Raw genomic sequence first — 56,170 nt, forward strand, 5'->3', positions numbered from 1 at the left:
CTATCCAGAATCACATTGGGGACTTCTTCTTATAAAAATAATGATGTATTAGTGAAAGTTAGAGGAAAGGGTTTCTACAGAGCCCGTATTCGAAATAATTATGAACAAAAGAATATATGAGTGCAGGGTCATGCTTATTTTTTTCAGCTGAATTGAGGATATCGTTAGTTGTATCAGTGGCAAAATAAAAATCCAGATCAGAATCTGAAGGTTGATTGTTTTGAGACTCATAAGACGGTGTTATATAAGATGAAGAAAGTGGTTTTGCTTCATAGTCCATTGAGCGATGTATTAACTTCAAATTTGTCTTTTCGTCGGATTGTTCCGTAAAGTTTGCATTTGGTTCACGATCAACAATCACAGGTGCAGCACCTGCAAAAACAGATGTTAGCATTATAGATATCAGGATTATACTGATTATTTTGCTTGTATTTTTCATATTTTCACCACTCATACCTCTTGTATACTAACACCGTAACTGGAGGTTTGGTTAATAATTTTTATATTTGTAATTGTACCCGACGAGTTTGATACATAATTTTAGAAATCTTAAATGTGAATACTAAGATAATATACTATATAAATATAATTATTATATTAAATGGTCTTTTAAACTATTTAGTATATATAATTATCATTATGATAATAATCAAGGAGAGTGAGAGTGTGCACTTAGATACGATGATCTCAGCAATTTGCACTCTGAATAAGAATCATTATTGGTTTATATTTATAGAAGCCCAAATTTTAGAGGAACCTGAAGGTGAAGAAGTAACAGATGAACCTGCAGCTGAAACTGAAGATGAGAGTGCTCAGACACCCGGATTTACCGCCATTTTTGCAGTGGCACTGATTGCAGGTGCAGCACTGATTATGCGGAAGGACTGAAAGTCTTGAAAGTGAGCGGAATCACCCGCTCATAATATTTTTTTTAAATTGATGATTTTTCTACAAAGCCAGCAACTTTATAAATCACAATAATCATATAAATAATCAGATGAAAAAATCATCACCGATTAAAAAGGATGTAAATGCAGTTCTGACAACCACATTATTGTATGTTGTCTTTGCGAGCCTTTGGATCATTTTTTCAGATATGGTACTGGGCTGGTTTGTTTCTGATATAAGGTTATATAGCCTGCTGCAAACCTATAAAGGCTGGTTCTTTGTTCTTGTAACTGCCCTTTTGTTTCTATTTTACGTAATGCCTCACATCAATGAGATCAACAACTCCTACGAACAGGCTTTGAAAGCCAAAGAGGACTACAGGTCCATCTTTGATACCGCTGCAAACCTGATTACCTCTGTAGATGCGGATGGCATAATTGTTGACTGCAACAATCAGGTCCAAAATTTTATGGGCTACAAAAGAGAGGAAATCATAGGCTACCCAATGGCAAAGATCATTCATCCTGATTATCTGGACAAAGCCTCCCAATCCCTTCAGGAAATCCTTGAAACCGGCTATTCCTATGATAAAGAATACAAGATGGTCAGAAAGGATGGCACTCTTATTGATGTCATCATAAATTCCTCTGGTATGAATAAAACCAATGGAAATTATGAAAGAACTATATGTATCATCAATGATATCACCGAGCGTAAAACGAATGAAAAAAGGATTGAGTACCTGACTTCGGTGTTAAAATCCATACGCAATGTAAACCAGCTTATCGTAACAGAAAACGACAAATTGAAACTTGTACAGGGTATCTGTAATAGTCTCACAGAATCCCATAGTTTTTACAGTGCATGGATCTGCCTGATGGATCACAATCAAAATCCAATCATGTTTGAGGATTGTGGCGAGGATAGTAAATTTTCAATCCTTTCATCAAAAATGAAAAATGGGGAAATACCTGATTACATCAGGACAGTTTTAGAAACAAACGAGCTGCTTTTTGTAGACGACCTATCAGGGCAAGATTCGGACAATACTCCGGCAAAGCAAAATACAAAATCAGTACACCTGCTTTCTAAACTTGAATATAAGGATAATGTCTATGGTGTGATTGCAGCCACCATTTCCCGGGAGTTTGCACAGGATAGTGAAATAATCGGTTTGTTTGAAGAAGTAAAAGGTGACATTTCTTTTGCCCTCTACAAACTGGAACTGGAAAATATCCGCCAGGAAATAGAAAAACAGCTTCTCGAAAGTAAGGCAGCAGCTGAGGAAGCAAACCGTACCAAATCCGAATTCCTCGCTAATATGAGCCATGAATTGAGAACGCCCTTAAATTCAATCATTGGTTTTTCCACTATCCTGAAAGATAGGAAACACGGAGATTTGAATGAAAACCAGACCAGATACATATCCAATGTTCTCAAGAGTGGGAAACACCTGCTGGATTTGATCAATGACATTCTTGACATTTCCAAAATAGAAGCGGGTAGAATGGGATATGAACCCGAAAATGTGAACCTTTCAGAAACAGTTGGTGAAGTAGTAACGTTGATGCAACCGATGGCCAACAAAAAGCATATTGAACTTACATCCAACATCGAACCTGAAGACATAGTAATATTTGCTGATAAGATAAAATTCAAAGAAATTATGTATAATCTACTCAGCAATGCAATTAAATTCACACCTCAAAAAGGTAAAGTTGCAATTACATCTCAACTTGTCAGTGATAATATTGAAATATCTATCTCAGATAATGGTATAGGTATTCCTGATGAAAAATACCAAAGCATATTTGACCCCTTTAAACAGCTTGATTCGTCTTCCACCCGTAAATATGGTGGCACCGGTCTGGGGCTTGCCATTGTAAAAAGATATGTGAAAATGCATGGTGGAAGTATACGGGTGGAAAGTGAGCCTGGTAAGGGTAGTACTTTTACGTTGGCGATACCTGTACCATAATGATTTTTTGGTCTCAGTGCAATTTAATACTAATTAATTGTCGTTTCTTTTCTTTTGTATCAGTTAGATTTGGATTCATCATCAACTATCAGTTCCGTAAGATAGCCTGCAATAACCGATGTCAGAATGATGTATACTGTAAGTATTAGAGTGTAGATAAACCTGAAATAATATATCATTATAGGAAGTAGAGGAAGTTTTACAGAACGATTGTAAAGGAAAGTGCTCATGAAAGATGTTCTCATTCCCTTTTCTTTGAGATCTGATAGTAGAGGATACCATATATAAATGGGACCGGTACTCAGGATACCCGCTACGATCGAAAATACCCATCCTTTCATTCCAGCCTCCTTGCCCAGATGCTTCTTGATCTTATCAGGTTTGAGAAAGAGATTGAAAAGGAATATGAAGACAAATACCAGTGCAAGGATTGGAATTACACGTAAAAAGATTGAGTAGTTTTCCAGCATGGATTCGTGGAAAAGGGCGGGAGATGTAAAATAAACTACCAGGTAGATTGCAATCATAAATACAACAAAATAATATTGTCTCACGGTTACAGTTCTCCTACTATTCCTAAAGTAATTACTGTTAATATAGCTACAAGAAAAGATACAATAAAGCAGATGATGTTCCTGGTAAGGGCAAATTTCTTTCCAAGAATATCCATCTCAGCTGGCAAACTAATAATTCCTACAGTAACCCAGCTTAACAGGAAGGCTGTAACAGCAAAAAGAGAGACCCCTTGTTTGATAAGTTCTCCTCCAATTATATAACTTGTAATTGGGTTACCTGCAGCAATACTGCCGATGAGATTGCCTATGAAAGGATCAATCAGAATATTGCCGGTAAAGATTGTAGAATAAAAGGATTCAGGAACTGCAGTCTTGAGGAGACTAATGGCCATTATGACTCCCACAACCACAGGTAAACTTTGATTTAAAGCATTGAGGGTCCTTTTTGCACTTTTTCCAATATGGTTCATAGATACATCATCTTTTTATGGCCTGTATCTTTGAATAAGTCACAAATGTATTCGCCATTTTTATATAATTAAGTAGAATACAAAGAATAGGTTTCTTTAGATTGGTAGTAGACATTTCAAGGAGATTAGATGGTGGATATGTTAAAATTTTTGTTAATATTATTTCTGGCAATTACATTTGTTATATTTCCGGCAGGTGCTGAAAATCTGTATTCTGCTGAAGAAAAACAAATGCTGGATTTGATCAATGAAGAACGTGTCGAACAGGGTGTATCTCCTTTACAATTCAATTCTCTGTTAAATGAGGCGAGCAGTGCACATAGCAGGGAGATGATTGAAAATAATTATTTTGCTCATGATTCCTATGACGGCACATCTTACTGGCAGCGTCTGCAGGATTTCAATTATCAATCGAGCACAACAGCCGAAAATATCGCAATGACCGTTCCCTTTGATGTACAGAAAGCACATGAAAATCTAATGGCTTCTCCGGGGCACAGGGCTAATATCCTAAATCCTGATTATAATGAAGTTGGTATTGGGATCTGGGTGGGTGATTATACCTATAATGGGGTTACCTATTCCAATACAGCAATGTTCACACAGGATTTTGGGTGGAGTACCTCTGCTGCAGTAGATGAAAAAGAGCCCCTTTCAATAGAAAGTTGCAGTCCACAGGATGATTTTTCTTCAGATTCTGGAAGTATGCAGGAATTTGCTGTAACTACGAATCGACCATGCAATATACGTTGGCTGATAGATGGGGTTGAGGTCCAAGAGATAAATAACGAACAGACTTGCTCCTATACTACATCAAAATCTTCACCCGGTACCTATGAGATAAAGGTAATAGCCGATGATGGAGTTTCTACAGATTACAGGGAGTGGTCCTGGACTGTAGTAGAGGAAGAAACTGCTTCCTCCTATCATGCTTACGACTTCAACCAGGATTGTGTGATAGATACCAGTGAAGTCTCAAAAGCCATCGATGATTATTATGCCGGGAAATTAGATGTTGCGGCGATTTCTCAAGTAATCGATTACTGGTACCTTGGTTCTGATGGATATTGCTGATCTCTAAAAAAGAAAGAATGGATCTGATAAATCCATTCTTATTTTTCTTTCCTTCTCAAACCCATTACACCAGCAAGTCCCAGCATTCCTATGATTAACAGAGGATTTGCAGTTGGCACTTCAAAATTGGGTTGCGAATCGTGTCCAAAGTAATGACTCATGTCTGAATCAGTTACATTGGGTCCAATTGGTGGCACTCCTACAGCTGTAGCTGTGTTCTCATATTGACCCAAACTGGCAGTTGAATTTTCGGTCAATACCTGAGATTCACCAGGTTGCAACAATGGAATGGTTCCGATCAATCCAAGTTCATCATCGGTCACTTCAATATAGGTCAAATTGACATTACCGGTATTGGTAATATTGAAGTCCCATACAACTTCATAGTTCAATCGGATGTACGGTCCTGTCTTATTATCCGCATCCTCTCCATTGGTAGATTTTTCAATATCAATACCAGGGATCACTTCAAACATTCCTGCATCGAAAGTCATATTGAAATCGGTTGTTTGCACGTCTATTTTCCCGGTCCTTCCCATAGCAGGATCAACGTCACTATCGTTTTCATTGTCAGTACCCTGGTTTTCTGGACTGAAAATGTGGCCGGGCAGCAAATCGAATTCTATATAATACTCTCCGGCTGCAACACTGAAGTTATAGTAACCGCTTTCATTTGTTAATGTAGTTTCCAGGAGTGAGTCATCACTGAAGTTATATAGATAGACATTCACTCCTTCAATCCCCGGCTCACCAGCTTCCTGGATTCCATTGTTGTCTGCAGTATCATTCCACAGGAAATCCCCGATTGTTGCATTAACCCCCACATAGTGACTCGGATCTGAATCACTGACATTGGGCCCTGATGGAGGTGTACCTACTACAGTTGCATTGTTTGCATACTGTCCCAGGCCAGCAATTCCATTTGCTGTGAATTCCTGTGATTGGCCTGCCTGTAACAATGGGATGGTTGCGATGTGTCCAAGTTTGTCATCGGTTACATTGACATCTGTCAAATTGTAATAACCGGTATTAGTCACATTGTAGGTCCATTCAACATTGTTTCCATTAAGTACCAGTGGACCAGTTTTGCTGTCAGCATCTTCACCGTTGGTGTATTTCTCGATATCCACCATGGCACCTACTTCAATGAATAACAGTTGTTTACGTTCTTCTGAGGTTTCAAACGGATCAATTACCACGATTGCAATATCATTGTCACCCGGACAAAAACCAGTTCCGTTTACATTTGCATCATTGATAATATATTGAGATTCCGTTGTAAAAAATCCCTTATACTCAGGATCCGTATCTGTAAGGTTCCAGATTGCAGCCTGAACTTCCTTCCAGTCTGCTTTGGATGTTGAACTTAATTGAGAATCATAGGCTCCCTCACGGTATCTGTTAATTACATAATTGACCTTATCCCATTGTTCATCGTCATTCGCGTAGGGAGGCATTGAAGAATTCTCACTGCAATAGACATTACTATCATACGATGTTTCAGGTGTAATGAATACTTCACTGTCGGTACACCAGCCAGTCCATGTCCCATTACTTATATCGTAACCTGCAGGAACATCACTCAGTTGTATATCAAAATAATTCCCATTACTACCAGGTATAGTTTTTGCTTCGACCGTGATTATCGCTGAAGGGATCTCTACTGGACAACATTCTTCTGCCTCTGTATTTTCTGCAGTCGCTATTGAAATTATTGCAAAAATGATTGCAACTAATACGATTAGTTTTATTTTAGCCTTCATACCGCCACCTCTATAGTATATTTCTTGCTGGCACTATAAAGGATTACATGTACGAAGGATAAGAAAGAAAGTATAGGAACAATTATTTTTCCAAAACCAGTTTTAGCAATATTTGTCCCCTGACAGGAAATAGTCTATCAACTGTGAGAGTTTATTGATGGAAAGATGGCCGGTAAAAAAGTCATCTATCCCTGCAGAAAGTTCTCCCATCTCAATTATGTAGTTCTGGTTTGCATCATATTCATTTTCGGGCGGGATTACGACTGGTTCCTCATATAGGGTAATTATCTCATTAATTTCACCAGCGCTTAATTCAAATATCCCCGGTGGTATCGAATTAGTGGCATAAGTCTCTTCAAAGTAACCCTGTGTATCTGCCTTTATCGAGCTGGATGCATTAATGGTGAGGTTGACAGTTGATTCTCCATCCTCTGCCTGTCCATCAATTATAATATCATAAGTTCCTGAAGGTACGTTTGATTGGGATACTGTTGCCACACCTGATTCAGCATCTGCGCTCTTGGTAATCCAGAACAATATTTTAACCCGGACATTCAGGTCTTTAACGTTCTCGCCTCTCACCTGAAAAGTATTGGATCCATCGGGAATTTCAACATCATCTATCCTGTACTTGTAAGTGCCATCAGATACATTGACAGTTTGATTAAAAGAAACGGTTATATCGATTGATTCATCAGGTTGAGAAGTACCATTTATTTTTATGTCCTCTCCCACAACCGGATAATCGGGATATACGGATAATTCTGTGACAGCAGCACTGGAGAGGGGTATTGCCACAGCAATCATAAGTAATGCGTATAGTATTGCTATAAAAACTCTAGCACCGCTTCCGTGTGATTTACCGTTAGATGCGATAGTATTCAACCCCTGATAGGTAGTAGGTTACAAATTCTGAAATTTCGACAATCGACAGATCCCCCACAAAGAAGTCGTCTATACATGCACTAAGTTCTTCCATTTCAATTGTATAATTTCCATTGATATCATAGGGGTTGTACGGGGCAACGAAGACGTCCTGCTGGCCGAATGCAACAACACCTTCCCCGGATTTGTATACTCCTGTAAGCAGGACGTATTTATCTTCCGGAAGGTCGGTTGTGGTTATACTGAGGCTGGTTTGGTTTGCCTCTACAGTTTTCATGATAATAGTCCCGTTATCAGGTCCTATCATTTCTATTATCTTATTCTGGACATCATTGCGCTCAATATTGGAAGAGTCAATCCCCAGAAGGTTACATCCCTGGATCAGAGGGATATCATTCACTGTCAGATTAGTGCTGTCCTTTGAACCATTGCATTGCATTTCAATATCGGCTTTGTACACACTATCCTTCACAAGGACTGCACCATAGGTATAACTGTTATCATTCGCAGCATTCTGCAGGCTGATGTCCACATTTATATTCTCATCCAGATCGACAGCTGGGGGCGCAGTTATTACGGAATCATATTCCAGTACTTCAAATCCTGTGGCAGAAAGGATGAAAGCATCGTATTCCTGCATTTGGCTGGTATTGAGCAGCATAAGGGCCATGTAATCCCCGGCTTGCAGATCATTACATGTAACTTCAAGATCCCCATTTCCATCAAGTTGTTCGTTCGGGTATTTTTTGTATGCATTTTCAGTTAGATCATGTATACTTGCAAGGTCTGCATCTTTCAGATTTTGATTAATGTCGCTGATAACTCCCCGGTTTACATTGATGATGTAGAGTTCAACATCATCATGGGCAAACATGTCTGAACCATAAAACTCAAGCTCTACATCGTTCTGTCCGGGTATGTCGGTGAACATTGAATGATTCGCAAAGGGATAGGTGACAGCATAATCGTCATCTGCATCCAGGGTTATATTTATGGATGCACTGCCATAATTGAAATCCGTTGCATTTATTCCCTGATAGGTAAAAGATATTGGATGTGGTAACCGGAATTCTTCTCCACCCTTAACAGCTATCCAGTTTCCCTCGGTGTCAGAACTTGTATGATTGGCAAATCCTATGCTTGCATCGTTAATTGTGATATTCCCTTCATAGGAATCCGCAACAGCAGTACTTCCCAGTCCAATTAGCAACAAGGTAACTATGAATGTATAACAGAATGCTTTAAGCCCCTTTGATCTCATGCCCTTTCCCCGTATTTATATTAAGAATGATTTTAACACATTACTAGCTTAGTTTCAATGTTATATCATTGGTGAAGGGCCCAGATATAAACATACGAACCATTTATCAGGACGTTTGGTAAGGGGTTTCAGGATTACAAACCGCTTAGTTGGCGGTTTGCATTGTTCAAATCATCAGGATTTGCTATTTTCAAAAAGAGCAGTTTTTGGGAACAAATATATTTATATAATTTATATATTAATATATACTTGGGGTTTTATATGATTGCAGATTCGGTGGAGCCGATTGTGGAGAATATCCACTATAGTGATACGTTGATGTTCTATAATTCAAAGATAGCACGAGGAGCTCTGTCCTGTAGTACTGAAAAATCAGGACTTTGTGAGATTGATGAGAAATACGCAAATGTGTGTCGACAAGTCATGGATATCGCCATACAGGAAAATCGTGCACCTGCTGATTGTGTTAATCAGGTATGTTCAAGGCATGGCGTCGGAGTGAATGAACTTTTACAGGTCCTTGATGCAAATCTGGGGTAATGCGGGGATGTATAAAAATTTATATTCCAAAAAGAGATGGAAGATATTTGAATTTCAACTCTGACATTCCAATTTACTATCTTCCGTTGCCTTTCCTGTATATTCTTTGGCCGTAGCAGTTATCTTGCTTATCACAAAATAGTGGTCTGGTCCCAGAAAAGTAATTTCGACATTATCCCCGGCTTTCATTGGTCTCTCCCCTTCAAAATCAACCGGGTATCTCCCTTCTGTTGCAAAAAAAGGATGTTTGCCGACAACATCGATTTGGTTTGAACCTGATTCTACATATCGGAAACCCACTTCCTCCTTGGGAGTTTCTCCATCGTCTTGCCATTGATTATGGGCCATTTGAATTACCAGTCGGTCCCCTGCACTAAAGTCCCCTGTACAGAATTTACCTACATCTTCATCGTGATATTTTTGCTGGGTTTCTTCATCAAAATAGGTAGGATTCACAAACCTGAGTTCTCCTCCTTCTCCGCTGGAATTGGTCCATCGTATAATAATGGAGCCAATTTCATCACCTTTTACCTCCGGCCCGTGTAAATAATCCAGATATATCAAATCGATGTCCCCTTTTTCCGGACTGCTTCCAGAACCTGCCCAGTAATCTCTGTATTCAGCACCCAGCAAGACTTCTGCCTTCTCAAAACCCATCTGTTAAGGAGGTTCTTTAAGTTTGTCAGTAATATCAAAAGCAGATATACCTATAACTGCTGCTAGAATTATCGTAATGATCAACATAAGAATAATACCAACCGCAGGGACGATTCCATTGGTATCATTGGAGAGGTGAGGTTTGAGTTGCATGAATATAATTAATATATAAATATTATTAATGTGTTTGGATGCTTTGCAATTTTTTGGGCAACCGAAATATTAAAGGTTGCCTGTTACAAAGCCTCTTTCATATGCCGATAGAAAAAATACATCAGATGGGTAGAGAACTGTCTTCCAATCTCCAGTTGACCTATATGCCGGTAGCTGTAACATTGCTTACGGATAATCAACGTCCTCCTGAAGGAATAAGTAGAATTGGGCACAATATGAGTCACTGTCAGATGGTGGATAAAGCAAGGCGAGACGGTTCCCAATTCTATTCACTGATAGACGATCAACAGTGCAAGAATGGGGCTGCTGTGATGGGTATGGGTCACATGCCTCCTGAATTTGCCAGTGGCAAAGAACATTACGATGAAGGCCACTACAGAACAATTGAATTGGCAAGAGATACCATACAACAATGTCCCAGGTTAGAGGCCAATTCCACAGAAGCAATCCTGTATGCGCCTTTGAGTGAAGCAAATTTTATTCCGGATGTTGTGATTATTCTTGATATTCCAGAAAAAGCCATGCAGGTATCCCAATCTTTGCTGTATAATGTTGGAGGCAGCATTGATGCAAACTTTGCAGGGATATTGAGTCTCTGTGCAGACGGTGTGGTCAAACCCTACAAAAGTGGGAATATCAGTATTTCTTTAGGGTGTGTGGGCAGTCGCAATTGTGGAAATATTGCAAAAGATGAGATGATAATAGGTATACCAATGGAAAAATTGCAGTATATAGTTGATGGTGCCAGGCGGATGTTCTCTTATTCTTCCTGATTTTCAGAGCATTTTGAGAGTGAATTAATTGGATTGAGTGCCTGCCTGAATCTGCTGGATTTATTATACCTGAATATATTCTGATTTTTATCCAATTGCACTTTATATTTTTAGTTTAAATACTAGTATACTTCTTTCGTACCTGTAGTTATTTAGACTTTTTATAATATTATTTTTCAATGTATTACTAATGAGGTGGTATTATGAAAGCTATCTATAAATTATTAGTATTTTTAACATTGTGTTTAATAACGACGGTCAGTTGTGCGAGTGCAAATGGATCGGATTCAGATACAGAACCTGCATTTGTTGGGTTACCCTGTCCTGCTGTTGAAGTTACAAAATATGTCTCTTCTGACAATTCCAGCTGGGAGGATGCAAATACAGCAGGAAGTGCCCTTCTTGTGGAATCCAATCAGGTCTACTGGAAGTATGTAGTAGAAAATGTAGGTGACGAACCACTTGTAGATGTAGAAGTGACTGATGATCAGCTTGATCCAGGTTTGATATGCACGATTGGAGACCTTGGGGTCGGGGAAGAGGCCACCTGTTACGCAGATGATTATGTACCTGAAGACTGTCCATATGTTGACGGCGAGGTCTACAGGAACAATGGTACAGTTAATGGTGTAGGTTTGGTTACAGGAATTGTGGTCACAGACAGTGATCCGAGCTGCTATTTCGGTGCAGATCCTTCTGTTGATATCGAGAAATCTACCAATGGAAAGGATGCAGATGAAGCACCTGGTCCATACATACGATTGAACTATGAAGTTGTATGGGAGTTCAATGTGACCAATACCGGTAATGTCAATCTGACCGATATTGAAGTGACAGATGACAAACTTGGATTGATCGGCACAATTGAATTGTTACAGCCTGGTGAATCCTGTGTGTTGACCGAAAGTGGAACTGCCAGTTTGGGTCAATATGAGAACAATGCTACGGCCGTAGGCGTGGCTCCAATTGGACCCAATGTAACTGATTCAGACATGAGTCATTACTTTGGACACGATTCGCAACCCAATTTTGAAGTGCCAACTGCAAATCCTCTGTTAATCATAGGAATGCTGGGACTTGCTGGTGTAATGGGTTTGAGAAGAGAACAGGAGTAAATTGAGGAAGTATTATCTCTTCTTCTTCTTCTTCTTTTTTATTTAAATTTAGATTGTTGATGAACACAGTCAATTATCGTATATAATTACGCAATTTTATATACTATATCTCTCTCAATATATCCCGATAATCATAAAATTGTCAGGATAATAGGAAATGGCAGGCGTACTGGAAAACTTCTTTCATCTGAAAGAACACGGCACAGATATAAAGACTGAAGTTATGGCCGGGCTTGTCACTTTCATGACAGTTGCCTACATTATAGTTGTCAATCCTGCTATTCTGGAAGCCGCAGGGATACCCTTTGGTCCTTCCCTGGTGGCTACAATCCTTTCTGCAGTATTCGGAACTCTCATTATGGGTGTCTATGCCAAAAAACCCATTGCGATTGCGCCATATATGGGAGAGAACGCTTTTGTTGCCTATACTGTGGTGGGAGTGCTGGGTTATCCATGGCAGACGGCACTGGGTGCAGTATTCATAAGCGGTGTCCTTTTTACGATTCTGACAATTTCAGGCTTCAGGGACAAGATGATCGATGCAGTTCCGAATAATCTCAAATACAGTTTTGTAGCCGGGCTGGGTCTGTTCATAACCTTTATCGGGCTTGTCAATGCAGGTATTGTTTCGCTGGGTGTGGAAGGCTCTCCCCTGCATGTAGGTGCTCTGGATACAATGCCTGTAGCCCTTGCTGTACTGGGATTTCTTTTGATCAGTGTCCTGATGATCAAAAATATCAAGGGCTCGATCCTGATAGGTATCATTGCTACAGCTCTTTTGGGATTTGTGACAGGTGTTTCCCATACACCGGATTCGATAGTTAGCATGCCGCCAAGTCTTGCACCCATTTTCCTGCAGCTGGATATTGTCGGGGCTCTGTCATGGGGTTTCTTTGCTGTGATCCTCACAATGTTCACCATGGATCTGATGGATACGATGGGTACCCTCGTGGGTGTATCTATGGAGGCCGGATACATGGATGAAGAGGGTAATCTTCCTGATATGGAGAAACCTTTCCTTGCAGACTCCCTGGCCACAGTATTTGCAGCAATTGCCGGTACCACTACCACAGGTGCCTATATCGAATCCGCTACCGGTATAAAAGAGGGAGGCAGGACCGGGCTTACTGCAGTTGTGGTTGCACTTCTTTTCATGCTGGGCCTGTTCTTCTATCCACTCTTTTCAGCAATCCCGGCAGCCGCCACAGCTCCTGCATTGATAATTGTCGGTTTTCAGATGATGACATCGATAAAAAAGATAGATATGAATGATCTGACCGAGATGGTACCTGCAATGGCGGTTATAATCCTGATGAGCTTTACCTATAATCTGGGAATTGGTCTGTGTGCAGGTTTTGTCCTGTTTCCCCTTTTTAAAGTGGTAAGTGGTAAGGGCAGTGAAGTCAAACCAATAGCCTGGGGATTGTTTGTCCTGTGTACCCTGTTCTTTATATTCTATCCTTACTGAATATAATTGAGGCTATAAACTAGATGATAAGGGTAGAGCATAATGAATTCGACTATAAATTCTAAACTGGAATTATTAGGGCAATATATCGAGATTCTCAAAGGTTATCAGGATTACAGTATTGATGATATCGCTCAGGACCACACCCTTAGAGGAGCAGTGGAAAGGTATCTGGAAGTTTCTCTCGAATGCATGATTGATATTGGAGAGATGATAATTTCCCGACAATCACTGAAAAAACCCGAATCCTATAAAGAAATTCTTATCATTCTGGGTGACAATGGAATCTTGCCCCTGAATTTTTCCAGGAAAATCTCCCCTGCAGCAGATTTTAGAGGCGAACTTCTGCACATGTATGCCGATATTGATATGGAAAAAGTGTATCTTTCTTTGCAAAACCATCCAGATTATCTGGAGAAGTTTGCACGCTACATTAACCTCTATCTTGAAAGAAGGGATTGAATTCTTAGGTCACTACACATTCTGTCAGATAGTTGATATTTTTGATTAGCAGGCAAATATGTGTTAATTACCTTCTCTTTTACTGAGACGACTGTCCATATCCCCTATTATTACTCATAATATACCATTCAGTAATATACTACCCAGTAATATACTGAATAGTATACTTCTCAATGGGAAAGACTCACTTTCATGACAATATTAGAAGGAAGTCCATGATTTCCTTAAAGGATAATTCACTTCCAAAAGATAACCTATAAATTCTTTCACGTTTCATGTTAATTCCATGAAAGCCATCGTTCTTGCCGCAGGGGAAGGTGTCAGATGTACACCCCTCACAAATACCCGTTCAAAAGTCATGTTACCGGTAGCCAATCGTCCCATCCTGGAATACGTTATATCCTCGCTTGTGGATAACGGGATCGAGGATGTAGTGCTGGTTGTCGGTTATGAGAAGGAGAAGGTGATGAACTATTTTGGAGACGGGAATGATTTCGGGGCAAGAATTACTTATGTGGACCAGACTTCACAGTTGGGTACCGCTCATGCGATCAGTCAGGCCATCCCTGCACTTGGGGAGGATAATGGATCTTTCCTGGTACTCAACGGGGATAACATAATTGAAAAAGAAACTATCAGTAAACTAATCGCAGATCATGCAGGGGATGCCACCGTACTAACCACTCCCCGGGAGAAGGTATGTGGATATGGAGTGGTCATGAGTGCTGCGGGAAAGGTAAAAGGCATTTTTGAAAAACCCAAACGCCAGATCAGTCATATGATAAATACCGGTATCTATGCTTTTAATCGGGATATTGTTGCAGAGATAGAGAATACCGAGATCTCCGAGAGAGGGGAATATGAAATTACCCATACCCTGCAGAATATGGTGAAAGGGAACAGGGATGTCAGGGTCACTGTAACCAAGAACCTGTGGATGGATTCGGTGTATGCCTGGGATCTGCTTGATACCAATGCCAGACTGCTGGCAAGTTGTGAATCTGCTATCGAGGATACTGCCATAATTGATGATACCGCTACCCTGATAGGGGATGTGGAGATTGGAGAATATACGGTTATCAGGGCCGGGTCATATATCGTAGGACCGGTAAAGATCGGGGATAACTGTGATATCGGACCCCAGGTGACAATTTTGCCTTCCACCAGTATAGGGAATAATGTATCGCTGGGTCCCTTTTCTTATATCCAGAACAGTATCCTGATGGATAATGTACGTGTGGATTCCCACAGCCATATCTCTGAAAGTATTATAGGGTTTAACTGCAATCTAGGTCCCTACTCCATCTGTGAAGTGGACAATGATGTGAATATCGAGATCGAGAATGAACTTGTGCCTGTGGAAAAAAGCGGCGTGGTTATCGGGGATGACTGTAAATTTGGTTCAAGGACCCTTACTGAGGCAGGCACTCTTGTGGGCAATAACTGTACCGTGCGATCGGGTACAACTGTGGATAGACATCTGCCTGCAAATTCCACAGTACTGTGAGGGGATATTATGTGCGGAATTGTAGGATATGTGGGAAAGACCGGTGCTTCATTGGTAATCATGGATTGCCTGCGTCGATTGGAGTACAGGGGTTATGATTCTGCCGGGTTAAGTGTATTAAACGGTGATCTGCAGACGTACAAGACTGCCGGCAGTATCGGTGAACTTGATAAAGTATTGCCTGCAGAGATCGAAGGTAATATCGGGATTGGGCATACACGCTGGGCCACACATGGGATACCCAATGATGTCAATGCTCATCCGCACTGTTCTTCGGATATCGTGGTCGTACACAACGGCATCATTGAGAATTACCTCAAATTGCAGGAATGGCTGGAAGCTGAAGGTTATGAATTTGTATCCGATACCGATACCGAGGTAATTGCCCATCTGGTGCATTTTTACAGTAATTCCCTGGACCTGTTCGAGGCAGTGCGCAAAAGCATGACAGTGCTGGAAGGCTCCTATGCGATCGCGGTTATGAGTAAGAATGATCCGGATACATTGATCGCTGCCAGAAAAGACAGTCCCCTGATAGTGGGCCTGGGGGAGAATGAATTTTTCACGTCCTCTGATGCCACGGCTTTTGTGTCTCATACCCGCAACGTGGTATTTGTGGATGACCGGGAGCTCGTGAAACTGACTCCTGAGAAGGTGGAGTTCTATGATATGGACGGCCAATTGCTGGAAAAGCAGGTTTCCACAATCGATTGGGATGTGGAGGCGGCGGAAAAGAGTGGGTATGCACATTTCATGCTCAAAGAGATCCATGAGCAGACCCGTTCATTGCAAAAAACCTTTGCCGGCAAGTTATCAGAACTTGAAGGCAATGTCCAATTACCTGAGCTCAAACTTACAGATGACCAGATCAGAAATATTGGCAGGGTGGAGATTATTGCCTGTGGCACGTCCTGGAATGCCGGATTGTTTGGCAAATATCTGCTTGAAGGACTGGCCGGTATACATACCGATGTCAGTGCAGCCTCGGAGTTTCGGTACCGGGATCCAGTGATGGATTGCAATACCCTTACCATTGCAATCACTCAGTCCGGAGAGACGGCCGATACGCTGGCTGCGATCCGCAATGTGGCACAGTATGAATCAAGTACCATCGCGATAACCAATGTGGTCGGCAGCACCATTACCCGGGAGGCTGAAAATGTAGTGTATACCCATGCAGGCCCTGAGATCGGAGTGGCTGCGACCAAGACGTTTACGGCTCAATTAATAGCGCTGTATCTGCTGGCTGTATATATGGGCAGACGCAGGAATTATCTTTTGCCGGATGAAGCAAAGGCTATAATCAAAAATCTCAAGGAACTACCCGGCAATGTGCAGCAGGTATTGAACCAGAGGGATATTATACGCAAGTATGCAGCCCGGTATGCGGCCAACCGGGATTATTATTTCATTGGCAGGGGACTTAATTACCCGGCGGCACTGGAAGCGGCTTTGAAACTCAAGGAAATATCCTATATCCATGCGGAAGGTTATGCTGCAGGCGAACTGAAACACGGGCCCCTGGCCCTGCTGGAAAACGGCACGCCCGTGGTGGCGATCGTTACAAAGGGGCGAACCTATGAAAAAATGTTGAGCAATATCAAGGAAGTCAAGGCACGCGGAGCTGAAGTGATTGCAGTGGCCGATCAAGGAGATCGGGAGATAGGCAAGTATGCCGATATTGTGATCCCGGTACCTGCTACCAATCCCCTGCTATCACCCGTCCTGTCCTCGGTGGCTTTGCAGCTGCTTGCCTATTATACGGCTCTGGAAAAGAGTTGTGAGATCGATAAACCGCGCAATCTGGCCAAAAGTGTGACTGTGGAATGAAGGAGTGTATGAATTGAAACTTTTCGGATCATCGGGAATCAGGGGACCGGCCAATAAGGTAATCGGTCCCGAACTGGCATTGAATGTGGGTATGGCCGTGGGTACAGTTGCCGATTCGGTTGTGGTCGGTAAGGATCCCCGTATCTCGGCGGATATGATTGAGCAGGCCTTGATCGCAGGACTGTCTGCCACCGGCTGTGAAGTAACCCTGGGAGGATTGATGAGTACACCCACTCTGGCTTTTGCCACCGCGGATTATGATTGCGGGATTATGATCACGGCTTCCCATAACCCTGCAGAAGATGTGGGGATCAAGTTATGGAATCCCGATGGCATGGCTTTTGATTCGCAGCAGCAAAAACGGATTGAACATATTATTGAGAATAACGAGTATGCAACCGTTGTCTGGAATGAAGTGGGGGCTGTGAAGTATGAGGAAGGTTTTGTTGAGCGGCACTGCAATGCAATCTTGAGCAAGATGCAATCTTCTCACAAACGTGTGGTTGTGGACTGTGGTTGCGGGGCTGGAAGTACAATCACTCCTTATCTACTCCGGAAACTGGGTTGCGAGGTAATTACATTGAACTGCCAGCCGGATGGATATTTCCCGGCACGCAATCCCGAACCAGTGGAAAAAAACCTGGGTCAACTGATCAAGGCAGTGGTGGCGTTTGAGGCGGATATCGGGATTGCGCATGACGGTGATGCGGATCGAATGATGGTTGTGGATGAGCAGGGTAATTTTGTCTCGGGGGATGAATTGCTTGCCCTGTTTGCCCTGCAGGACAAACAGGAAAAAGTTGTGGTGCCTGTGGATACTTCCATGATAGTGGATGATGCGCTTGGGGATACCGAGGTGCTGCGCTGCAGGGTTGGGGATATATATGTGGCAGAACAGATCAAGGCTTCAGGTGCTTATTTTGGAGGCGAGCCTTCAGGCAGCTGGATTTTCCCGGACGTATCGTATTGTCCCGATGGTATCTATGCAGCAGCCCGCATTGTGAATTTGATTGCAGACAGCTCGTTATCAAAGATGGTTGCGGATCTGCCTCATTATCCCACCCTCAGAGGTACGATCGAATGTCCCGAGGACAGGAAGGAACAGGCGATGCAGCAGATCAAACAATCCCTGGAAATGATGGGAGATGTTACTACCATTGATGGAGTTCGGGTGGATCTGGAGGATGGCTGGGTGCTTGTGCGGCCTTCAGGTACCGAATCCAAGATCCGGATCACTGCCGAGGCCAGGAAGGATGTGGATGATTTGTTTGGTGAAGCAGTATGTATTGCAAGGGGTGCAATACAGTGAAAGCGGTTATTCTGGCAGCGGGGCAGGGGACAAGAATGCGTCCTTTAACGGATAGGCGACCCAAGGTAATGCTGCCCATCGGGAACAAACCTATTTTGGAACATATCATTGATGAGGCAATGGCTGCCGGTATCCGGGAATTTGTGATAGTTACCGGTTATATGGAGGATTGTATAAAGGACTATTTTGGAGACGGTTCGCAGAAAAATGTGAGTATCGATTACGTTCTCCAGGAAGAACAGAACGGGACGGGACATGCCATCGGATGTGCTGAAGAGTATGTGGATGACAGGTTCATTGTGCTTAACGGGGATATGCTGATAAGTTCTGTCCAGATTAAAAATTTGATCGACAGGGCAGAAGATGCTGTCCTGACAGTTAAGGAAGTGGAAAATCCCTGTAATTTTGGAGTTGTTTGTACTGCCGGGGAAAAAGTGACTCAAATTGTGGAAAAACCCGAAAACCCTCCGACCAATCTGGCCAATGCGGGAATCTATCTGTTTCCCCGATCAATTTTTGATTATATCCACAGAACTCCTGAATCACCTCGCGGGGAGATTGAGATCACGGATTCCATACAGATGCTGATCGATTCCGGTGCCATTGTGGGTTATGAAGTATTCAGGGACGCATGGATCGATATCGGCAGACCCTGGGATCTGCTCACTGCCAACAAGCATGTGTTGGCCGGGCTTACCGGCAATATTGAGGCAGAAGTGGAACCCAATGCTACTCTAAAAGGAGAGGTGGTTTTGGGAGAAGGTACGATTATCCGTAATGGTGCCTACATCATCGGTCCTGTGATCATTGGAAAGAACTGTGATATAGGACCGAACTGTTTTATCCGGCCATCCACTGCCATAGGGGATAATGTGCGTATCGGCAATGCAGTGGAGATCAAGAATTGCGTGGTTATGAATAATACCAATATCGGACACCTGAGTTATGTGGGTGATAGCGTGATCGGCCGGGATTGTAATTTCGGAGCCGGGACCAAGGTTGCCAATCTCAGGCATGACGGGCGCACTATCCGGGTCATGGTCAAGGGGGAAAAGGTTGATTCAGGTAGGCGTAAACTCGGTGTGATAATGGGGGATAATGTGCATACCGGCATCAATACCTGTATCAATGTGGGTTGTGTGCTTAAAACGGATAGGTGTACGGGGTTGGGGGAAGTGGTGAAGTAAGCGATCAAAAAGAGTAGTTGAATTTGACTATAGTTAGATCTGACTATTTTTTGAGGTATGTAGGCTTTCTCAAGGCTGTGAGAACTACAGATCAAAATACCCTTTCCGTGATGAAGAAAAGTAGTTGACAAAATATATCTATTATAGTAACTTAAATATTGAGTGAACATGGAAGTCAAAGAAAATTCTCATCGGATCAATGATCCATTTGAACTTGTACAGGTTCTGAACCTCGAAAAAAGTGTGGGTGAGCAACTCATAACATTTTGTCAACGCAATGATATTGCTTTTCTGGGTCTTTTTGGCTCCTTTTCCAGAGGAGAACAAACCAGAGATAGTGATATTGATCTGCTTGTGAGGTTTTCTGAAATGAAAAGTTTGTTTGATCACATAAGAATGGAAAATGAACTGGAAGATTTGCTCGGGACAAAAGTTGATATGGTTACCGAAAATTCATTGAGTGCCTATATTGCTCCTCATGTTCAGGAAGATTTGCAAAAATTGTATTGTGAAGAATAATTCAATTTTTTCTGCATTTTGTGAAGAGTATCCTCAATCATCGCCTCCATCATCTGCATCATCGTCTCCCAGATAGTAACCACCATGCAGGTCTGCCTGATGATACTTATCTGAAGTGAGTTTTCTTCCCCTATTAGAAAGTATATCATTTCTCCAGAACTCATAACCAAAATTCTGTTCGAAATCCTGTCTGGGTAACCTGGCGACAAAATCTCTAAGAAAAGCATCCAGATAATCATAAGCTTCCCTTTCTTCCAGAAACCACAGCAGGATTGTAAGTGCTGTCATCCGGGATTTTTCCGAAGTATCTCCCCAGCTAAAGGTTTCATACTCGCTACCGGTTTTTTCCAGTACTTCAGAGGAAAGGGGATTTCCCAGAAGGAATATTTCCCCGGTTTGCCAGTTTCCTTTAATTTCAAGACCCTGTTCTATTACTCTCCTGTGATTGACAGCCTTATCGTCAATGATTTTGTCAAGGCCAACCGTAACAACGTCCAAAACCCTGTCTAACAATCCCATACAATCCCTCATACAATTGATTTAACAACCACTTTTGAACGGAACTCGTCCATATCTATCTCATAATTCAGTAGGGATTGTACGTCGGTAGTATATGCTTCTACCTCATAGAGAGGCTCCTCATCCGAATACATATGAATCACAATCTTTTCTGTATGGGGAGCCAATTCTGCAGCTGTACCCATCATATAAAACCAGGAAAGAAGTGAATCGACCTGTGAACGAACAGGAGGTTGATCATAAGCCATGAACACATAATTATCGGTGACCTCCACACTGGCTTTTTCAAAACCACTGAAAGCAAGGGTCTCGTAGATCTTCATACTCTGGCCCCTGTATTCAGAAGAAGTGCTATCAGCAACAGGGCCCCAATCATCGATATCTATACCAGGTGATGATTCACTACCATCATCTCCGCCCATAAACAAGAGCAGGATGAAAAGGACAAATATGCCTGCAATGATTTTTTTTATCATAAGTCATACACCTCCCCGTCATTATAAACAACGGAAGGATTGGAATATTTCACAACCTGGCAGTTATCCCAGGTCCAGGGCTTCCAGGAAGCTTTATCCATTATAGCCACATCGCCTATAGGATTGCCTTCAAAATCTGTCGGTATGTAGTAGGTCTGACCCTTTATGGAGGATTTTACCCAGTAATCCGGTGAAAGGGTTTTTTCATCCCCTTTGTCGTCCTTGTATTTGAAATTGTAAACAGGTCCATCGTCAGTTTTAATTCTTTCCCCATACCTATCTAGGAATGCATTAGGGGTTTTTGTACCAATAGCACCGCTGGTAATCTGGCCCTGTCTGAAATCACTGTTTGAAACAGCATCATCTATTTCAGGCATAACCATGACTGTCTTTTCAACTACTTCTGAACCTTTTTCGACCAATTTACCAACTACAGGAATATCGCCTCCTAGCTTTTGGCCAGCCTTGGCAAGCCCATAAAGAGCTTTTGTGGTCGTACCAGCTGAACCCTTAAGCTGGCTCAATTTCTTTGTATCATCAGCTACCTGATTGATTTCTTCAACTTTTTCTTTGACCATGTTCAGTTTATCTACATCATCTATAAGTTTGGCAAAGTTTGAATTCCTGAAATCTTCAGAAAAATAAGATGCAGCCTGCTGGCCGGATTTGATATTTTTAATCAAGTCCTTGTCATCTTTTGAAAGTTCGTCCTTTTGCAGGACCTCCTGTACCTTTGCCGCCACTTTTTCTTCACCTTCATATCTCTCTTCACGTTGCAGGGATACTTCTCCGTCGCTGCTAATCGTAAAATCATCCTCAAAGGTACCTTTAATGAGTTCATCATTCAGAACAGGGTCCTGCTCAGAGGATACATCTATTTCCTGAGCCGGTATTTCACCTGCATATTCAAAACCATTTCTTAATGCATTGACACCTGCGGAATAAGTCTGCATTTCGGCCATGAAATTATCGTCCAGCAGGTAAGTACCCATAATCTGCTGGTACTGCAACACATCTTCTCTGGAGATATCCTCAATTGAGACGGTACCTTTGACATCAACTACATTTTCTTCCTCAAGGATATCCATGTAATCTTCGATCTGCTCAATATCAATTTCCAGGGATTCAACTGCTGGCGGCGCTTCATCTCCTGTTGAAGGTGAACTGTCAATTATCTCTTCTTCCTCGATCTGTTCTGAGGATTCAACAGGTGCACTTTCACTATTATCTACAGATGGCACATCGCTTGATGTTCCTGCACCTTCTCCTATAGCTCCACTTTCCACAGAAAGTCTCACAAGTTCATTGAATACCCATTCCGACACCGGACGAATTTCTTCTGCAGGCAGGTTGTAGCCGTCAACTGTTATGTAGATAGTTTTTCCATCCGGCCCAGGAGCTTTGATTTCAGCTGTACTTGATACCATCTGGTTTGGGAATTCACCAATCACAACCCGTTCATCCACAGACCAGTAATCGAGGGATTGCATTTCGCCTTCGATAGCATGGCGGTTATCAATGGCATACAAAAGCCCCAATCTGTCATCGGCCCCCTCATACCATACCCCTCCATTATCCATTGTGGTTTCAAGCTCCTGTGCAATCTCGATTACCAGAGCTTCGTGATCCTCTGCTGCAGAATTGGAATATTCGGCTGCTACTGTGCCTGTAATGCAAATTAAAAATAAACCTATAAATATTATATTGAAGATTTTCATATAGGAACTATGCTCAATTAATATATACATATTAACAGTAGCAATATTTTAATTTAATAGCATTAAATAATCATTGAGTATACATGATAGCAATTCTGATTTTAGCAGGGGATGACTGTGGATTGCAGAATTTAAAAGCAACTTAAAAGAAAAACATGACTAAAAATAGAAAGGTTTATGTATATATAGCCTATTGCCTATACATCGAATAAGGTTCCACCAAGGAACTGAAAATAATCCATTAATACAAACAGGTGTGAAAACAATGAAAGTGGTAGGTTTTGTAGGCAGTCCCCGTAAGGGCGGTAATACAGATGTCCTCGTACAGCAAGTTCTTGACGGATCTTCTGAAGCCGGTGCAGATGTCAGAAAATTCAATATCAATGAAATGAATTTTACGGGATGTCAGGCATGTGGCTACTGTAAAGCCCATGAAAGATGCAAACTTGATGATGATATGGAAAAGGCTCTGGACGCAATCATAGATGCTTATGGTATTGTTTTTGGCTCACCCATCTATTTCGGCCAGTTCACGGGTCAGGCACGTTCATTCATAGACCGGTTCTACTCTCTTATCAACCCTGATTTTTCTCCACGTATCAATGCCGGTAAGAAACTTGTATTGGTGGGTTCTCAGGGATTTCCTGAAAAGGACCAGTACAAACCGGTATTTGATGAATTCGGTGGACTGATGAACCAGTTTTTCGGAATGGAAAATAAGAATACATTGCTTGCTGCCGGTTATTATGAACCGGGTGCAGTGAAAAGTAACACTGAATTAATGGATGAAGCAAAAGTCTCTGGAAAAACTTTGTTTGAATAAAGATAAAACGTAAAACAAGGAAGATACGGGGAATAGCAAATGATACCTAACTACAATTACAAACCAGGGATTTATTATCTTTCAACTTTTATCGTAACCTATATTCTCTGGTTTTCGGGAGCCTATGCAAGTTTTCAGGATGAGCTGAGCGGTCTGTATATGCTTCTAATGCTCCCCGGGCTTATGGCGCCTTTTCTGATATCGCTTGTTATGATTTTCAGATCTAAAAATGCAGATCTTAAAAGGGATTTTGTTAACAGGTTGACGAATATCAGATTAATACGGCCGGGGATTTTGCCTGTTTTCTTCCTTCTAATGCCTCTGTCAGTTGTGGTATCTATTTTTATTTCCCTGTTCTTCGGAGGATCGATGTCACAATTTCAGCTGGCTGAAGGTTTCTCTTTCTCGACTGGCTTTGTTCCTGTTCTGCTGCTTCTTTTACTTGCAGCGGGTTTTGAGGAACTGGGATGGCGAGGCTATGCTTTTGACAGTCTGCAGAGCCGACACACCTATTTCAAGGCATCAGTCATTTTCAGTGTACTCTGGTCCCTCTGGCACTTCCCGCTGATATTTGTGAACAATTCCTATCAGTATGAGATATTCCAGGAAAGTTTCTGGTACGGTTTGAACTTCTTTGTCAGCATCATACCCCTGGGAATGATAATCAGCTGGATATGTATCAAGAACGGCAAAAGTATCATTGCTGCAATTGTTTTCCATTTTATCGTGAATATGTCCCAGGAGATACTGGATATAACCCAAACCACGAAATGTATTCAAACTGCAGTTCTTCTCATTGTAACTATTGTGCTGATTGCATATGACAGGGAAATGTTCTTTTCCAGAGCCCATCTTGGAAAAAGAAGTATCTGAAAATTCACAAAATAAAGAATGGTAATAGGATGACGGATAATTTCCAGGATCAGTATTCCAAATTTCTCTATATCTGGTTTGGCCAGTTCATATCAATAATCGGAACCGGCCTTACGATTTTTGCACTGGGCGTATATGTATACCAGCTAACGGGTACGGCTTCAAGTTACGTCTTTATCCTGATGTGTGCATTCCTGCCTCCTATATTACTGAAACCCTACGGTGGTATACTGGCCGATCGCCATGATCGACGCATAATGATGGTGTTTGGAGATCTTGGTTCAACCCTGGGCCTCCTTTTCATCTTTTTCATGATGGTTAAAGGCAATATAGAACTCTGGCAGGTCTATCTGGGTATCTCTGTAAGTTCCATTTTTGCAGCTTTTCAGGAACCAGCCTACAAGGCACTTGTCACTGATCTTTTGACCAGGGACCAGTATGCTAAAGCAAGCGGACTGATGCAGCTGGCAAGTTCGGCCCAGTATCTGCTATCTCCATTTCTGGCCGGTGTATTGCTTTCTTTATTAGATATCAAATTCATATTCCTGATCGATGTTTCCACCCTCCTGATAGCCAGTTTCATTGTGATCTGGATCAGAAAAGTCCTGGGTGAAATTCCTGTTAAACGTCAGGAAACAAATTTCATGGAAGAGTTTAAAGAAGGTTTCCAGGAGTTTTCCAAGAATAAAGGTGTGGTGCATCTTGTAATTACCACCATGATAGTACTCTTTTTTGTTGGCCTGCTCCAATCTCTCTTTGTCCCAATGCTGCTGAACTTGGAATCAGTTAAAACTGTGGGAATCTCCCAGTCACTCTGTGCATCGGGAATGATAATTGGAAGTCTCTTTATCGGGATATTTGGAAGCAGGAGCGGCCATGTGACAATGTTGTCGATTGCTCTTTTCCTGTCAGGTTTATTCTTTGCAGGGCTGGGTTTCTCAGCAAATATAATCCTGATTACCCTGGCGGGCTTTTTGTTCTTTGCAATGCTGCCTTTCATAAACACCCCGATCGAGGTTTTGATCAGGACAAATATTGATAATCAAAAACAGGGGCGAGTCTGGTCAATCATCTCAACGACAACCTATGTTGGTTCGATACTTGCTTTTGCTGTAGCAGGTTTTCTGGCAGATTATGTATTCGATCCCCTGCTAAAACCAGACGGTATGCTTGCGGATTCTATTGGCTCCCTTATAGGAACCGGAGCTGGCAGGGGAATTGCTTTAATGTTCATTGCATCCGGGCTGATGATTTCGGTAATTTCTCTGTTCATCTGGAAGAATAGCCGGATAAAAGGGCTGGAAGATGTCGAAAAGCAAAATAATGTAGTGCCTTTGCAATTATAATCTCAAAACTGGGAATGGGGAAAGTGCCCTTTCCCAAAGACAGGCAAAAAGCAAATCCACTGTTTTTTCAGTGTTTCCAGAAAGCAGGTGTAAGAAGTACCATTACTGTAAAAACCTCGAGTCTTCCGATCCACATATTTGCAGTAAGGATCAGCATCCCGGGGTCCGGAAGATTTCCGAAATTGCCCATGGGTCCCACAAGCCCAAGTCCCGGTCCCACATTCCCCAGGGTTGCGATCGAAGCACTGAGAGTGGTGACAAAATCCACTCCCATCAGGGAAAGCAGTGTTGCACTTGCAATAAAAATCATGAAATAGATGATCAAAAAAGAAACGATGGCATGCATGATCTCTTCGGGGATTCTTCTATGGTTGAATCGAATGGGTCTGATCGCTTTTGTGTGAATTGTTTTAAAAAGTACATTATCTGCATATTTCATCAGTAGCAATACACGTACTACTTTCATTCCGCCGGAAGTTGAACCTGCACATCCTCCAATAAACATCAGTAAAAACAGGATAAAACGGGAGGAGTCCGGCCACATGTTAAAATCCACAGTAGCATAACCCGTGGTTGTCAGTATGGATACTACATGGAAGATACTGTATCTGAAAGAATCAGTAAATGCGTATACTTCACCTCTGGTGAGGGTATATGCCAGGACCACGGTTGCAAGTAAAATAATAATCAGGTAGAACCGGAACTCTTCATCTTTTACCAGACTTGTCCTGTCAGAAAAAATGGTTTTGTAATGCAGGGCAATGTTGGCTCCGCCCAGGATCATGAAAATTACGAAGATTCCTTCTACGGTGGAATTATTAAAAGCTGCTATACTGTCTGAATATGTCGAGAACCCTGCACATGATATGGAAGTGAAGGTATGGGTTATGGCATCGTAAGCATTCAGTCCTGCGAAATACAGTAAGATGAATTCGAGAATTGACAATCCTATATAAACAAACCAGAGCAGAGTTGCGGTTTCTCTGATCCTGGGGCGCAGTTGTTCTTCTTTGAGGCCCGGGACTTCTGCACGAAACATCTGCCTGCCCGCAACCCCGAGTTTTGGCAGGATCACTATAAAGAGAACAATGATACCCATTCCACCTACCCATTGGGTCATTGCCCTCCAGAACAGGAGGCTTTTACTATAACTTTCAATATCTGCAAGAGCGGTAGCACCGGTTGCAGTTACTCCTGACATGGCTTCAAAAAGGGCATTAATCGGGGGTGTACCTTCAAAGATGTAGGGCATTGAAGAAAAGATCGCAGCGGTAAGCCAGCCCAGAGCTACGATCATGAAACCCTCTCTCATGTTCCATTCGCCTTTTTCCTCTGTGAGCAACAGTGAAAAAATGAATGCAATCAGGAGGGTGATTGTCAGGGAAAGGGAAAAAGGAAAAAGATGTTCTCCGTAGTAAACGGCTACCATGAATGGGATAATCATTAAAATACCAATGATCCACAGGATAGAACCTATGGCGCCAAGAACTACGTTAATCCTTAATCCACTCATGTTGATAGTACACCTTGAATTTAGTCTTCCTCTATGTTAATAATTATTTGCCTATATAATATAACGCTGTAATGGTTGTTTTGATGGAGTGTCACTATCTCTTTTGTCAGGGGGAGTAGTTGATGTTGGTTAGGTTTTAAATAAAGAGAAATGAAATTTGTAATAAGGTAAAAATGGTCATCAGTGATAGGATAGTTATCATTCAAGATATTTGTGCAGGCAAACCTGCAATTAAAGGAACCAGGATATCCGTAGATTTTATAATAGAACTTCTGGAAAGCAACTGGACATTTGATGGTATTCTGGAAAACTATCCCCAACTTGAAAAAGAAGATATTCTTGCAGTAGTAAGATATGTTTCTTAAGGAAGAACATATTATAGGCACACTCAGAAATTACAAATTTGAACTCACCGATTGTGCCTGATCTAATTGTTTTCTAAGAGTTCCAAGACCCGTCAACAATCCCCACCATTCAAAATAGTTACGGGAATCACCAAGGTCACCGTTTTCAAATTTCTTGTGGAATAAAGACGACGGCATGTTGTACCTGTCTTCAAAAACAGCAATTTCTTTTTCTGCCAGACGTATCTTTGCCCGCAGCAGAAGAATCTCCCTTCCCAGTGACTCTTTTACAACAGGTATTGCATCGTCTGAGATTGCAATCTCCATAATAGAAAATACACATCCCCTAATTTAATTTGTTTCAAGCCATTTGTCCCTGGGGATTTTGGCCTGTTTAAGAATCTTTTTTAGTAAAGCCACACCAATTTTCCCTTTGTGTGGATTTGGTATGGTTAAAACAAGATCGCCTTTTACCATAAACGGATGCTTTCCTCCGGAATAGGGCCCCTCAAAACCCAATTCTCTGAGTCTTTTTACAAGGATTCTCCAGTCTACAGGATTTAGCTTAGGCAACGGCAAATTCTCCGAGATCGTCTATTGTATGGTTGCCAAGGGGTGGAATGGGGAGATTTCTACGCAATCTTAAAATGAGCCACTCCTCTATGATTTCCTCCAGATTCTTACGGCATTCTTCAAGGGACGTACCTGTTGCCCAGACTCCTTCCAGTTCAGGTATTTCTCCATAGTAAGGCTCCTCTTCATCTTCAATTATCTCATATTTGGCTCTGTCAAGGGCTGCCTGTATATATTCGATCAACATCGACTTATCATCTCAAGCAATTATCACTTTTGGGATTGTATATAGCATTGTTTATTTCAGATATTTAGTAATTATCCTCTCCTTACGACAGTTTGCCTTTTGAGTTTACTGCTTATCAGGAAAAACTGATACTCATCAATGGAAAGGAATGCATCGATCATCTCTGAGTTCTAAAATAAAGAACTCTCATAAAACCACCATCTCTTTCAGGATATCATCTTGCATCCTGGGGTGTAGGGCTCGTTTTGACACCACGTCTACAGGCAATCCGAGCAGGTCCTCAAGATAGTCGCCAAGCCCCACAAGGTCAAACAGGGTGGCTATCAAAATCAACCAGTACATCAACATCACTTCCCGGCTTTTCTTCTCCCCTGGCATAGGATCCGAAGATTCCGACAACTTCGGCTTTGTACTCCTACCTGATCTCTCCCCGGTGTTCTTTGATCAGGAGTTTGATTTCATCCAATTTTGGTGGGACTTTTTCTTCCCTTATTGCTCTTAACTCACACATAATTTCTCAAGGGTCGAGCTCTTCAAACATAGTTGGAAATTAGTTTGTAATTATAAATAAGTAATACGGCCCACTCCAAAATCACGATAATATTAAACAGGAAACTCACGGACTTTAGGCGTGGGAGTATGTCAGCGCCTGATTTCCGGTATGATGGGTAAAGTTTTTTCCTGCTCAATTTATCTCAACCAGAATTGCCCGGATAGCATTCCTTAAACCAATCAGACGATTGCCAACAACATCCCACACAATCAAATAATCGATTCCGAAATAACCATGAGCTAAGCGGTCCCGCATACCGACAATCACCCGCCACGGAATGTCAGGATAACTTGCCTTTATCTCATCCGGCACATTCTTAGCGGCCTCACCGATGATTTCGATATTCTTCACAACTGCCTTCTGGGTTTTCCTATCGTTAAGAAAATCAGTGAAGTCCATCCCTGAAGTGAAATCTTCAATTTCATCAATCGCTTCAACAATATCAGTTAAAAACAACCTGTACTCACGCATGAAACCACCTCATGCATGCGCATAAACCACTTCTGAAAAAATCCTGCTTTTCAATTCATCCCTTACGGCACGTTTCGAGATGATATCTACCTTTGACCCGAACTCGTCTTCAAGAAAAATTCCAAGAGCTGCGAGATCAAAAAGGTCCGCACCTTTCTCAAACTCAACAAGGAAGTCAATATCGCTGCCGGTTTTGTATTCATTCCTCACTACCGACCCAAAAAGACCTATTTCCTTTACTTTATAGTTCTTTTTCAATTCCGGAAGCAGCTCATCCAGTCTTCCCAGAATAATATCCCTTTTGATCATATTGATTCCCTTATGAGATCTTTGGTACACATTTTGGAGGGTCTTTTTATATTATTGCTTTGGTTGGCATTGTCTGACCACTTATTAATTGACACCCAGATCTACCTTGATTGCAGTGTATAATTAATTTGTGTACGGCTGAGGGATAATAGCCCGATTTTGCCTCTCTCCTCGTCCAGGAACTTGCTCCGTACTTGCAACTCTTTACCGCCAGATATGCAATCCCAGCAATACCAGTCCCTGTTGTATGAAAAACAATGCAAAGAGGAGATACAGAATTCCCAGACTTCGAAATAGATGAAGATAATACTTGCTTTTCAGGAAATCCCTGCTTTTGCCTACAAACAGGGCAATCACAACTTTTGAACCTACAAGCAATGCATAGAATCCGATAACAAACATTACCTGTGCGAGCCTGTCGACCTCAGCAGCCCTGAAGAGAATGGGTCCTCCGATTGCAATCCAGAACAGGTAGGGATGGGGATTCAGAAAATTTGCCAGTATGCCTTTTTTCAGGGATTCCTTCTTCAGGTTACTTACTTCGATACTGATGTTTTTGGTCCTCAGAGAAGCAATACCCAGATGCGTCAGGTAGAGTGCTCCTGCCAGGCTGATAAGGGCGATCACCGAATTTTGCTGCTGGAAATGCATTAGTATGTAAATTACAGCTGATACTATCAGCAAGTCTGTTATCAGGGGGGAAATAGCAACCTTGAAGCCTTCTTTTGACCCGTGTTGCAGGCTTTCGGATATTGTTATGGCCATCAGGGGACCCGGAGAAATACCTGCAGCAAAACCAAGAAGGATCCCTGTTATCAGGAATTCTGCAATTTCATACATCATTCTCTCTTCTTATCTTCGGAAGGATCCATCTACAGGAGTGAAAATTTCAGTGCAGTTTGATAGTTTCAGTCTGTTCTGCGACCGTTACTTCAAATTCATCTGCGGGAATGGTTTTGGTAGGAAAGGTTTCTTCAAACCTGCCGTTCTCAACCTTTATGGTCCGGCTGGCCGCGACTGTGAGGTTCACCTGAGACTGACCTTCTGCAGCATTACCTTCGATGCGGATATCGTATTTGCCTGAAGGTACATCGGATTCGCGGATTTCCGCCACACCCTCTGAAGCCCTTGCACGTCTGGTCATCCATAACAATATTTTTACCCGGACCTTCAGGTTCTTCACATTTTCGGCTATCACCGTTAAACGATTGGGTCTTTCTGGTACTTCTGTGTCAGGCATACGACATTTGTATTTTCCGCCCTTCACCGGCACGGTCCTGGTAAAGGTCATCGCTATATCCACTGATTCTGCAGAGGATGTGCCGCGTATAGTGACATTATCTCCTGCCCTGGGTTCTGGGGGTATGATCTCGAAATCCCTGTTCTCTGGATTATTCATTGTAATAAAAAATGGCTGGTAGTCCTTTATGTGTCTTTCTGATGGCCGGTTACAGAAGCGTATAATCATTATTTTTATAATTATTTTGCAGATCGTTTGCTCTATTTGGGAATTCAGGAAAAGTTGGCAGGAAGATCAAAACTTTAGTCGCGGGGAATTGACCTGAATATGTCGGATGGGTCATGGACCTTTACAAAGGATTTTTCTTCTTTTATCCTATCAATGACTTCGTCTTTGACGGGCAATTCGTCAACGGGATGCCAGTCGATAGATTCACAAAAGGAGGCATCAGATTCGGAGATTGTATTGTTTCTGATATAGGTTTCGAAGATCTTGCGTTTGCGTATCTCCTTTTTGAAGTTGTCTGGTAGGGCCACTGTGTAGCGTTTCATAGAATCACCATTTGCATATCTATTAAGATGATATATAGCAGCATCTGCATTATTTCGAGCAAAAAACCACTTCCAATCGATTTCACAAAACCTTTTCAGATGCAAAAAGAACGCTTATTTTGGAAAATTTGTCAAGAATACATGTAAACAATCGTTTGATGCAAAATCAGCTCTAATTTGCAATTTATGAAAGAAATTATTCGCAATAATTCTACATGATACAACATTCAGCAAATATTTTCGACTCTGCGTTTTCCCCTTTACAGGCATATACATGCCTTCCATACTCTACTATCATCTACGATGCGTAGCATCGTATGTACGTATACATCTAGCAACTCTAAAAAGATGGGGTAATAATTGCAGGACAACAAGGTATTCTGGATGATACAACTTTTAATGGAAATTGGAATTTGCATGATAGCAGAACGGAAAAGGAGAAGGCTCTTTATAGAGTAAAAGGATAAGTGTTCAGTATGCTGGGTATATTTGGATTGATTGCTGTTGCTGTTTTTATTGTTTTTCTGGTAGGGCTGACTGTGAAGGTATGGATGAACAAGACATATTCGGGCACGAAAAAGGTTTTTTTGAGCCTGGCTGTGCTGCTTTTCATGATTGTTCTTGTTTATGGATTGTTCTTTTTTGTACTGGTAGACAGTGACCAGGCGTCCTATTATACAACCGGTGGAAAACACTTTGAAGATATAGATAATGAAATGATACTGGAGAATGCAAAAGAGGCAGATTATCAGGTCCAGGGTCCGTTCTATGTCAATGTAAGGCCCCAGGATTCAGCAGGCATATATCCGGATGACCTTCCAGAACTTGAGCAACATCTCGGTACTGACTATATTTTAAAATTCAGCACCTATTACTATAATGCAGATAAGATAATGGAGATCTTTTTTATAGCTGAGGATGAGACAATCATTACTTTCTTCAACTACAGCCGACCGGATCCTTACTTTTCTCCCTTTAAAGTAGAGCACCTGCCAGATGACAGGTGGATGATCGACAGGATGATTGCAGTCTTTGGGTTTGATGAGCAAACAGCCAGGAGTCATCTGCAGGAAATGAAAACAGAAATCGAAAATGAGAATCGGCCAAAAATGGAAGTAGCCAGACCCATTGTACCGTCTGCCCTGTATGCTGACCTGCAAAAGATGAGCACCAGTTCAAATTTTTCATTGACCTACGGAGAAGGCAATACTGCCCTTATGTTTTATGAGGATGAGCGGCTTGCGGGCAAGATAAATTGCGTGGTCCCAAACCACAGAATAGTTCATGAGACAGATGAGGCAACCTATACTGTTAAGGTTGACAAATTGGGTGGCGTGGATCTGTATGTGGAACTTGCTGCCGGAGAAAGAATCCCTGAAGAAACATACACTGCAGGGTTCAAGAAGATGTTCAGAGATATTGGATTGCCTGAGGCAGCCGTGGAGGAGTATGAATTCAATTATTCATCTTCTGCGTGGTGAAAACGGGTGGATACATTCCATCCGGGTATGTGAGATGGTTAGGGGCTTTGTTTTGTCAGGCAACAATGTTGCCCCTTCAACATCTACAGTTCCCACAATGGCCCTTAAATCCCGTTGGCTGTGTTATCACCAGATTCATGGAAAATGTTAAAGTTGAAATCTACAAATCGTCTTTGGCAGTGATCTGCCTTAGAATGCAGGGTCCGGACCAGGAAACCCCAACTGTGTGGCTACATTTCATTGCTTCAAGGCACGGGCTTTTCCCTAAAATCTCTCAGGAGCTAGCAAAAATTATGGGGATGTGAAGAGTTTATTGAGTGTAAGCAAGAAAACCATATCTGCAATCTGATGAAATTGGATCCTAAAAAACCATTATATATTTATTAGTCAATTCACATAAAGAACAATTTATAAAAGGAAAATCCGGAGAAATAAAACATGAAAAAGACTGTAGAAAACCTGTCAAAAGCGTTTGTCGGCGAAAGCCAGGCCAGAAACCGATATACAATTTATTCCAAGGTTGCTAAAAAGGAAGGTTTCGAGCAAATTGCCGATCTTTTCCTCCTCACAGCCGAAAACGAAAGAGAGCATGCAAAATGGAGTTTCCGTCTGATCAATGAGTTGAAAGAAGAAAGCGGGGAATCCTTCGATGACATTGCAATTCAGGCTGACGTTCCGAACGACTACGGCACAACCGCCGAGAACCTAAAAGCCGCGATCAACGGTGAGGATTACGAGACCACCACCATGTATCCCGAATTCGCACAGGTGGCTGAAGACGAGAACCTGCCTGAGATCGCAGCAAGACTCAGAGCCATCGGCAAAGCTGAAATGCATCACAAAGAACGCTTTGAAAAACTTCTCCGGGAAGTGGAAAATGAGACCGTTTTCAAAAAGGAAAAAGAGGTTGAATGGGTCTGCCGCAAATGTGGCTATGTGCACAAAGGACCCGAACCTCCCGAAGAATGTCCTTCATGTGATCATCCGTACAACTATTTCGAGAGAAAGTGCGAAGAGTATTGATAGTTTTAATGAGGTTTCAAAAAATTGCAATCCTCTTTCCTTCAATTTTTTTGTGATAAAAACGCTGAACTAGTCTATTTTTTTGAAAAAGAGCAATCACACTGGAATGTATTTCATCTCTTAATCATATCTGCCAGACCAATCAGAATTACTTCTTACTCTGCAATCTCCTGCATTTGTGGAGAAAAACCGGCCTGATTTATCTAATCGGGAAAGTGAAACTATTACTGATAGGTTTATATAGGTATCATTATATAGTGATAGGTACAGATGATAAGTGCAGAAACTACTGATTGGAACAACGTACAAAATCATATCCGCAAAGACCTGGATATTTCGCCACAATCCCTCTATACCGACATCACTACGTTAAGCGAAAATATTGCGGTGGATCTTCCTATCTATCCTGATCTAATTGTAGAAGAAAATGATGCAATCTATTTTATTGGGATTAAATCGAAAGCCAGTGTAGACGTTATTGCAAAATTGAATCTTCTTCGGGATTTCTGTCTCAAAAACACATTCCCAAAAAAAATACAATTGGCTATTGCTGCCAAATCCTTTCCTGTACGAGAAAAACTGCTCATGGACCAACTGGATATCACCATGGTAAAACTTCCCTGGTCCATTAAACTCACCACTGAAAAACAGTCCAAACCCAGCAACCATCGAATAACTTCGGCCAAATCATGGAAAATAGTATCCCGCCTTTTGAAAGAAAAGAAAACCTCTATCCGGCAGCTGGCAATTCTTGAAGATATATCGTACGGCTGGGCACACAAAACAACCCAGGCACTTATTCAGCAGAATATTGTGAAAAAGGAAAACAACCGTGTAAGTATTTCTAATGCTGATAAACTGCTAAATGGTATTGCGTGGGAGCGTCCTCTAAATAAACTTAAACGTTGCGAGATCCAGATCCCTTTCAGTGAATCGATGGTTGCAGCAAGGGAAATTACCCGGGCTTTTTCGATGCAGCACAACATACCAGTCGGATTTACTTCATACACGGCAGCGGCTTTGTATACCGGCTATGGGGTACGTAATGATACAGTTTACTTATACCTGAATGATGAGCATATAGATTATTTTAAAGAATTATTCGAATCCTCTTCGAGAAATAGTATAAAGGCGATAATCTATAGGCCTGACAGAGAAGTTTTCCAGAACACTCTGGAAAAAGAGGGTGTCCGGATCGTATCCGCTTCCCAGACACTTCTGGATCTGGCAGGCATGGGATATTCTGCAATGGATATTACAAAAGCAATGGTTGCAAAATATGAGTTCTTATGAAAAAATGAGTGAAATAATTAATTTTTCACTGGATGAATTACGTGTAATTACCAGATATCTCCATGAAAGAGAGGATACCGATAACCCTACAACCGTGTTAATTGGCGGATGGGCAGTCGATTCATATAACCCCTGGTATGGCTCAGTAGATATCGATCTCATTACCAATAACAGTACACGAAATAGTCTAAATTACTATCTGCGAAAAGAGCGTGATTTTGTACCATACAGACTGCCCGGACAACCCCGGAGTGTAAAAAAAGTAACCAAAGCAGGGTCTGTAATTATTGATTTTGCGACAAGAGAAAAACTATTTCCTTTTGAAGGGACACATGAGTATTTAGATTTCAGTATTCTTGACGGAAACACTGAAACCAGGGCAATTCGGGGTAACATTGAAATGGCAGTGCCCAACAGAGCAACGTTGATTGTTCTGAAGTTAAAAGCTGTATGGGATCGAAATAATAGAATATCCCAAAGAAAAAGTTATGATATTGAATGGGAATCCGGAAAACTTGTCAAAGACTATGCAGATATTCTTGCATTAATTGACCCCAATAATGGTGGGAATGATGTGGAAATCTCCGTCTTAGGTAAATTTATGAACACATATCCATTTCTAAAAGAATCTCTTGCATCAGTAAGTGAATCAGATGATGGAATCGAAAAATATGGCAGAATGCCAGAAAGCACCGCTAAAACGATTATTGGACAGATACTTTCTTTGATTTGATTAAGGTCATTTAATGGCTAAAATCACACTGGAGATTTCCTTTCTGCCCATCCTTCTTAAAATAATAGCAACCCCGGAAGATTGTAGAAAGCAAATTTACCATTCTACAACCCCCGGACTTCTGTTTTTGTGGCAGTTCAAATCAATTTCTCAAAAATCTTACTGGACAATGTATGTAACCCGGACTGACATTGAAACCCTGGACTCTCCCGGCTCAATTGGTGTTGCCGGTTCTTCAGCAGCATCCATTGCCACACTCTCTTCATAATATGTTCTTGGCTGTGTACCATCGGATATCGATGATGACTTCACACCTACGATCTCCACACCCAGATTCTCAGCCAGTACTTCGGCCTTTGATGATGCATCGGCCACAGCTTCGGTGATCAGGTCCTCATGCAATTCTTTCTGTTTTTCATCAGATACACTAAAAGAAACTCCGCCGATCTGATTTGCTCCTGCAGATGCAGACCTGTCAATAATCTCTCCGAGGATATCGAGGTTTGTAGTGGTAATCTGCACACTATTGGAAGCTGAATACCCTTCAATTGTCCGTGTCTCTTCTCCATAGTTGTATTCAGGCCTCACAGAAACATGTGATGTCCGGATATCTTCATCCTCCAGACCAAGATCCTTAAGTTCCTCGATAACCGCATTCATGACATCTGCATTCTCCTGACTCGCTTCTTCTGCAGTGGGAGCCATGATCTCTGCACCAATGTTCAGAGTTGCAGTGTCGGGCATAACCATCATTTCTGCATTTCCATTCATTTGCAGAGTGTTTTCTGAATCACTGTCAGATCCATCGACAGATCCTGCATACAATGTGGCTGCCATTAGCACCAGCACTACTGAAAGTGCAATTATGATGTAATATGACTTATCTTTATTATTTTCCTGAGCCATTTTATCCTCTCCTTTATTCATATACTAGATGTACCGCCATGTATTAAAAAATTGGCTAAGGTTCGGATTCGTTCGAAGTTACATCAAAAGAGACAGACAGAGAAAACCCCTTCTCTGCTCCGGTATTTCTAATCCACTTCTTATGCTAAAGAATAGTTTATAACGTCTGCTGACACCCCAAACGTTAGTTGTGCAAATCTCTCAGGTTGCAAACGTGCAAAATTTGCAAAAAGACTATTAATTTGTCTTTTAATCCCTAATGGCAGGGGAATATTCCAATGATGGATAACAGGGATGATCTGGTTCATATTCTACATGATACCCGTTTAAACACTGTTTTATCCTGGGCTATCGTACTGGTACTTATATTCCTGGCAACCGTGAATTTTTTTGAAGGACGTTTCACATGGACAATTCTAATAATCTTTATAGTAATTATCGTTATTTTGCCAGGAGTATTTTTTTGTAAGCCATCGGTAATGCCATCCTGGTTACTGTTGCTTCTGGTACTGATCCCTATTGTTGGAAATACAACAGCCTATTACTTTTTCCTTACACGAATTCCTGTGTATATCTCAGTCGCTACGCTCTCCCTTTTAATTGTAGCGGAATTAAACTGGTTTACTTCAGTGCGAATGAATCCAAAATTTGCAATTTATCTGGTGATAATTACGACACTTGCTGTAACCGGCATGTGGCATTTCATGAGATGGGTGCTGGACGTAATGATTGGAACCACATTTCTCCTTGATGGCCGCTCGGTGGATGCAATCAATGCTGCAGTAATGTATGAATTCATCTATGCACTGATTGCTGGTATAGTTGCAGGTGTTTTGTTTGGATGGTATTTCAAAACCATGATGAAAAAAGGCGCTTCCAGCATAATATTTCCAGACAGGGGTATGGTTGCATCTCAGGAACACATCTATTCAGAACCGCCGAAGGTTATTAGGAAACTACTGGGGTTATCTGTCCAGAGGCAAAAGAATATAACAATATTTCTGCAGGCATGTCTTGTAGTATTATTCATATTTGGTATTTTTTCAAGGGAACTGCACATATTGCGAAGTGCATTTTTAGCACTGATAATTACCTTCGTGCCTGCATTTATGAGACACAGGCATAATCTTTCTCTTGATCCGTCACTAACTTTGTGGATAACGATTGCAGTATTCCTTGATGCTATTGGTACATTTTGGTTATATGATAACCTTGCCAGATGGGATAATCTGACCCACGCCGCATCTTCAAGTACGGTTGCGGCTGCAGGATATGTAATTTTAAGGGCTATTGATATTTATGACCCCGAAATTAACATACCACCAAGAACGATGTTTGTATTTATCCCCCTGTTCATCCTTTCAGTAGGTGTCATGTGGGAGATTCTGGAATTCATAACCGATGAGCTGACATTGATGCTTGGAATAGATGCTTTTTATTCCCAGCATGGTATTCATGATACAATGGGTGATATGCTATTCAATTTGATAGGATCTATTGTAGTGGCTTTCTGGGGCACCGTCTATCTAAATAGCCTGTCCTATAAAATCGCAGAACTATTTGAGAAAAGATTTGATAGCAAGAAACAATAATTTTTTACTAGCACTCCTTCGTCGATTATTTAAAAATAGAAAGGAGATCTTAGATCAAAAATTGTAATTAAGATCTCACTCAGTTAATTCCGGTTCACTTGTTTTAAGATCCTCTAGTTTTTTGGGATCCCGTACATCCTGGCCGGTTTTTCCCATGTACAGGAAAGTCCACCATATTGTGAATACTGCAGGTATTACCACAATACTCAGTACAGTGCTTATGATACTCCATATCACTGAAAGATACTCAAACGAGGCAAACAATGTACCAAGAGAATTGAGTGCAACAACCACCACAATGGTAAGTAACCACAGTATCACAACAGCGGCCTTGTTATTAAGAAAGAACCTGTACCCGGTCTTTAGAGCCTGAATCGGTCCGAGGTTGTCAACAACAAGTGCATAGTAGGATACTGCTAATATGATACTTATTGCAATACCATAAATAATCCAGAGCAAAAATCCAGCACCCAGTACTAACAGATTTTGCATTATGACATCAATATTGGTAAGGTCACCTGCCTGCAAAATACCGGGTATGACAAATATAACACCTGCCAGTATTATCAGGTAAAACAATATCTGTAACAGGAAATAATTGAAAAAATGTGTCTTGCCGGAATTGATCATCTCTTCATAACTGGTTCTGCCAGTTAGTGCTACATCTTTTGCCATGCCTACCGCACCGGCTGTAAAAAATACTTCTATTAAAGAGCTGATAATCAGCAATATTGCAAATCCTCCGCCTAAGTACACAATATGTGGAGTGATTGCTTCAATGATATCGCCCATGACAGGTTCGGCCATCAGTGGCGCTACAGATGGTACTACTGCTGCTATAAACAGAAACATGTAAGCTATCCAGATAATACCTATTATGATAACCGAAAGAATGAAAGGAACTGATATCTTCAAATTCTTCGTCCAGGCAGTAAAACCCCGGTTTAATACTTCCTCTATGGTTATTGGCATTTGATCCTCCCTCTTAGTAATTAAACATATAGAGCTGTGCATTTACACATATCTTTTGGATGCTGATAGGATTCATCTCTTTGAAAAAGGAGATTCCTTACGTAAAGGAGGAGTATTTGACATAAATCGGCTCATGAATGAAAACAGCCACACTTATATAACATAACTAATATTTTTGTGCCATCATTAGATGAAAGGGACCGGGCTAAAAACATTATTGTACCCCAATACACCACAATCCCCTCTATTTTCTCCGGTCCCTTTCACCCGATTATACCGCTCTTCTTCCAGTCCCCTATCATATCAGGTTAATTATAGGTGTATGTTTATTGCTGTGATATGTTTTCTACAGAGCGATTATATCTGTGCCATATCTGCCAGACCAATCAGAATCACTCTTTCTTCCTCTGCGACCTGTCGCATCCGGGAAGTAAAACCGGCCCGGCTTATCAGGGCGAAATGTTCCTGGCTTTCAGGATACCAGTCCACAAAGCAGCCCCTTTCTTTCAGGGAATAGTACGCATCAGGTCCAACCTTTTGCACTTCCATTATTTGAGATGTTGTAAGTCTTTTTGTCGAAAGAGGTATATACTATCTTACTTGTAAGATATGTGGGGTATTTTATGACTTTAATAGATGTAAAAAGTGTGACTGTCAGCAAAAAAGGGCAAATTACCATTCCCAGCGCATACAGAAATTGCGGTATGAAGATAGGCGACAGAGCAGCTGTTTTTGTGTATGATGATCACATTGAGATTCGACCTTTGTCTTTCATCGAAGAAGGATTAAGTTGTGCTATCGCTTCCCAGGAATCCCTTTCAAAAGAATGGGACACTCCTGAAGAAGATGCTGCCTGGGATCATTTGAAAGACTACCTGGGGAAGTAATCGATGATTTATAGAGGAAGCATAGTTATCATTCCTTTCCCCTTTACAGACAATAACAATAGCAAACTCAGACCGGCGATCGCTGTTTCTGATCAGATGAGGCGGGACGTGATACTGTGCCAGATTACATCCGGAAAACCTGCGGACAATTGTGCTGTCTATGTTTCAGATAGCGATCTATCTGAAGGCTCACTTCGCCAGGGTAGCTGGGTTCGGGTGAACAAAATATTCACAATGGACTCCAGCAATATCCTTAAAATAATTGGAAATGTTCATTTGTACAAACAAAAAGAAATTCAGAATAATTTATTGAAACTTTTCCTGTAAGTCTTTATCTGCCAGACCAATCAGAATCACTTTCTCTTCCTCTGTGACTTCCTGCACCTGTTGAGTGAAACTGGCCCAATCAACAAATTTACGGAACATGTTTCTTATGATTGTGTTTCGTATATTGATAATGGTACTGATGGTGAACCGCCCCTACCTTACGAAAGGGGCTTCCTGTTTCTTCTCTTTTCCTAACGGACACAGGTCACAGGCATCCGGATTAACTGTCATATTTGCTGTAGCACTGACCGCGGGTGCAGCGCTCATTATAAAAAGGAAGGGGGAAAGTGTTCCAAATGCGGAAACACTTACACATCTTTAGCAATAATTTTATCAGCATACTCGCAAGCCACAGGCAGCCTTACTAAATTCCCGGTATAGGTCATGTAAATCAGATAAAACCATAATACTAGACTGACCAAACCTATGAGGGAAGATATCACTCCTCCTAGAACCGGGACCATTGACACTATGGTGTTCAGTATGGAAAGACCCCCAAATACAACGATCGACTGTGCTGCATTGAATCTCACGGATTTGTTCTCTTTCTCGATTAAAAGAAAAATTATGCCGGTAATAAAACCCAGGAGATAGGTCAATACACCAGCTATATTTTCCTCAAGCCCGATACTTGTTTTACTCATCTTAACCCGTCCTCGTTTCCACATAGATTATAATTTCATTCATTTCTGCATAATCCGAACTGGGCTGTGTTCCGATTTCTAAAGTTTTACTGTCTTTGGTGGCTGTCACATATATCATGACATCCCCTTTTTCAGTTAACATTTGGGATTGGATATTTTCCCATCCCTGTGTTTCCAGTTCATTTTCGTAGAAATTTTTTACATCTTCGGGATTATCGCCACTTAAATAGTGCACTTGTTCCTGAGTAACATCCGAACCTGTCGTGAGTGAAGCATAGTCTGTCCTTACAGAGTCGGGATACCTGGGTGCATCTGCAAAGTCCTGGCCATCCACATCCGTGGTAGGTGGAGCATCAGGTTCTTCTTCAGCAACCTGGGAACTTGTCCCATCATTGTTCATGTCAGCAACGTTTACTCCTTTTCTTGGACCGGTAATTACTGTAGCAGTCGTGATATTACCATTAACAGCTGTATTTATGCCCATAATTCTATCGTCTTTTCCAAGAGCAACTCCTACTTTATATCCTGCAAAATCTCCTTCCCAGTCAGCTATAACTTCCCAACCTTCACTTTCTGCCGTTTGTTGCAGGTCATTTAGAACCTGGGAAGAATCCTGTGTCTCGATTTCATACTGGGTCAGTGAAATGTTATCTCCCAGATTAATACTTCGAGTTTCTTCGTATTCAGAGGGTATATCATCAACAGCCGGGTCTCCGCTTGAACAACCACTTAATGCCATTGCGCCAATTATCATCAGAAGAACAAATAGGTACATTTTATTCGATGCCATTTTCTTACACCCCATTTTATAAATTCATCTTTTGGAAGTGTGGTCTAAAGACAAAATAGTAAACCGCCCTTCGTTTAAAGATATGTAAATATATTTCACATAAATTTTTTGGGTTTTGGCTGCAAATGTTGTGGAAATAATAGAGGGCTGAGGTGGAATGAAAATTGAACACAAAACACGGGATTTCAGATATATCCTGAAGTATCAGAGGTGCTTGTCAGCCGGCCAGACAAATGTTAATTGACATTCAAGCCCTTGCCATCAGGGAGGGGTGGTTGACATTTCGTCAATTGAGACAAACTGATCCTTTTCTTCCAGACGCTTGTACATTCTGTCCATGAATTCCTCCCTATCAATCAAATCCATCATCCTTGTGAGAATATCGCTATAGGTCTCCCCTTTATGGCCATAGTTTTTCAGCCTGTCTTTTATTGCCTTTGTTGTGGGGATAGTCGTTGCGTGGTTAATGCATGATAAAAAAATATCCATATCTGAACTGATTTCAGACAGCCACAGCCATCGTACCAGAACTTGTAGATGGCAACTTCATCTCATTTGCCCCGGTAATCGATAATTTTAATGGCAATTCGCGATTTCGTTTAGAAACTTCCAATAATAGTTTAATATTGATAGATTCTTCTGAAACCTTGATATCTGCCCTGATCTGTTTAAGATTCTTCATGTCATATTTGGAAATTCCAAATCTTTTGGCTGCATCAAGTATTTCAATCCCGACAATCGAATTGTCCATTCCAACATCCAATAAAACACCATCAATTTCTATAGAGGACTTGTATTGGACTCCTTTTGAAAATGCAAAAAAACTATCATTGAGTGAGTCATAATCCCAGTAGTCGCTCTTACTATTGATATTAATCACTTTTTGTGGCTCTGACATAAATCCTCCCAATTATTTTTCCACATAATACAGATGCTGTATGTATGGACAGTACAAATCTAACCAAATTTAGTTAGCATAAGGCCATTTTTTTGGTATACTCAGGCATTAGTTCTTTTGCGGATGTCAATGTTGAAAATTGCTTATCGACCCAATCCATGGATTGAGCTAAAACCTTTGGGCTAATGTTTTTACTTTCTTCAAAAACACCAATCGAATTAAATGTGTATCCCCATTCTTTGAAGGCCAAACATGTTATGATAGCGTCTTTGCACCTGTAATCGCCTGTAAGTGCGAAAATCAATAGTGGCCGGTCTAAATCGACATAACAATCGACAACATAGTTGCCGTCTGGGTCATGCTTTGGCTCACTGTAACTAAAAGTACATTTATCTCCAAATATATGTTTCATATATTCCTTAAAATCTTCCTTAAATAAAGAGGATATGTGCTGTTTTCTGATAAACGATAAATCTGTTATTTTTGTAAGTGCCTGTATGAAACTAAAAAGAGAATCCCCGTATTGTTCATTTTCCACTCTAATAATCAGTTCGCCATTTATGTCTTCTATATTGTGTGTTTCCAATATATTATTGAAAAATGAACGTCTTTTTCCTTTTGTAGAAGGGATATCGAGATCATAATATGATAAATGCATTAAAGTATGACCTTCATCTGTAAAATGCCAACCGTCTTCATCTTTTTTTAGCACTATTACAAAAGAATCGCCATCATCAAATCCAAACGGAGTATCTACTACATATCGTTCAATTCCTTCTTGGAAAATCTCTAACTCCTAGCATACGGATTCCTTTAGAGTCTTTATCAGATCCTTTTCCATACTTGACACTCCGTTTCAATAATCATATATTGTTTTTCCTTCTATTTTTATATTGCAATCATACAACATGACGCTTAATGCATCGTGCCAATTAGAATATGTGGATGCTTCTTCGGCATATCCATCAATATTATATCCCCTCAATTGATAGCGTTCTGTTGCTTTGTGTATATGGTACCCAAGAATTCTTTCTTTTTCAATTTTATTTTTGTGAGTATGGTTTTTTCCGTTGTACCGTCTCAAAATATACCAATATTTGCTTTGTGGTTCTTGATACATCAGAATTACTGAGAAATCAAATGGGTTGTTATCATTAACACGGATGCGGACTTGGAACTTATTTCCATTAGAAGACGTTAATGGTAAATCATATTCCTTGTACTGCCTGCCTTTTTTCAATATTGGTCGAATATATTTTACAACCAACGCCGAAACTGGTTTTGTTTCACCAATCAGAGATTGTATTTTATGATCATTCAACATTATCTCGCGTTCTCAAGTGACGATCTCCTGACTTGTATCAGATTCTTTCAACCCACGTCCGTTAGGTGTATTTGATTTACAGCCAAATTAAGCATTATGGGTAAATTTGTTCACATGTTATTTATATTAAGTGAATAAAAATGGACATGATATATGTCCCTGTGCAAGTATGGAGCCGCTTATCTGCTGTAAGCAATCCTATCCAATTTCCTGGAAACCTCCGGCGTATAATAAACCTCCCCGCAGATATCACACACGTAGGCAGATACTCTCAAAGACACACGTTCCCCTTCCGCTTTTTTGACTTCAACTTCGGTGTTTTTCTAAACCAATCTGCCCTGGCAGAAATTACAACTGTCCGGTAACATATAGATTCATCTCTTTTGAAACAGGAGACTCCTTCCGTAAGGTAGGAAAGGAATGTTTCTTACTTTTGTTTTGCATACTTATCACGTTAACTATTTAATGTATTGTGTCTAATATATGAGTATGGATAGGACTATTAAATTGAAACTTGATGTGTCTGAAGAAGACAAAACAAGTCTCAAGAACACAGTTGTTTGTTTTAACAAAGTGTTCAATATAGTTGCTGAGTATGGGTTTGCCAATCATACTCATTCCAAAGTCTCTATCCATCACGCTACTTACAAAGACATTAGAGAACAGTATCCGGAACTTCCTTCTGCACTTGTTCAGGGTGCAAGGGATGTTGCCTGTGAAGCACTCAAGGCTGTTAAGAAAATGCGCCTTCCTGTGAGTAAACCATTCTCTGCAATCCGATACAATAAACGTGTTATCCGTATTATTTTTGAACATGGATTTGCTTCTATTGCATCTGCTGATGGTAGAGTGAAGGTTCACTTTACACTCCCTGAATACTACAAACAGTATGTAAATTGGGAAATCAGGAGTTCTACACTTAGATACGATACAGCAGATGATGTGTTTTATCTGCATGTCACTCTGCGTAAAGATTCTCCTGAACCAACTGGTGATACGATTGTTGGTGTGGACAGGGGGATTGTTAATGTTGCAGTATGTTCCAATAATGTCTTTTTTAACAGTAAAGAGGTCAAAAATACAAGGGCTAAATATGCACATCTCAGGCGAGAACTTCAGTCCAAAGGCACCAAATCTGCTAAACGTCTCTTGAAGAAGATTCGCAGAAAGGAAAGACGGTTTGTGACTGATGTTAATCATTGTATTGCCAAGGAAATTGTCAATATGCCATATGATGTGATTGCTCTTGAAGATCTGACAAGTATTCGTGTCCAGAACCGAAAGGGTAAGAATTTTAACAGGAAACTCAACAATTGGAGTTTTTATCAACTGGAACAGTTTATCCGCTATAAGGCAGAAGCCATTGGAAAGCGGGTTATTTCTGTTGACCCCCGGTATTCCAGTCAGAAATGTTCCAAATGCGGACATACTTATAAGGGAAACAGGGATGGTAGTTCTTACCGTTGTCGCAATTGTGGATTTCAAATACATGCTGACCTCAACGCTGCACGAAACATTGCTCATGCAGGTATAACTTGCCTGAGTAGGCTGTCTGTCAACCAGCCGAATGTAGGGATGAATGCTGTACAGGATACAGCACAATGATTTACTTACAAGCCCCTTCCGGCAGGGAGGGGTAGTTGACATCTTCTGGATTGCCCAAATAATCTTTGTCTGGCAGGAATCCCTGGATTATCTGATAAGGATTGATTTTATATATTATTGTTTTCACAATAATTGTTGTGGCAATAAAAAGTGAGTTCATCAACAGGCAGGCAGAACTGGAGTACCTGGAAGCCGAATATGCAAAGGCGGATTTTCGCTTCATCTCCATAATAGGACGCAGACGACTTGGTAAAACACGTCTGATTCGAGAATTCTTGAAAGACAAGCCTAATTCCAGTTTCCTGCTAATCCCCGAATTGAACGACTCCCAGGCCCGGCTTGAAATAGCAAAGAACCTGCATCAAAATTTCGGGCTCAGTTTTTTTGGAACACCCCACTGGGAAGATATTTTTGAGCAATTGTTCCAGTATTCCCGCCAACACAGGATTATACTGGTGTTTGATGAATTCCAGCGTTTTCTGGGTATTAACAAGGACATCTTCTCTAAAATGCAAAAATACATCGATGAATACGGCCCGGATTCACAAATGTTCCTGCTGGTTTGCGGCTCATCCATAGGTATGATGCACAGCATCTTCGATCATGCTTCACCTCTATATGGGCGCAGGACCGGTCAATTGATGTTTGAGGCGCTGGATTTCTTTGCTCTTGACGAATGGTTTCCAGATTTTGATATCGAATCCAGAGTCAACATATATGTAATCTATGGTGGCACTCCCAAATATCTGGAAGAGGTGGAGTCTGAAGATATCGCCGGGAACATCAACCGCATACTGGACAAGACGAGTATTCTGTATAATGAGCCGGATATTTTGTTGAAAACCGAAATATCAGATAGCAATACTTATTTTTCCATACTGAAAAACATTGCACAGGGGATGACAAAGTCGTCTGAGATCGCCAACAGTTCGGGGATAAAAACCACATCTATCGATTATTATCTCAATGTTTTGATCAATGATCTGGACCTTGTCAAAAAGGAAATACCTGTAACCGAATCCCGCAAATCCAAAAAGACCCTGTATCGGATGAAAGACAACTTTTTCAGATTCTGGTTTAAATTTCTCTATCCCAACCTCTCTGAAATTGAAATCGGCAATACGTCCGTTGTTGCAGATCACATTCTCTCTGAACTCAACAGGTTTGCTGGACATACATTCGAGGACATAACCAAACAATTCCTGATTAAATTGAATAAACAGGACAAACTTAATTTTAAATTCAGTAAGATCGGCAAACAGTGGGGACGTTACCAGAAATCCAGAGGCAAAAACACCTATGAGATAGATCTCGTGGCGTTGAATGAAAAAACCCGACAAATTCTGTTCTGCGAATGTAAATGGCAAAATAAACTGGTAGATGTCGATGTCCTGCAATCCCTTATCGACAAATCCCGGCTTGTCGACTGGTACAATATGGAGAGATCGGAATACTTTATGATTGTTTCCAAATCCGGATTCACAGAACAGGCCCGGCAGTTTGCAGAAGAACATGATTTTGTACTTTATACACTGGCAGACATGCAGACCTGCTTTCTTTCACTATAAACCTATTCTAGAAGTTTATCGACTATATACGATAGATTCCTGCAAATTTGTCGAATACAGTCGACAAAATGTGTAGACATAATCTGTATTATTTCACCCGATTGTACCATCGCACAGCACCCGTCATACATATCATGATCCCGAAAATTTCCGATACAAAAACCATCGATATGGCCGGGAAACCCCATCCCGGAAATGGCCAGAACAGTACTTCAGGAGTCTCCCAGTAAAAACCTGCCCGGTGTTTTATCGATCAGGTCGGGCAGCAGCGTTACGATCACCCCTAATTACATTTTGAAGACCAAAACCTAATATCAATTGGACACATCAAACATAACAGAAAATGATACCAGAGGATGCTGAAATGGATGTAAAAAAAGCCGTAATTCCGGTGGCGGGGTTGGGGACCCGTTTTTTACCGGTAACAAAATCAATGCCCAAGGAAATGTTGCCGATAATTGATACTCCTGTGATTCATTATGTGGTGCAGGAAGCCATTGAATCCGGGATCGATGATATCATATTTGTAACAGGGCGTAACAAGCGGGCGATCGAGGATTATTTTGACGGCTGTCCTGAACTGGAGATGCATCTGCAGAATCGGGGTAAGTATGACATGCTGGAAATGGTTCAGGAGATTTCTTCAATGGTGGATATTCACTACATCCGCCAGAAGGAACCCAATGGATTGGGAGATGCCATAATGACCGCTCGCAAACATGTCAGTGGGGATCCTTTCGCAGTATTGCTGGGTGATGATATTATTGTCAACGATAAACCCTGCACACGTCAGCTAATTGATGTCTTCCAGAAATATGGTCGCTCCACGATCGCGGTGGAGAAAGTGCCGCAGGATAAGGTCAGCAGTTACGGGATAATAAGTGGCAGTCCTGTAGATGAATATCTTTATGCCCTGGATGATATCGTGGAAAAACCCTCTGTGGAGGAGGCTCCCTCGAATATCGGTGCTATCGGACGGTACGTTTTCACCCCGGAGATCTTCGATTGCATAGAGCAGACCTCCAAAGGCGTGGGTGGCGAGATCCAGCTGACCGACGGGATCAGGTTGCTCAATGATTCACAGAAGGTGTATGCACACCAGTTCACCGGACAGCGTTATGATTCCGGCAACAAGGTGGAGTATGTGAAGGCTGTGCTGGATTTTGCCCTGAAGGATGAAGGGATGAGGGACGAGATCCTGGGGCATATGGAGAAGCTGGGCTGAAGGGGTTACTGATTTTATGGGGGTATATCCCCCTGCAGCAAATCAGGATTGTTTTGCTAAAACTCTCATATTCCCATTCCTCTTTTTTGAAATCAATAGATAGACTTCGCCGAGAAGTAGTAATCCAATGCAGACAATTGTGATATTGATAATTACAGGGTACTGGCCTCCAAACCCATCCGTAGAAGTGTGCTTGGACAAGATTCCCGTATAAGCCCAAACAATAACAAGACCATAGGCAACATCCCTGTTCTTCAGCATTGTTACGGCTCCTATAAGAAAGCCAAGAATGATTATGATAGATGCCCATATGGGTTCAGCTAAACCAAAACCCTGCCAGTTCAGGCTGACAAGGAGAACAGTAGCGTTGGCAATGGTTGCCACTGTGATCCAGCCGAAGTATACGCTAAAGGGCAATCCGATAAACAATTTCTCTTTTGCAGAAAGTTGTTCTTGGTTTATTCTTTGATTTATCAGGATCAGGCATACAAGGATTACTACAATCAAAACCAGGGATAATGGCACCACCCGATAGTGCCAGGCAAAAATCCAGGCGGCATTGGCAAGGGAGGAAATTGAGAAGAGAATTCCTATTTTATTTAAGAATTCACCCCTTGCAGTATCAGTATTGTCCTGAAAAACTCCAAGCTGGTACAGTGTATATCCCGCCAGCAATAGATAGATGAGTCCCCAGATTGCAAAGGTCCAGCCTGCCGGGGCAAAGAGATTGGGATAGAAATCCGATATCTGGCCGGTAGTGAGCCCATTGATCGGGAGAGCATTGGCCAGCGCATTGGCAATGACCATTGCTAAAAAGGTTGCTGTGGTGATTATTTTGATCATCAATGTTGGTTGATTTCGTTCCATCTTATTTTTCCATTTATTTTTATACCTTCAATATTTTAAATATTATTTTGTACGACTTACTTTTTAGATTCAACCAACATAAACGATAAAAGAATAAGTTAGACCAAACATTTTTTCTTCATAAATAGTCCCTTCTGGAAACATCCTTTCAAGCTCTTTTCTTTTCAATAATCTCACAGACTTAGCCATTTCAATTGCTTTTTGCTTGTTTGAGACTTTTTTTCGTCGGCCCAGATTAAAATTACGGATCAACAGTGTTTTTATTTTAAGAGGTAAAAACTGGAAACATGGAAAAAGGAAGTGTGGTTCAAAAGGAAAATAGTAGTTGGGAGTTTGCAAAAAATATCTTTTGCTCACTCTTTTTATTTCATGGGCCATTTTAATCTGATCCTCGTAGTCACCTACATGTTCAATTACAGAATTTGAGAATACTATATCAAATGAATTATCTGGGTATTCACTTAGGTCCCTTGCATCTCCAGAAACAGATTGGATATTATTATAGTCTGTTTTTGTAGACTTTAAGTTTAATATCTTAATTGAATAATATTCATCATTGGTAATATCCATCATTTTCCAAAAAGAAACAGTTCCTCCAATATCAAGAATATTTATAGGCTTTTGTAGCGGATTAACAATATTTTTGAAAAGGGCAATTCTCTGTCGTCTTAATTTATTTATGAATGAATCTTCCTTATTTACATCTGTGATTTCTTTGAAGCTCAAACCTCTCATTTATGCCACCCTTATTGTCTACCATTTGTAAATTATTTATGAATATATGCAATTACACTTTTTTTCTTTCAATTGCCTGCCAGACGTGGACTCCCTTGGACATGTAGACCAGACTTACCAGCAGGTAGATCTGGTGCCAGATAAAGGATGATATGAGGTTGGATTTCCATTGCCCTGAGAGCAGTGCCAGGCCAAAAAGAACCCATACTCCGATGCCCCAGAAAAGGTTGATTCCGCCCAGCACCACTGACCAGAGTATCACTGCCAGGAAAAATGAGGCAGGTGCTATGAAGAACATAGTAAAGCGTAAAGGCAGCACAAACAGACCGAATTTTCCGTATTTTGGTGAGATCAGCCCGAGGTTGTGGAGGGTTGCTTCCTGCAAGCGGGCTGAGCGTCTGAGTTTCTGGCGGCGCTGCTGACCCATGTCATTGGTAATGTATTCAGAGAATCGGGCTGAGGATTCGTAGAGGCAGCGGTAGCCATTGCGGATGATACGCAGCGCCATGCCTGCATCGGATGCTCCTTTTGTTTCGGGTATCGGGGAGAAGGCTTTTTTCCTCAGCACAATGAGGGGGCCGTTGAAACAGTAGGTGGAATGCAGGCCACTTTCCCAGGAACACATCCTGCCGTAGACGTCTCTGTAAGCCTTCTCAGAATGGGTGGTAAAGGAATCCTTGCGAGCGATGGGTTCCAGTTCCCCGCATACCGCTCCAATTTTCTCATCGCTGAGCAGCCTGCCCAGAGCGTGGTTTACCGCATCCGGCTCAAAGGTGACATCTGCATCGGTGGTCACTACAAAATCGGTTGTTGCCTCACCTACTCCCATGTTAACCGAAGCATTGGTACCGGTACGTTTTTCCTTCACAATCACTTCGCCGGATAGATCGTACTTTTTAAAAGCCTCTGCCGCCAGGCCGACTGTATTATCTGTGGACTGGTCATCCACGACTATGACATGGATATTTTCTGCAGGATAATCCATTTCCACAAGGTTTTTGATGCGGTGTTCGATGACCTCGCTTTCATTGTAGGTGGGAATTACCACTGTGATCGGAGGTTGAGTGGCCGGTGTGTGGATTTCTGAGTTGGGGGATCTAAGGATTGCCAGGATGTAAATAAGATATGTAATAACCGGAATGGCGGTGAATATTATTGCTGCGATGAGTAGGGAGTTCATTGTTTTGGGTAGGGTGTGAATGGGATATAATTGTTTGGGATGTTATGTATAAATTCAACTTTTAGAGCAGGAGTTTCCTTCTGTAATGTATGTGGACATAGCGTGATCTTTGCAGGCCACAGGCAGTATTATTCTCTGTATCCCAGGCAGTTGCAGGAGTTGTCCGGACAGACTCATCCTGTTATTGTAAATTGCAGTAATGTGGTGGAGCTAGATGCTTTCATTGATGCAGGGTTTGTGTATAAGGGGATTGGTAGAGGGGATAAGAACTGCCATGAAGTGAAATGATTTTATCTAAAAAATGGTATAAAAAAGATTCCATCCTTTACCTTTCACTCCAATGAAACTTCATTTTCAGTACACAACACCACAGATACTCCTGACTCTGTAGCAATATTACACAAACCTTCTATAATCCTGGAATATTCATCGGTATCGACCGCAATTCCCCTGCAAAGGCCTTTTTGGAGAATTTCGTCATCCACATAGATGCATTGGGTACCCTGCATGGAAAGACGGTCATAATCCGATTTTGCCTTTTCCTTCTTGTCTCCAGGATATCTGATTACTTTGGCTTTTACAGATTCACATGCTTTGTCCGGTGAGACCTGCTTGTATTTGGATATCATGCCGGCGGCAACTGTCTGGTTGGTATGCTGGTCGATTACAATAAAAGAACCTGTAAATCGGTTTTTGGAATAAAGGTCTGCGTAAAGGGGTTTTTTAAGTTCAATCTTCACCTTCCCGATATCATTTACGCTCAGGAACTCAGCAGGTATTCTATGGATCTTTTCGAGATCGAATTTATAGCGTACTTCTGAAAAACTGCCCTTTACGGTTTTGGTGGTATGCTTGATCAAATAATCTTTGCCGGTTTGCATGGATTCTGTATCCATCCATACAACATTCGCTTCAATATTACCGGTGATGGCAGGCAGATTATTTTCCCTTGAAATCAGGTCTCCACGACTGATGTCTATGTCATCCTCAATACAGAGGGTTATTGCCATGGGGGCAAAGGCATAATCCAGGTCTCCGTCATAGGTAACAATTCTTGATATTTTACTGGTTCTTCCGGATGGCAGGGCGATTACACGTTCACCTTTACGAATTACGCCGGATGATATTGTGCCGCAATATCCCCTGAATTCGTTTCCACTCCAGTTGACATATTGGACCGGGAACCTGAAATCAATCAAGTTACGTCCGCCGGCTACATTCACATTTTCCAGATAATCCAGCAGAGGGGAACCCTGATACCAGGGCATATTGGTGCTACGTTCAATGACATTGTCACCTTTCAGGGCACTCAGAGGAATAAAAGAAATTGATTCGACAGACAGTTTTTCAGCGAATGCTTTATATTCTTCAACTATTTGCTCGAAAACCTCTTCTGAATAATCAACAAGATCCATTTTATTAATGGCTACCACAAAATGGCGGATACCCAGCAGGGAAGAAATAAAGGTGTGTCTTCTGGTCTGTGTTACAATGCCCTTTTTGGCATCAATAAGAATCAGGGCAAGGGAGGCATTTGACGCTCCGGTGGCCATATTTCTTGTATATTGCTCATGCCCGGGAGTGTCTGCTATAATAAAACGTCTCTTGGGAGTTGAGTAGAAGCGATAGGCAACATCAATTGTAATTCCCTGTTCCCTCTCGGATTTCAGGCCATCGGTAATCAGTGAATAATCGATTTCCTGATTACGGTTGGTCTTCGAGTAATCCCTGATCGAACTTAACTGGTCTTCAAATATTGATTTTGAATCATACAGCAGGCGTCCGATAAGGGTGGATTTCCCATCATCCACGCTTCCTGCAGTGGTAATTCGTAACAGTTCGATATTTTGACTGTCTTCGATCAAGGCTTCAGGACTCTTCAGAAATACCCCTCCATTTTTTTCTGCTCCATTGAACTATCCTGATCATGATCAATGACCCGTGTAATCCGCTCGGAATGGCGTGCAACCATCATTTCTTCAATAATTTTTGGCATGGTGTCTGCCTCAGATCTTACTGCACCTGTGCAGTAATGGCATCCAAGGGTTCTGAAGCGACACATGACTTCCTTTGTCTCTTCCGGATTTTCATCCGTATAAACCGGAATGAGCTGGTTATTCTTCTCGATAACCGGTCTCTTTTTTGCAAAGTAAAGGGGTACGACCTCGATATTTTCATGGTATATGTATGTCCAGATATCAAGTTCGGTCCAGTTTGAAAGGGGGAATACCCTTATGGATTCACCTGGATCGATCCTTGAATTAAAAATATTCCATAACTCCGGTTTCTGATTCTTTGGGTCCCATTGACCATGTTTGTCACGGAATGAAAAAACCCTCTCTTTTGCCCGGGATTTTTCTTCATCCCTTCTGGCCCCTCCGAAAGCAGCATCATAGCCGCCTTCTTTCAATGCATCCAGCAGGGCCTTAGTTTTCAGTTCAGCACAACATTTGACTGTTCCCGCAGAAAGGGGATTTATTCCTTTTGACAGAGCTTCTTCATTCCTGTGGACTTTCAGTTCCAGATTATGTTTTTTTGTGTAATAGTCCCTGAATTCATACATTTCGGGGAATTTGTAGCTGGTATCAACATGCAGGAGAGGGAAAGGTACTTTTTCCGGATAAAAAGCCTTGATTGCCAGATGAGCCATAACTGAGGAATCTTTGCCAACAGAATATAGCATCACCGGATTTTCAAATTCTGCAGCAACTTCCCTGATTATTCCTATACTTTCGGCTTCAAGTGTCTTCAAGTTTGAGAGGTGGTAGGATTCTTCCTTTTCTTCCATGAGATGTCCTCAGATATGCTCTTTTTCTTCCAGGTATTCAATAACTTTCCCTACAGATTCCAAGATATCCTCTTCTGCAGTATTGAGGACGATCTCCGGATTTTCAGGCTCTTCATAGGGATCAGTGATGCCAGTGAATTCCTTAATTTCGCCTTCGATTGCCTGTTTATAAAGGCCTTTGACATCCCGGTTAATCAGGGTGTCCCTATCACATTTAACGTAAACTTCAATGAAATTGTGGCATTTATGTCTTGCACGTTCTCGTAGAGATATATAGGGGGAAATGAATGATACAAGAGTTGCGACACCATTTTTTGACAGCAGTTCAGCAACAAAGGTGGCCCTTTTGATATTCTCATTTCTGTCTTCTTTTGAAAAACCCAGATCACTGCAAAGGTCACTTCTGATAATATCTCCATCAAGTCTCTGCACTGGTCCAATATTTCTTTTTTTCAGTTCTTCTTCAAGGGCAATTGCAATCGTAGTTTTACCTGCACCCGACCATCCCGTAAACCATACTGTAAATCCTTCCTCTGGCATAGGTATCCTCTTTATATTTCAGGTATCTTTATTGAAGAAATATCTAACCCCTTGGTCAGTACTATAAAATAATTATTCAGTAATGATTCCTTGTTGTATTCAGGCTCTTTCATTGTTTTAAGGTCTACTAAATTGCATCCGGCTTCCTTTGCAACGATATGACCTGCTGCAATATCCCATTCCATTGAACCCTGGAATCTTGGATATAAATGAGCATCTCCCATAGCCACTTTGCAGAATTTAAGGGAAGAGCCTGCAGGAACCGTTTCCTGGATATTGTTCATCCGGGCAAAGTCTGCATCGAGATTTGTACTATGCTTTCTGCTGCCGGTGGCAGAAAGTTCTTTCTTTGAAGGTTTACTCAAAGGCAGCTTTTGTATACCGTCTTTGTTTTCCACATAAGAGCCAAAATTTTCGGCTGCAAAAAATGTAGTTCCGGATGCCGGGACATAGATGACTCCCATTACAGGTTTTTTGTTTTTCACGTATGCAATATTTACTGTGAATTCGCCGTTGCGCTCGATAAATTCCTTTGTCCCATCCAGGGGGTCGACGAGGAAAAATTCAGAAAAGCCTTTTCTTATCTCATATTCATCATAACATTCTTCCGAAATAATAGGGATGTTGTACAATTCCTTAAGTTTTCCACAGATGTATTCATTGGATTCAGTGTCTGCCTTTGTCAGGGGGGACTCATCTTCCTTTATCTGGATGGATTGTTCCGGGTTATCATAGTAATTCAGGATGATGTTTCCGGCATCCTTGGATATTTCAATTAATTCTTTCAACATTTTGGGAATAGTTTCTTTATTCATTGTTTAGTATCCCTGAAGTAATCGTTGTGTAATGAATTGATTAAAT

General features: G+C 41.4%; 67 protein-coding genes and 1 pseudogene. 30 read left to right on the plus strand and 38 right to left on the minus strand.

What is annotated here, in order from left to right:
• Positions 1–58 precede the first annotated feature (58 nt).
• A complete protein-coding gene (locus tag BKM01_RS05065; protein ID WP_144082035.1) occupies positions 59–439 on the minus strand; it encodes a hypothetical protein in 381 nt (126 codons plus the stop codon).
• 227 nt (positions 440–666) lie between these two features.
• On the opposite strand from BKM01_RS05065, the gene BKM01_RS05070 reads away from it, so the two are divergent.
• Entirely contained in the window at positions 667–888 is a 222-nt protein-coding gene (locus BKM01_RS05070; protein ID WP_143744096.1) for a PGF-CTERM sorting domain-containing protein, read from the plus strand.
• Between the two features lie 109 nt (positions 889–997).
• Entirely contained in the window at positions 998–2,866 is a 1,869-nt protein-coding gene (locus BKM01_RS05075; protein WP_072358355.1) for a PAS domain-containing sensor histidine kinase, read from the plus strand.
• Between the two features lie 59 nt (positions 2,867–2,925).
• On the opposite strand, the gene BKM01_RS05080 is transcribed toward BKM01_RS05075, so the two are convergent.
• The gene (locus BKM01_RS05080; RefSeq protein ID WP_084006232.1) at positions 2,926–3,420 is read right to left on the minus strand and encodes a hypothetical protein; all 495 of its coding nucleotides are present in this window, start codon (positions 3,418–3,420) and stop codon (positions 2,926–2,928) included.
• Positions 3,421–3,422: 2 nt separating this feature from the next.
• Entirely contained in the window at positions 3,423–3,851 is a 429-nt protein-coding gene (locus tag BKM01_RS05085) for a hypothetical protein (protein ID WP_072358357.1), read from the minus strand.
• A gap of 129 nt (positions 3,852–3,980) precedes the next feature.
• Here BKM01_RS05085 and BKM01_RS05090 point away from each other — a divergent pair, with 129 nt between their 5' ends.
• Positions 3,981–4,925 carry a CAP domain-containing protein gene (locus BKM01_RS05090; RefSeq protein ID WP_072358359.1) on the plus strand — a complete coding sequence of 315 codons (945 nt, stop codon included), beginning with the start codon at positions 3,981–3,983 and terminating at the stop codon, positions 4,923–4,925.
• Positions 4,926–4,963: 38 nt separating this feature from the next.
• Here the strand turns inward: BKM01_RS05090 and BKM01_RS05095 are convergent, their stop codons facing one another.
• The 3 genes from BKM01_RS05095 to BKM01_RS05105 all read right to left on the minus strand — a co-directional run bounded on the left by BKM01_RS05095 (position 4,964) and on the right by BKM01_RS05105 (position 8,834).
• Positions 4,964–6,688 (minus strand): SdrD B-like domain-containing protein, encoded by a 1,725-nt coding sequence (locus BKM01_RS05095; RefSeq protein ID WP_072358361.1) that lies wholly within the window; start codon positions 6,686–6,688, stop codon positions 4,964–4,966.
• Positions 6,689–6,790: 102 nt separating this feature from the next.
• The gene (locus tag BKM01_RS05100) at positions 6,791–7,495 is read right to left on the minus strand and encodes a hypothetical protein (RefSeq protein WP_072358364.1); all 705 of its coding nucleotides are present in this window, start codon (positions 7,493–7,495) and stop codon (positions 6,791–6,793) included.
• A gap of 58 nt (positions 7,496–7,553) precedes the next feature.
• Positions 7,554–8,834: a TIGR04279 domain-containing protein gene (locus BKM01_RS05105; protein WP_072358366.1), complete on the minus strand. Its 1,281-nt coding sequence runs from the start codon at positions 8,832–8,834 to the stop codon at positions 7,554–7,556.
• 261 nt (positions 8,835–9,095) lie between these two features.
• Here BKM01_RS05105 and BKM01_RS05110 point away from each other — a divergent pair, with 261 nt between their 5' ends.
• A complete protein-coding gene (locus BKM01_RS05110; RefSeq protein WP_072358368.1) occupies positions 9,096–9,374 on the plus strand; it encodes a hypothetical protein in 279 nt (92 codons plus the stop codon).
• A gap of 54 nt (positions 9,375–9,428) precedes the next feature.
• Here the strand turns inward: BKM01_RS05110 and BKM01_RS05115 are convergent, their stop codons facing one another.
• Entirely contained in the window at positions 9,429–10,031 is a 603-nt protein-coding gene (locus tag BKM01_RS05115; protein WP_099816298.1) for a type IV pilin, read from the minus strand.
• A 3-nt stretch (positions 10,032–10,034) separates the two neighbouring features.
• Positions 10,035–10,184: a type IV pilin gene (locus BKM01_RS05120; protein WP_099816300.1), complete on the minus strand. Its 150-nt coding sequence runs from the start codon at positions 10,182–10,184 to the stop codon at positions 10,035–10,037.
• A 125-nt stretch (positions 10,185–10,309) separates the two neighbouring features.
• On the opposite strand from BKM01_RS05120, the gene BKM01_RS05125 reads away from it, so the two are divergent.
• From BKM01_RS05125 to BKM01_RS05165, 9 genes are all read left to right on the plus strand, one after another.
• On the plus strand, positions 10,310–10,978 hold the full coding sequence (locus BKM01_RS05125; protein ID WP_236953543.1) for a DUF169 domain-containing protein: 669 nt from the start codon (positions 10,310–10,312) through the stop codon (positions 10,976–10,978).
• 203 nt (positions 10,979–11,181) lie between these two features.
• Positions 11,182–12,093: a DUF7507 domain-containing protein gene (locus BKM01_RS05130; RefSeq protein WP_072358372.1), complete on the plus strand. Its 912-nt coding sequence runs from the start codon at positions 11,182–11,184 to the stop codon at positions 12,091–12,093.
• 157 nt (positions 12,094–12,250) lie between these two features.
• Complete coding sequence (locus BKM01_RS05135) at positions 12,251–13,561, plus strand: NCS2 family permease (RefSeq protein ID WP_072358374.1); 1,311 nt, start codon at positions 12,251–12,253, stop codon at positions 13,559–13,561.
• 42 nt (positions 13,562–13,603) lie between these two features.
• The gene (gene hepT / locus BKM01_RS05140; RefSeq protein WP_072358376.1) at positions 13,604–14,023 is read left to right on the plus strand and encodes a type VII toxin-antitoxin system HepT family RNase toxin; all 420 of its coding nucleotides are present in this window, start codon (positions 13,604–13,606) and stop codon (positions 14,021–14,023) included.
• Between the two features lie 286 nt (positions 14,024–14,309).
• Positions 14,310–15,530: a bifunctional sugar-1-phosphate nucleotidylyltransferase/acetyltransferase gene (gene glmU / locus BKM01_RS05145; RefSeq protein WP_072358378.1), complete on the plus strand. Its 1,221-nt coding sequence runs from the start codon at positions 14,310–14,312 to the stop codon at positions 15,528–15,530.
• 9 nt (positions 15,531–15,539) lie between these two features.
• A complete protein-coding gene (gene glmS, locus BKM01_RS05150; RefSeq protein WP_072358380.1) occupies positions 15,540–17,360 on the plus strand; it encodes a glutamine--fructose-6-phosphate transaminase (isomerizing) in 1,821 nt (606 codons plus the stop codon).
• Positions 17,361–17,373: 13 nt separating this feature from the next.
• Positions 17,374–18,669 (plus strand): phosphoglucosamine mutase, encoded by a 1,296-nt coding sequence (gene glmM / locus BKM01_RS05155; RefSeq protein WP_084006233.1) that lies wholly within the window; start codon positions 17,374–17,376, stop codon positions 18,667–18,669.
• Positions 18,666–19,856, plus strand: coding sequence for a bifunctional sugar-1-phosphate nucleotidylyltransferase/acetyltransferase (glmU, locus tag BKM01_RS05160; RefSeq protein ID WP_072359570.1), 1,191 nt, complete (start codon positions 18,666–18,668; stop codon positions 19,854–19,856). Before glmM ends, glmU (BKM01_RS05160) begins: the two co-directional genes overlap by 4 nt.
• Positions 19,857–20,024: 168 nt before the next feature.
• On the plus strand, positions 20,025–20,375 hold the full coding sequence (locus BKM01_RS05165) for a nucleotidyltransferase family protein (RefSeq protein WP_072358384.1): 351 nt from the start codon (positions 20,025–20,027) through the stop codon (positions 20,373–20,375).
• 33 nt (positions 20,376–20,408) lie between these two features.
• On the opposite strand, the gene BKM01_RS05170 is transcribed toward BKM01_RS05165, so the two are convergent.
• The 3 genes from BKM01_RS05170 to BKM01_RS05180 are packed head-to-tail and all read right to left on the minus strand — an operon-like array spanning position 20,409 to position 23,088.
• On the minus strand, positions 20,409–20,894 hold the full coding sequence (locus BKM01_RS05170; protein ID WP_072358386.1) for a hypothetical protein: 486 nt from the start codon (positions 20,892–20,894) through the stop codon (positions 20,409–20,411).
• An 8-nt stretch (positions 20,895–20,902) separates the two neighbouring features.
• Complete coding sequence (locus BKM01_RS05175) at positions 20,903–21,370, minus strand: hypothetical protein (RefSeq protein ID WP_072358388.1); 468 nt, start codon at positions 21,368–21,370, stop codon at positions 20,903–20,905.
• Positions 21,367–23,088, minus strand: coding sequence for a hypothetical protein (locus BKM01_RS05180; RefSeq protein ID WP_072358390.1), 1,722 nt, complete (start codon positions 23,086–23,088; stop codon positions 21,367–21,369). Before BKM01_RS05180 ends, BKM01_RS05175 begins: the two co-directional genes overlap by 4 nt.
• Positions 23,089–23,353: 265 nt before the next feature.
• Here BKM01_RS05180 and BKM01_RS05185 point away from each other — a divergent pair, with 265 nt between their 5' ends.
• The 3 genes from BKM01_RS05185 to BKM01_RS05195 are packed head-to-tail and all read left to right on the plus strand — an operon-like array spanning position 23,354 to position 26,130.
• Positions 23,354–23,911 (plus strand): flavodoxin family protein, encoded by a 558-nt coding sequence (locus BKM01_RS05185; RefSeq protein WP_072358392.1) that lies wholly within the window; start codon positions 23,354–23,356, stop codon positions 23,909–23,911.
• Between the two features lie 39 nt (positions 23,912–23,950).
• The gene (gene mmrce1 / locus BKM01_RS05190) at positions 23,951–24,784 is read left to right on the plus strand and encodes an MmRce1 family CPBP family CAAX prenyl protease (RefSeq protein ID WP_072358393.1); all 834 of its coding nucleotides are present in this window, start codon (positions 23,951–23,953) and stop codon (positions 24,782–24,784) included.
• A 29-nt stretch (positions 24,785–24,813) separates the two neighbouring features.
• Positions 24,814–26,130, plus strand: coding sequence for an MFS transporter (locus tag BKM01_RS05195; protein WP_072358395.1), 1,317 nt, complete (start codon positions 24,814–24,816; stop codon positions 26,128–26,130).
• Between the two features lie 67 nt (positions 26,131–26,197).
• Here the strand turns inward: BKM01_RS05195 and BKM01_RS05200 are convergent, their stop codons facing one another.
• Positions 26,198–27,643: a TrkH family potassium uptake protein gene (locus BKM01_RS05200; RefSeq protein WP_072358397.1), complete on the minus strand. Its 1,446-nt coding sequence runs from the start codon at positions 27,641–27,643 to the stop codon at positions 26,198–26,200.
• Positions 27,644–27,816: 173 nt separating this feature from the next.
• Between BKM01_RS05200 and BKM01_RS05205 the strand changes: the two genes are divergently transcribed.
• A complete protein-coding gene (locus BKM01_RS05205; protein ID WP_072358399.1) occupies positions 27,817–28,008 on the plus strand; it encodes a DUF433 domain-containing protein in 192 nt (63 codons plus the stop codon).
• A 30-nt stretch (positions 28,009–28,038) separates the two neighbouring features.
• Here the strand turns inward: BKM01_RS05205 and BKM01_RS05210 are convergent, their stop codons facing one another.
• The 9 genes from BKM01_RS05210 to BKM01_RS05250 form a co-directional block, all read right to left on the minus strand.
• The gene (locus BKM01_RS05210) at positions 28,039–28,314 is read right to left on the minus strand and encodes a hypothetical protein (protein ID WP_072358400.1); all 276 of its coding nucleotides are present in this window, start codon (positions 28,312–28,314) and stop codon (positions 28,039–28,041) included.
• A gap of 24 nt (positions 28,315–28,338) precedes the next feature.
• Positions 28,339–28,560, minus strand: a complete 222-nt coding sequence (locus BKM01_RS05215) for a type II toxin-antitoxin system HicA family toxin (RefSeq protein ID WP_072358402.1) — start codon at positions 28,558–28,560, stop codon at positions 28,339–28,341.
• Entirely contained in the window at positions 28,553–28,807 is a 255-nt protein-coding gene (locus tag BKM01_RS05220; RefSeq protein ID WP_072358404.1) for a type II toxin-antitoxin system HicB family antitoxin, read from the minus strand. The genes BKM01_RS05215 and BKM01_RS05220 overlap by 8 nt, the downstream gene beginning before the upstream one ends.
• Positions 28,808–29,114: 307 nt before the next feature.
• Positions 29,115–29,198, minus strand: a complete 84-nt coding sequence (locus BKM01_RS11255) for a nucleotidyltransferase family protein (protein ID WP_234993663.1) — start codon at positions 29,196–29,198, stop codon at positions 29,115–29,117.
• 294 nt (positions 29,199–29,492) lie between these two features.
• Entirely contained in the window at positions 29,493–29,831 is a 339-nt protein-coding gene (locus BKM01_RS05230; protein WP_072358406.1) for a HepT-like ribonuclease domain-containing protein, read from the minus strand.
• A 9-nt stretch (positions 29,832–29,840) separates the two neighbouring features.
• Positions 29,841–30,140 (minus strand): nucleotidyltransferase family protein, encoded by a 300-nt coding sequence (locus BKM01_RS05235; RefSeq protein WP_072358408.1) that lies wholly within the window; start codon positions 30,138–30,140, stop codon positions 29,841–29,843.
• Positions 30,141–30,344: 204 nt separating this feature from the next.
• A complete protein-coding gene (locus BKM01_RS05240) occupies positions 30,345–30,983 on the minus strand; it encodes a LysE family translocator (RefSeq protein WP_233125565.1) in 639 nt (212 codons plus the stop codon).
• A 46-nt stretch (positions 30,984–31,029) separates the two neighbouring features.
• On the minus strand, positions 31,030–31,539 hold the full coding sequence (locus BKM01_RS05245; RefSeq protein WP_072358412.1) for a hypothetical protein: 510 nt from the start codon (positions 31,537–31,539) through the stop codon (positions 31,030–31,032).
• Between the two features lie 143 nt (positions 31,540–31,682).
• Positions 31,683–31,931, minus strand: coding sequence for a hypothetical protein (locus tag BKM01_RS05250; RefSeq protein ID WP_072358414.1), 249 nt, complete (start codon positions 31,929–31,931; stop codon positions 31,683–31,685).
• A 476-nt stretch (positions 31,932–32,407) separates the two neighbouring features.
• On the opposite strand from BKM01_RS05250, the gene BKM01_RS05255 reads away from it, so the two are divergent.
• The 4 genes from BKM01_RS05255 (at position 32,408) to BKM01_RS05275 (ending at position 36,461) form a co-directional block, all read left to right on the plus strand.
• A complete protein-coding gene (locus BKM01_RS05255) occupies positions 32,408–33,412 on the plus strand; it encodes a hypothetical protein (RefSeq protein WP_072358416.1) in 1,005 nt (334 codons plus the stop codon).
• Positions 33,413–33,850: 438 nt separating this feature from the next.
• A complete protein-coding gene (gene rbr, locus BKM01_RS05265) occupies positions 33,851–34,435 on the plus strand; it encodes a rubrerythrin (RefSeq protein ID WP_072358420.1) in 585 nt (194 codons plus the stop codon).
• A gap of 270 nt (positions 34,436–34,705) precedes the next feature.
• A complete protein-coding gene (locus BKM01_RS05270; protein WP_072358423.1) occupies positions 34,706–35,728 on the plus strand; it encodes a hypothetical protein in 1,023 nt (340 codons plus the stop codon).
• A gap of 4 nt (positions 35,729–35,732) precedes the next feature.
• The gene (locus BKM01_RS05275; RefSeq protein WP_233125566.1) at positions 35,733–36,461 is read left to right on the plus strand and encodes a nucleotidyl transferase AbiEii/AbiGii toxin family protein; all 729 of its coding nucleotides are present in this window, start codon (positions 35,733–35,735) and stop codon (positions 36,459–36,461) included.
• Between the two features lie 159 nt (positions 36,462–36,620).
• Here BKM01_RS05275 and BKM01_RS05280 read toward each other — a convergent pair whose 3' ends face one another.
• Positions 36,621–37,367: an SIMPL domain-containing protein gene (locus BKM01_RS05280; protein ID WP_072358426.1), complete on the minus strand. Its 747-nt coding sequence runs from the start codon at positions 37,365–37,367 to the stop codon at positions 36,621–36,623.
• A gap of 278 nt (positions 37,368–37,645) precedes the next feature.
• On the opposite strand from BKM01_RS05280, the gene BKM01_RS05285 reads away from it, so the two are divergent.
• Positions 37,646–38,959, plus strand: coding sequence for a hypothetical protein (locus tag BKM01_RS05285; RefSeq protein WP_084006234.1), 1,314 nt, complete (start codon positions 37,646–37,648; stop codon positions 38,957–38,959).
• 75 nt (positions 38,960–39,034) lie between these two features.
• On the opposite strand, the gene BKM01_RS05290 is transcribed toward BKM01_RS05285, so the two are convergent.
• Positions 39,035–39,931 carry a hypothetical protein gene (locus BKM01_RS05290; RefSeq protein WP_072358428.1) on the minus strand — a complete coding sequence of 299 codons (897 nt, stop codon included), beginning with the start codon at positions 39,929–39,931 and terminating at the stop codon, positions 39,035–39,037.
• A gap of 357 nt (positions 39,932–40,288) precedes the next feature.
• Positions 40,289–40,480, minus strand: a complete 192-nt coding sequence (locus BKM01_RS05295) for a hypothetical protein (RefSeq protein WP_072358430.1) — start codon at positions 40,478–40,480, stop codon at positions 40,289–40,291.
• Positions 40,481–40,554: 74 nt separating this feature from the next.
• Here BKM01_RS05295 and BKM01_RS05300 point away from each other — a divergent pair, with 74 nt between their 5' ends.
• The 3 genes from BKM01_RS05300 to BKM01_RS10950 all read left to right on the plus strand — a co-directional run bounded on the left by BKM01_RS05300 (position 40,555) and on the right by BKM01_RS10950 (position 41,467).
• Positions 40,555–40,818 (plus strand): AbrB/MazE/SpoVT family DNA-binding domain-containing protein, encoded by a 264-nt coding sequence (locus BKM01_RS05300; RefSeq protein ID WP_072358431.1) that lies wholly within the window; start codon positions 40,555–40,557, stop codon positions 40,816–40,818.
• 3 nt (positions 40,819–40,821) lie between these two features.
• Complete coding sequence (locus tag BKM01_RS05305; protein ID WP_072358433.1) at positions 40,822–41,145, plus strand: type II toxin-antitoxin system PemK/MazF family toxin; 324 nt, start codon at positions 40,822–40,824, stop codon at positions 41,143–41,145.
• A 130-nt stretch (positions 41,146–41,275) separates the two neighbouring features.
• Entirely contained in the window at positions 41,276–41,467 is a 192-nt protein-coding gene (locus BKM01_RS10950; RefSeq protein ID WP_143744100.1) for a hypothetical protein, read from the plus strand.
• Here the strand turns inward: BKM01_RS10950 and BKM01_RS05315 are convergent.
• The 7 genes and pseudogenes from BKM01_RS05315 to BKM01_RS11260 form a co-directional block, all read right to left on the minus strand.
• A complete protein-coding gene (locus BKM01_RS05315) occupies positions 41,454–41,789 on the minus strand; it encodes a DUF4870 domain-containing protein (protein WP_072358437.1) in 336 nt (111 codons plus the stop codon). The two genes, BKM01_RS10950 and BKM01_RS05315, sit on opposite strands and share 14 nt — an antisense overlap.
• A gap of 1 nt (position 41,790) precedes the next feature.
• On the minus strand, positions 41,791–42,579 hold the full coding sequence (locus BKM01_RS05320; protein WP_072358439.1) for a hypothetical protein: 789 nt from the start codon (positions 42,577–42,579) through the stop codon (positions 41,791–41,793).
• Positions 42,580–42,840: 261 nt separating this feature from the next.
• Positions 42,841–43,068, minus strand: a complete 228-nt coding sequence (locus BKM01_RS05325; protein ID WP_233125567.1) for a hypothetical protein — start codon at positions 43,066–43,068, stop codon at positions 42,841–42,843.
• Positions 43,069–43,081: 13 nt separating this feature from the next.
• Positions 43,082–43,477, minus strand: coding sequence for a DUF2283 domain-containing protein (locus tag BKM01_RS05330; protein WP_072358441.1), 396 nt, complete (start codon positions 43,475–43,477; stop codon positions 43,082–43,084).
• Between the two features lie 73 nt (positions 43,478–43,550).
• Entirely contained in the window at positions 43,551–44,264 is a 714-nt protein-coding gene (locus tag BKM01_RS05335) for a DUF1828 domain-containing protein (RefSeq protein ID WP_084006236.1), read from the minus strand.
• Between the two features lie 69 nt (positions 44,265–44,333).
• On the minus strand, positions 44,334–44,717 hold the full coding sequence (locus BKM01_RS05340) for a hypothetical protein (RefSeq protein ID WP_143744102.1): 384 nt from the start codon (positions 44,715–44,717) through the stop codon (positions 44,334–44,336).
• A gap of 263 nt (positions 44,718–44,980) precedes the next feature.
• Positions 44,981–45,097 (minus strand): annotated as a pseudogene (locus BKM01_RS11260) (YgiT-type zinc finger protein); the annotation flags it as partial.
• Positions 45,098–45,290: 193 nt separating this feature from the next.
• On the opposite strand from BKM01_RS11260, the gene BKM01_RS05350 reads away from it, so the two are divergent.
• From BKM01_RS05350 to galU, 4 genes are all read left to right on the plus strand, one after another.
• Positions 45,291–46,406, plus strand: a complete 1,116-nt coding sequence (locus BKM01_RS05350) for an RNA-guided endonuclease InsQ/TnpB family protein (protein ID WP_233125568.1) — start codon at positions 45,291–45,293, stop codon at positions 46,404–46,406.
• A 137-nt stretch (positions 46,407–46,543) separates the two neighbouring features.
• The gene (locus tag BKM01_RS05355; protein ID WP_158008563.1) at positions 46,544–47,974 is read left to right on the plus strand and encodes an ATP-binding protein; all 1,431 of its coding nucleotides are present in this window, start codon (positions 46,544–46,546) and stop codon (positions 47,972–47,974) included.
• 101 nt (positions 47,975–48,075) lie between these two features.
• Positions 48,076–48,204: a hypothetical protein gene (locus BKM01_RS11150; protein WP_257790286.1), complete on the plus strand. Its 129-nt coding sequence runs from the start codon at positions 48,076–48,078 to the stop codon at positions 48,202–48,204.
• Between the two features lie 134 nt (positions 48,205–48,338).
• On the plus strand, positions 48,339–49,199 hold the full coding sequence (galU, locus tag BKM01_RS05360) for a UTP--glucose-1-phosphate uridylyltransferase GalU (protein WP_099816337.1): 861 nt from the start codon (positions 48,339–48,341) through the stop codon (positions 49,197–49,199).
• A 42-nt stretch (positions 49,200–49,241) separates the two neighbouring features.
• Here the strand turns inward: galU and BKM01_RS05365 are convergent, their stop codons facing one another.
• From BKM01_RS05365 to BKM01_RS05375, 3 genes are all read right to left on the minus strand, one after another.
• Complete coding sequence (locus BKM01_RS05365; protein ID WP_072358449.1) at positions 49,242–50,066, minus strand: TspO/MBR family protein; 825 nt, start codon at positions 50,064–50,066, stop codon at positions 49,242–49,244.
• Between the two features lie 69 nt (positions 50,067–50,135).
• Positions 50,136–50,801, minus strand: a complete 666-nt coding sequence (locus BKM01_RS05370; RefSeq protein WP_072358451.1) for a methyltransferase domain-containing protein — start codon at positions 50,799–50,801, stop codon at positions 50,136–50,138.
• Between the two features lie 52 nt (positions 50,802–50,853).
• Positions 50,854–51,981 carry a glycosyltransferase gene (locus tag BKM01_RS05375; protein ID WP_072358453.1) on the minus strand — a complete coding sequence of 376 codons (1,128 nt, stop codon included), beginning with the start codon at positions 51,979–51,981 and terminating at the stop codon, positions 50,854–50,856.
• 102 nt (positions 51,982–52,083) lie between these two features.
• Between BKM01_RS05375 and BKM01_RS05380 the strand changes: the two genes are divergently transcribed.
• Positions 52,084–52,269: a hypothetical protein gene (locus BKM01_RS05380; protein WP_072358455.1), complete on the plus strand. Its 186-nt coding sequence runs from the start codon at positions 52,084–52,086 to the stop codon at positions 52,267–52,269.
• A gap of 44 nt (positions 52,270–52,313) precedes the next feature.
• Here the strand turns inward: BKM01_RS05380 and cysN are convergent, their stop codons facing one another.
• Genes cysN through cysQ form a run of 4 tightly spaced genes read right to left on the minus strand, consistent with a single transcriptional unit; the run spans position 52,314 to position 56,124 of the window.
• Positions 52,314–53,846 (minus strand): sulfate adenylyltransferase subunit CysN, encoded by a 1,533-nt coding sequence (gene cysN / locus BKM01_RS05385; RefSeq protein ID WP_072358457.1) that lies wholly within the window; start codon positions 53,844–53,846, stop codon positions 52,314–52,316.
• A gap of 14 nt (positions 53,847–53,860) precedes the next feature.
• Entirely contained in the window at positions 53,861–54,769 is a 909-nt protein-coding gene (gene cysD / locus BKM01_RS05390) for a sulfate adenylyltransferase subunit CysD (RefSeq protein ID WP_072358459.1), read from the minus strand.
• A gap of 9 nt (positions 54,770–54,778) precedes the next feature.
• Entirely contained in the window at positions 54,779–55,309 is a 531-nt protein-coding gene (gene cysC / locus BKM01_RS05395) for an adenylyl-sulfate kinase (protein WP_072358461.1), read from the minus strand.
• Between the two features lie 11 nt (positions 55,310–55,320).
• Entirely contained in the window at positions 55,321–56,124 is an 804-nt protein-coding gene (gene cysQ / locus BKM01_RS05400) for a 3'(2'),5'-bisphosphate nucleotidase CysQ (protein ID WP_084006240.1), read from the minus strand.
• Between the last annotated feature and the right edge of the window lie 46 nt (positions 56,125–56,170).

This window comes from Methanohalophilus portucalensis, assembly GCF_002761295.1.
In the GTDB taxonomy this organism is placed as follows: Archaea; Halobacteriota; Methanosarcinia; order Methanosarcinales; family Methanosarcinaceae; genus Methanohalophilus; species Methanohalophilus portucalensis.

Coding starts and splice junctions, on each gene's coding strand:
- BKM01_RS05065 (WP_144082035.1), bottom strand. CDS start 439: ATGAAAAATACAAGCAAAATAATCAGTATAATCCTGATATCTATAATG.
- BKM01_RS05075 (WP_072358355.1), top strand. CDS start 998: ATGAAAAAATCATCACCGATTAAAAAGGATGTAAATGCAGTTCTGACA.
- BKM01_RS05085 (WP_072358357.1), bottom strand. CDS start 3,851: ATGAACCATATTGGAAAAAGTGCAAAAAGGACCCTCAATGCTTTAAAT.
- BKM01_RS05090 (WP_072358359.1), top strand. CDS start 3,981: ATGGTGGATATGTTAAAATTTTTGTTAATATTATTTCTGGCAATTACA.
- BKM01_RS05095 (WP_072358361.1), bottom strand. CDS start 6,688: ATGAAGGCTAAAATAAAACTAATCGTATTAGTTGCAATCATTTTTGCA.
- BKM01_RS05100 (WP_072358364.1), bottom strand. CDS start 7,495: ATGATTGCTGTGGCAATACCCCTCTCCAGTGCTGCTGTCACAGAATTA.
- BKM01_RS05105 (WP_072358366.1), bottom strand. CDS start 8,834: ATGAGATCAAAGGGGCTTAAAGCATTCTGTTATACATTCATAGTTACC.
- BKM01_RS05110 (WP_072358368.1), top strand. CDS start 9,096: ATGATTGCAGATTCGGTGGAGCCGATTGTGGAGAATATCCACTATAGT.
- BKM01_RS05115 (WP_099816298.1), bottom strand. CDS start 10,031: ATGGGTTTTGAGAAGGCAGAAGTCTTGCTGGGTGCTGAATACAGAGAT.
- BKM01_RS05120 (WP_099816300.1), bottom strand. CDS start 10,184: ATGCAACTCAAACCTCACCTCTCCAATGATACCAATGGAATCGTCCCT.
- BKM01_RS05125 (WP_236953543.1), top strand. CDS start 10,310: ATGGGTAGAGAACTGTCTTCCAATCTCCAGTTGACCTATATGCCGGTA.
- BKM01_RS05130 (WP_072358372.1), top strand. CDS start 11,182: ATGAAAGCTATCTATAAATTATTAGTATTTTTAACATTGTGTTTAATA.
- BKM01_RS05135 (WP_072358374.1), top strand. CDS start 12,251: ATGGCAGGCGTACTGGAAAACTTCTTTCATCTGAAAGAACACGGCACA.
- hepT (WP_072358376.1), top strand. CDS start 13,604: ATGAATTCGACTATAAATTCTAAACTGGAATTATTAGGGCAATATATC.
- glmU (WP_072358378.1), top strand. CDS start 14,310: ATGAAAGCCATCGTTCTTGCCGCAGGGGAAGGTGTCAGATGTACACCC.
- glmS (WP_072358380.1), top strand. CDS start 15,540: ATGTGCGGAATTGTAGGATATGTGGGAAAGACCGGTGCTTCATTGGTA.
- BKM01_RS05165 (WP_072358384.1), top strand. CDS start 20,025: ATGGAAGTCAAAGAAAATTCTCATCGGATCAATGATCCATTTGAACTT.
- BKM01_RS05170 (WP_072358386.1), bottom strand. CDS start 20,894: ATGGGATTGTTAGACAGGGTTTTGGACGTTGTTACGGTTGGCCTTGAC.
- BKM01_RS05175 (WP_072358388.1), bottom strand. CDS start 21,370: ATGATAAAAAAAATCATTGCAGGCATATTTGTCCTTTTCATCCTGCTC.
- BKM01_RS05180 (WP_072358390.1), bottom strand. CDS start 23,088: ATGAAAATCTTCAATATAATATTTATAGGTTTATTTTTAATTTGCATT.
- BKM01_RS05185 (WP_072358392.1), top strand. CDS start 23,354: ATGAAAGTGGTAGGTTTTGTAGGCAGTCCCCGTAAGGGCGGTAATACA.
- mmrce1 (WP_072358393.1), top strand. CDS start 23,951: ATGATACCTAACTACAATTACAAACCAGGGATTTATTATCTTTCAACT.
- BKM01_RS05195 (WP_072358395.1), top strand. CDS start 24,814: ATGACGGATAATTTCCAGGATCAGTATTCCAAATTTCTCTATATCTGG.
- BKM01_RS05200 (WP_072358397.1), bottom strand. CDS start 27,643: ATGAGTGGATTAAGGATTAACGTAGTTCTTGGCGCCATAGGTTCTATC.
- BKM01_RS05205 (WP_072358399.1), top strand. CDS start 27,817: ATGGTCATCAGTGATAGGATAGTTATCATTCAAGATATTTGTGCAGGC.
- BKM01_RS05210 (WP_072358400.1), bottom strand. CDS start 28,314: ATGGAGATTGCAATCTCAGACGATGCAATACCTGTTGTAAAAGAGTCA.
- BKM01_RS05220 (WP_072358404.1), bottom strand. CDS start 28,807: ATGTTGATCGAATATATACAGGCAGCCCTTGACAGAGCCAAATATGAG.
- BKM01_RS05230 (WP_072358406.1), bottom strand. CDS start 29,831: ATGCGTGAGTACAGGTTGTTTTTAACTGATATTGTTGAAGCGATTGAT.
- BKM01_RS05235 (WP_072358408.1), bottom strand. CDS start 30,140: ATGATCAAAAGGGATATTATTCTGGGAAGACTGGATGAGCTGCTTCCG.
- BKM01_RS05240 (WP_233125565.1), bottom strand. CDS start 30,983: ATGATGTATGAAATTGCAGAATTCCTGATAACAGGGATCCTTCTTGGT.
- BKM01_RS05245 (WP_072358412.1), bottom strand. CDS start 31,539: ATGAATAATCCAGAGAACAGGGATTTCGAGATCATACCCCCAGAACCC.
- BKM01_RS05250 (WP_072358414.1), bottom strand. CDS start 31,931: ATGAAACGCTACACAGTGGCCCTACCAGACAACTTCAAAAAGGAGATA.
- BKM01_RS05255 (WP_072358416.1), top strand. CDS start 32,408: ATGCTGGGTATATTTGGATTGATTGCTGTTGCTGTTTTTATTGTTTTT.
- rbr (WP_072358420.1), top strand. CDS start 33,851: ATGAAAAAGACTGTAGAAAACCTGTCAAAAGCGTTTGTCGGCGAAAGC.
- BKM01_RS05270 (WP_072358423.1), top strand. CDS start 34,706: ATGATAAGTGCAGAAACTACTGATTGGAACAACGTACAAAATCATATC.
- BKM01_RS05275 (WP_233125566.1), top strand. CDS start 35,733: ATGAGTGAAATAATTAATTTTTCACTGGATGAATTACGTGTAATTACC.
- BKM01_RS05280 (WP_072358426.1), bottom strand. CDS start 37,367: ATGGCTCAGGAAAATAATAAAGATAAGTCATATTACATCATAATTGCA.
- BKM01_RS05285 (WP_084006234.1), top strand. CDS start 37,646: ATGATGGATAACAGGGATGATCTGGTTCATATTCTACATGATACCCGT.
- BKM01_RS05290 (WP_072358428.1), bottom strand. CDS start 39,931: ATGCCAATAACCATAGAGGAAGTATTAAACCGGGGTTTTACTGCCTGG.
- BKM01_RS05295 (WP_072358430.1), bottom strand. CDS start 40,480: ATGGAAGTGCAAAAGGTTGGACCTGATGCGTACTATTCCCTGAAAGAA.
- BKM01_RS05300 (WP_072358431.1), top strand. CDS start 40,555: ATGACTTTAATAGATGTAAAAAGTGTGACTGTCAGCAAAAAAGGGCAA.
- BKM01_RS05305 (WP_072358433.1), top strand. CDS start 40,822: ATGATTTATAGAGGAAGCATAGTTATCATTCCTTTCCCCTTTACAGAC.
- BKM01_RS10950 (WP_143744100.1), top strand. CDS start 41,276: ATGGTACTGATGGTGAACCGCCCCTACCTTACGAAAGGGGCTTCCTGT.
- BKM01_RS05315 (WP_072358437.1), bottom strand. CDS start 41,789: ATGAGTAAAACAAGTATCGGGCTTGAGGAAAATATAGCTGGTGTATTG.
- BKM01_RS05320 (WP_072358439.1), bottom strand. CDS start 42,579: ATGGCATCGAATAAAATGTACCTATTTGTTCTTCTGATGATAATTGGC.
- BKM01_RS05325 (WP_233125567.1), bottom strand. CDS start 43,068: ATGGATATTTTTTTATCATGCATTAACCACGCAACGACTATCCCCACA.
- BKM01_RS05330 (WP_072358441.1), bottom strand. CDS start 43,477: ATGTCAGAGCCACAAAAAGTGATTAATATCAATAGTAAGAGCGACTAC.
- BKM01_RS05350 (WP_233125568.1), top strand. CDS start 45,291: ATGGATAGGACTATTAAATTGAAACTTGATGTGTCTGAAGAAGACAAA.
- galU (WP_099816337.1), top strand. CDS start 48,339: ATGGATGTAAAAAAAGCCGTAATTCCGGTGGCGGGGTTGGGGACCCGT.
- BKM01_RS05365 (WP_072358449.1), bottom strand. CDS start 50,066: ATGGAACGAAATCAACCAACATTGATGATCAAAATAATCACCACAGCA.
- BKM01_RS05370 (WP_072358451.1), bottom strand. CDS start 50,801: ATGAGAGGTTTGAGCTTCAAAGAAATCACAGATGTAAATAAGGAAGAT.
- BKM01_RS05375 (WP_072358453.1), bottom strand. CDS start 51,981: ATGAACTCCCTACTCATCGCAGCAATAATATTCACCGCCATTCCGGTT.
- cysD (WP_072358459.1), bottom strand. CDS start 54,769: ATGGAAGAAAAGGAAGAATCCTACCACCTCTCAAACTTGAAGACACTT.
- cysC (WP_072358461.1), bottom strand. CDS start 55,309: ATGCCAGAGGAAGGATTTACAGTATGGTTTACGGGATGGTCGGGTGCA.
- cysQ (WP_084006240.1), bottom strand. CDS start 56,124: ATGAATAAAGAAACTATTCCCAAAATGTTGAAAGAATTAATTGAAATA.